At 64.7% G+C, this 56972-nt stretch carries 56 protein-coding genes (1 of these 56 only partly in view); 24 read left to right on the forward strand and 32 right to left on the reverse strand.

Translation table 11 applies throughout. The features are described from left to right. Nucleotides 1-157 precede the first annotated feature (157 nt). Nucleotides 158-661 carry a hypothetical protein gene (locus ACFWJ8_RS04255; RefSeq protein ID WP_378809347.1) on the forward strand — a complete coding sequence of 168 codons (504 nt, stop codon included), beginning with the start codon at nt 158-160 and terminating at the stop codon, nt 659-661. On the opposite strand, the gene ACFWJ8_RS04260 is transcribed toward ACFWJ8_RS04255, so the two are convergent. Genes ACFWJ8_RS04260 through ACFWJ8_RS04270 form a run of 3 tightly spaced genes read right to left on the reverse strand, consistent with a single transcriptional unit; the run spans nt 655 to nt 3400 of the window. Continuing rightward, nucleotides 655-1713 carry a hypothetical protein gene (locus ACFWJ8_RS04260; protein ID WP_378809349.1) on the reverse strand — a complete coding sequence of 353 codons (1059 nt, stop codon included), beginning with the start codon at nt 1711-1713 and terminating at the stop codon, nt 655-657. The genes ACFWJ8_RS04255 and ACFWJ8_RS04260 overlap by 7 nt on opposite strands. Continuing rightward, entirely contained in the window at nt 1710-2333 is a 624-nt protein-coding gene (locus ACFWJ8_RS04265; protein ID WP_378809350.1) for an ABC transporter ATP-binding protein, read from the reverse strand. Before ACFWJ8_RS04265 ends, ACFWJ8_RS04260 begins: the two co-directional genes overlap by 4 nt. Beyond that, nucleotides 2324-3400 carry a hypothetical protein gene (locus tag ACFWJ8_RS04270; protein ID WP_378809352.1) on the reverse strand — a complete coding sequence of 359 codons (1077 nt, stop codon included), beginning with the start codon at nt 3398-3400 and terminating at the stop codon, nt 2324-2326. The genes ACFWJ8_RS04265 and ACFWJ8_RS04270 overlap by 10 nt, the downstream gene beginning before the upstream one ends. A gap of 555 nt (nt 3401-3955) precedes the next feature. Here ACFWJ8_RS04270 and ACFWJ8_RS04275 point away from each other — a divergent pair. From ACFWJ8_RS04275 to ACFWJ8_RS04300, 6 genes are all read left to right on the forward strand, one after another. Beyond that, on the forward strand, nt 3956-4432 hold the full coding sequence (locus ACFWJ8_RS04275; protein ID WP_378809354.1) for a hypothetical protein: 477 nt from the start codon (nt 3956-3958) through the stop codon (nt 4430-4432). A gap of 283 nt (nt 4433-4715) precedes the next feature. Beyond that, nucleotides 4716-5150, forward strand: coding sequence for a hypothetical protein (locus ACFWJ8_RS04280; protein WP_378809356.1), 435 nt, complete (start codon nt 4716-4718; stop codon nt 5148-5150). A 31-nt stretch (nt 5151-5181) separates the two neighbouring features. Then, entirely contained in the window at nt 5182-5673 is a 492-nt protein-coding gene (locus ACFWJ8_RS04285) for a hypothetical protein (RefSeq protein WP_378809358.1), read from the forward strand. 29 nt (nt 5674-5702) lie between these two features. Next, entirely contained in the window at nt 5703-6491 is a 789-nt protein-coding gene (locus ACFWJ8_RS04290; RefSeq protein ID WP_378809359.1) for a hypothetical protein, read from the forward strand. Nucleotides 6492-6494: 3 nt separating this feature from the next. Next, nucleotides 6495-7199 carry an ABC transporter ATP-binding protein gene (locus ACFWJ8_RS04295; RefSeq protein WP_378809361.1) on the forward strand — a complete coding sequence of 235 codons (705 nt, stop codon included), beginning with the start codon at nt 6495-6497 and terminating at the stop codon, nt 7197-7199. A 68-nt stretch (nt 7200-7267) separates the two neighbouring features. Then, the gene (locus ACFWJ8_RS04300; protein WP_378809362.1) at nt 7268-8383 is read left to right on the forward strand and encodes an ABC transporter permease; all 1116 of its coding nucleotides are present in this window, start codon (nt 7268-7270) and stop codon (nt 8381-8383) included. 220 nt (nt 8384-8603) lie between these two features. Here ACFWJ8_RS04300 and lanKC read toward each other — a convergent pair whose 3' ends face one another. The 5 genes from lanKC to ACFWJ8_RS04325 all read right to left on the reverse strand — a co-directional run bounded on the left by lanKC (nt 8604) and on the right by ACFWJ8_RS04325 (nt 15275). After that, nucleotides 8604-11204, reverse strand: a complete 2601-nt coding sequence (gene lanKC / locus ACFWJ8_RS04305; protein ID WP_378809364.1) for a class III lanthionine synthetase LanKC — start codon at nt 11202-11204, stop codon at nt 8604-8606. A gap of 248 nt (nt 11205-11452) precedes the next feature. Beyond that, complete coding sequence (locus ACFWJ8_RS04310; RefSeq protein WP_378809366.1) at nt 11453-12139, reverse strand: response regulator; 687 nt, start codon at nt 12137-12139, stop codon at nt 11453-11455. Beyond that, entirely contained in the window at nt 12132-13424 is a 1293-nt protein-coding gene (locus ACFWJ8_RS04315; RefSeq protein WP_378809368.1) for a sensor histidine kinase, read from the reverse strand. Before ACFWJ8_RS04315 ends, ACFWJ8_RS04310 begins: the two co-directional genes overlap by 8 nt. 319 nt (nt 13425-13743) lie before the next feature. Then, a complete protein-coding gene (locus tag ACFWJ8_RS04320; RefSeq protein ID WP_378809370.1) occupies nt 13744-14151 on the reverse strand; it encodes a hypothetical protein in 408 nt (135 codons plus the stop codon). Next, nucleotides 14148-15275 (reverse strand): S1 family peptidase, encoded by a 1128-nt coding sequence (locus tag ACFWJ8_RS04325; protein WP_378809373.1) that lies wholly within the window; start codon nt 15273-15275, stop codon nt 14148-14150. The genes ACFWJ8_RS04320 and ACFWJ8_RS04325 overlap by 4 nt, the downstream gene beginning before the upstream one ends. 421 nt (nt 15276-15696) lie before the next feature. Here ACFWJ8_RS04325 and ACFWJ8_RS04330 point away from each other — a divergent pair, with 421 nt between their 5' ends. The 6 genes from ACFWJ8_RS04330 to ACFWJ8_RS04355 all read left to right on the forward strand — a co-directional run bounded on the left by ACFWJ8_RS04330 (nt 15697) and on the right by ACFWJ8_RS04355 (nt 21094). Then, nucleotides 15697-16566 (forward strand): sce7726 family protein, encoded by an 870-nt coding sequence (locus ACFWJ8_RS04330; protein ID WP_378809374.1) that lies wholly within the window; start codon nt 15697-15699, stop codon nt 16564-16566. Nucleotides 16567-16602: 36 nt separating this feature from the next. Continuing rightward, nucleotides 16603-17529: a sce7725 family protein gene (locus tag ACFWJ8_RS04335; RefSeq protein WP_378809376.1), complete on the forward strand. Its 927-nt coding sequence runs from the start codon at nt 16603-16605 to the stop codon at nt 17527-17529. Between the two features lie 245 nt (nt 17530-17774). Further along, complete coding sequence (locus tag ACFWJ8_RS04340; protein ID WP_378809377.1) at nt 17775-18197, forward strand: DUF3566 domain-containing protein; 423 nt, start codon at nt 17775-17777, stop codon at nt 18195-18197. 351 nt (nt 18198-18548) lie between these two features. Beyond that, nucleotides 18549-18713, forward strand: coding sequence for a hypothetical protein (locus ACFWJ8_RS04345; RefSeq protein ID WP_378809379.1), 165 nt, complete (start codon nt 18549-18551; stop codon nt 18711-18713). 300 nt (nt 18714-19013) lie between these two features. Continuing rightward, nucleotides 19014-19766, forward strand: coding sequence for an ABC transporter ATP-binding protein (locus ACFWJ8_RS04350; RefSeq protein ID WP_378809620.1), 753 nt, complete (start codon nt 19014-19016; stop codon nt 19764-19766). Beyond that, the gene (locus tag ACFWJ8_RS04355) at nt 19763-21094 is read left to right on the forward strand and encodes an FtsX-like permease family protein (protein ID WP_378809381.1); all 1332 of its coding nucleotides are present in this window, start codon (nt 19763-19765) and stop codon (nt 21092-21094) included. Before ACFWJ8_RS04350 ends, ACFWJ8_RS04355 begins: the two co-directional genes overlap by 4 nt. A 191-nt stretch (nt 21095-21285) precedes the next feature. On the opposite strand, the gene ACFWJ8_RS04360 is transcribed toward ACFWJ8_RS04355, so the two are convergent. The 4 genes from ACFWJ8_RS04360 to ACFWJ8_RS04375 form a co-directional block, all read right to left on the reverse strand. Then, the gene (locus ACFWJ8_RS04360) at nt 21286-21594 is read right to left on the reverse strand and encodes a hypothetical protein (RefSeq protein WP_378809384.1); all 309 of its coding nucleotides are present in this window, start codon (nt 21592-21594) and stop codon (nt 21286-21288) included. 46 nt (nt 21595-21640) lie between these two features. Further along, nucleotides 21641-22531, reverse strand: coding sequence for an Ltp family lipoprotein (locus ACFWJ8_RS04365; RefSeq protein WP_378809386.1), 891 nt, complete (start codon nt 22529-22531; stop codon nt 21641-21643). 1592 nt (nt 22532-24123) lie between these two features. Then, nucleotides 24124-24315: a hypothetical protein gene (locus tag ACFWJ8_RS04370; RefSeq protein WP_378809388.1), complete on the reverse strand. Its 192-nt coding sequence runs from the start codon at nt 24313-24315 to the stop codon at nt 24124-24126. Nucleotides 24316-24358: 43 nt separating this feature from the next. Next, nucleotides 24359-25189 (reverse strand): hypothetical protein, encoded by an 831-nt coding sequence (locus ACFWJ8_RS04375; protein ID WP_378809391.1) that lies wholly within the window; start codon nt 25187-25189, stop codon nt 24359-24361. A gap of 220 nt (nt 25190-25409) precedes the next feature. On the opposite strand from ACFWJ8_RS04375, the gene ACFWJ8_RS04380 reads away from it, so the two are divergent. Then, nucleotides 25410-26054, forward strand: a complete 645-nt coding sequence (locus tag ACFWJ8_RS04380) for a DUF5067 domain-containing protein (protein WP_378809392.1) — start codon at nt 25410-25412, stop codon at nt 26052-26054. 222 nt (nt 26055-26276) lie between these two features. Here ACFWJ8_RS04380 and ACFWJ8_RS04385 read toward each other — a convergent pair whose 3' ends face one another. The 4 genes from ACFWJ8_RS04385 to ACFWJ8_RS04400 form a co-directional block, all read right to left on the reverse strand. Then, nucleotides 26277-27197 (reverse strand): hypothetical protein, encoded by a 921-nt coding sequence (locus ACFWJ8_RS04385; protein ID WP_378809394.1) that lies wholly within the window; start codon nt 27195-27197, stop codon nt 26277-26279. After that, nucleotides 27194-27712: a hypothetical protein gene (locus ACFWJ8_RS04390; protein WP_378809396.1), complete on the reverse strand. Its 519-nt coding sequence runs from the start codon at nt 27710-27712 to the stop codon at nt 27194-27196. Before ACFWJ8_RS04390 ends, ACFWJ8_RS04385 begins: the two co-directional genes overlap by 4 nt. Nucleotides 27713-27967: 255 nt before the next feature. Further along, the gene (locus ACFWJ8_RS04395; protein ID WP_378809398.1) at nt 27968-32044 is read right to left on the reverse strand and encodes a DUF5979 domain-containing protein; all 4077 of its coding nucleotides are present in this window, start codon (nt 32042-32044) and stop codon (nt 27968-27970) included. 351 nt (nt 32045-32395) lie between these two features. Further along, nucleotides 32396-34975 (reverse strand): LuxR C-terminal-related transcriptional regulator, encoded by a 2580-nt coding sequence (locus ACFWJ8_RS04400; RefSeq protein WP_378809399.1) that lies wholly within the window; start codon nt 34973-34975, stop codon nt 32396-32398. 355 nt (nt 34976-35330) lie between these two features. Here ACFWJ8_RS04400 and ACFWJ8_RS04405 point away from each other — a divergent pair, with 355 nt between their 5' ends. From ACFWJ8_RS04405 to ACFWJ8_RS04415, 3 genes are all read left to right on the forward strand, one after another. Further along, the gene (locus tag ACFWJ8_RS04405; RefSeq protein WP_378809401.1) at nt 35331-35606 is read left to right on the forward strand and encodes a hypothetical protein; all 276 of its coding nucleotides are present in this window, start codon (nt 35331-35333) and stop codon (nt 35604-35606) included. Further along, entirely contained in the window at nt 35603-36058 is a 456-nt protein-coding gene (locus ACFWJ8_RS04410) for a DUF86 domain-containing protein (protein ID WP_378809403.1), read from the forward strand. The genes ACFWJ8_RS04405 and ACFWJ8_RS04410 overlap by 4 nt, the downstream gene beginning before the upstream one ends. A 290-nt stretch (nt 36059-36348) precedes the next feature. Next, nucleotides 36349-36615 carry a hypothetical protein gene (locus ACFWJ8_RS04415; protein WP_378809404.1) on the forward strand — a complete coding sequence of 89 codons (267 nt, stop codon included), beginning with the start codon at nt 36349-36351 and terminating at the stop codon, nt 36613-36615. 389 nt (nt 36616-37004) lie between these two features. Here the strand turns inward: ACFWJ8_RS04415 and ACFWJ8_RS04420 are convergent, their stop codons facing one another. The 6 genes from ACFWJ8_RS04420 to ACFWJ8_RS04445 form a co-directional block, all read right to left on the reverse strand. Continuing rightward, nucleotides 37005-37466 carry a hypothetical protein gene (locus tag ACFWJ8_RS04420; protein ID WP_378809405.1) on the reverse strand — a complete coding sequence of 154 codons (462 nt, stop codon included), beginning with the start codon at nt 37464-37466 and terminating at the stop codon, nt 37005-37007. A gap of 165 nt (nt 37467-37631) precedes the next feature. Next, entirely contained in the window at nt 37632-38315 is a 684-nt protein-coding gene (locus tag ACFWJ8_RS04425; protein WP_378809406.1) for a 2'-5' RNA ligase family protein, read from the reverse strand. Further along, nucleotides 38312-39646: an extracellular solute-binding protein gene (locus ACFWJ8_RS04430; protein ID WP_378809407.1), complete on the reverse strand. Its 1335-nt coding sequence runs from the start codon at nt 39644-39646 to the stop codon at nt 38312-38314. The genes ACFWJ8_RS04425 and ACFWJ8_RS04430 overlap by 4 nt, the downstream gene beginning before the upstream one ends. Next, nucleotides 39643-40458 carry a carbohydrate ABC transporter permease gene (locus ACFWJ8_RS04435; protein WP_378809408.1) on the reverse strand — a complete coding sequence of 272 codons (816 nt, stop codon included), beginning with the start codon at nt 40456-40458 and terminating at the stop codon, nt 39643-39645. The genes ACFWJ8_RS04430 and ACFWJ8_RS04435 overlap by 4 nt, the downstream gene beginning before the upstream one ends. After that, nucleotides 40458-41414 (reverse strand): carbohydrate ABC transporter permease, encoded by a 957-nt coding sequence (locus tag ACFWJ8_RS04440; RefSeq protein WP_378809409.1) that lies wholly within the window; start codon nt 41412-41414, stop codon nt 40458-40460. Before ACFWJ8_RS04440 ends, ACFWJ8_RS04435 begins: the two co-directional genes overlap by 1 nt. A 109-nt stretch (nt 41415-41523) precedes the next feature. Then, complete coding sequence (locus ACFWJ8_RS04445) at nt 41524-42495, reverse strand: LacI family DNA-binding transcriptional regulator (RefSeq protein ID WP_378809410.1); 972 nt, start codon at nt 42493-42495, stop codon at nt 41524-41526. Between the two features lie 105 nt (nt 42496-42600). On the opposite strand from ACFWJ8_RS04445, the gene ACFWJ8_RS04450 reads away from it, so the two are divergent. Both ACFWJ8_RS04450 and ACFWJ8_RS04455 read left to right on the forward strand, forming a co-directional pair. Further along, complete coding sequence (locus ACFWJ8_RS04450) at nt 42601-43311, forward strand: MgtC/SapB family protein (protein WP_378809412.1); 711 nt, start codon at nt 42601-42603, stop codon at nt 43309-43311. Continuing rightward, the gene (locus ACFWJ8_RS04455) at nt 43311-43922 is read left to right on the forward strand and encodes an HAD-IA family hydrolase (RefSeq protein WP_378809414.1); all 612 of its coding nucleotides are present in this window, start codon (nt 43311-43313) and stop codon (nt 43920-43922) included. The genes ACFWJ8_RS04450 and ACFWJ8_RS04455 overlap by 1 nt, the downstream gene beginning before the upstream one ends. A 490-nt stretch (nt 43923-44412) precedes the next feature. Here the strand turns inward: ACFWJ8_RS04455 and ACFWJ8_RS04460 are convergent, their stop codons facing one another. The 3 genes from ACFWJ8_RS04460 to ACFWJ8_RS04470 form a co-directional block, all read right to left on the reverse strand. Continuing rightward, nucleotides 44413-44931, reverse strand: coding sequence for a GNAT family N-acetyltransferase (locus tag ACFWJ8_RS04460; protein ID WP_378809415.1), 519 nt, complete (start codon nt 44929-44931; stop codon nt 44413-44415). A gap of 913 nt (nt 44932-45844) precedes the next feature. Continuing rightward, complete coding sequence (locus tag ACFWJ8_RS04465) at nt 45845-46150, reverse strand: hypothetical protein (protein WP_378809417.1); 306 nt, start codon at nt 46148-46150, stop codon at nt 45845-45847. Nucleotides 46151-46263: 113 nt separating this feature from the next. Further along, complete coding sequence (locus ACFWJ8_RS04470; RefSeq protein WP_378809419.1) at nt 46264-46527, reverse strand: hypothetical protein; 264 nt, start codon at nt 46525-46527, stop codon at nt 46264-46266. A 135-nt stretch (nt 46528-46662) separates the two neighbouring features. On the opposite strand from ACFWJ8_RS04470, the gene ACFWJ8_RS04475 reads away from it, so the two are divergent. Next, nucleotides 46663-47619 (forward strand): acyltransferase family protein, encoded by a 957-nt coding sequence (locus tag ACFWJ8_RS04475; RefSeq protein ID WP_378809420.1) that lies wholly within the window; start codon nt 46663-46665, stop codon nt 47617-47619. Beyond that, nucleotides 47616-47891, forward strand: a complete 276-nt coding sequence (locus ACFWJ8_RS04480) for a hypothetical protein (RefSeq protein WP_378809421.1) — start codon at nt 47616-47618, stop codon at nt 47889-47891. The genes ACFWJ8_RS04475 and ACFWJ8_RS04480 overlap by 4 nt, the downstream gene beginning before the upstream one ends. Before the next feature lie 505 nt (nt 47892-48396). Here the strand turns inward: ACFWJ8_RS04480 and ACFWJ8_RS04485 are convergent. The 5 genes from ACFWJ8_RS04485 to ACFWJ8_RS04505 form a co-directional block, all read right to left on the reverse strand. Continuing rightward, on the reverse strand, nt 48397-48984 hold the full coding sequence (locus tag ACFWJ8_RS04485; protein WP_378809423.1) for an SRPBCC family protein: 588 nt from the start codon (nt 48982-48984) through the stop codon (nt 48397-48399). A 230-nt stretch (nt 48985-49214) separates the two neighbouring features. Beyond that, nucleotides 49215-50474 carry an MFS transporter gene (locus ACFWJ8_RS04490; protein WP_378809424.1) on the reverse strand — a complete coding sequence of 420 codons (1260 nt, stop codon included), beginning with the start codon at nt 50472-50474 and terminating at the stop codon, nt 49215-49217. A 1-nt stretch (nt 50475) separates the two neighbouring features. After that, the gene (locus tag ACFWJ8_RS04495; RefSeq protein ID WP_378809425.1) at nt 50476-51558 is read right to left on the reverse strand and encodes a cytochrome P450; all 1083 of its coding nucleotides are present in this window, start codon (nt 51556-51558) and stop codon (nt 50476-50478) included. Between the two features lie 817 nt (nt 51559-52375). Further along, entirely contained in the window at nt 52376-52927 is a 552-nt protein-coding gene (locus tag ACFWJ8_RS04500; protein ID WP_378809426.1) for a hypothetical protein, read from the reverse strand. After that, nucleotides 52909-53607, reverse strand: coding sequence for a DUF3800 domain-containing protein (locus ACFWJ8_RS04505; protein ID WP_378809427.1), 699 nt, complete (start codon nt 53605-53607; stop codon nt 52909-52911). Before ACFWJ8_RS04505 ends, ACFWJ8_RS04500 begins: the two co-directional genes overlap by 19 nt. 792 nt (nt 53608-54399) lie before the next feature. On the opposite strand from ACFWJ8_RS04505, the gene ACFWJ8_RS04510 reads away from it, so the two are divergent. Further along, nucleotides 54400-54783, forward strand: coding sequence for a pyridoxamine 5'-phosphate oxidase family protein (locus tag ACFWJ8_RS04510; protein ID WP_378809429.1), 384 nt, complete (start codon nt 54400-54402; stop codon nt 54781-54783). Between the two features lie 3 nt (nt 54784-54786). Here ACFWJ8_RS04510 and ACFWJ8_RS04515 read toward each other — a convergent pair whose 3' ends face one another. Further along, nucleotides 54787-55278, reverse strand: a complete 492-nt coding sequence (locus ACFWJ8_RS04515) for a GNAT family N-acetyltransferase (protein ID WP_378809431.1) — start codon at nt 55276-55278, stop codon at nt 54787-54789. Nucleotides 55279-55335: 57 nt separating this feature from the next. Then, complete coding sequence (locus tag ACFWJ8_RS04520) at nt 55336-55968, reverse strand: GntR family transcriptional regulator (RefSeq protein WP_378809432.1); 633 nt, start codon at nt 55966-55968, stop codon at nt 55336-55338. Nucleotides 55969-56295: 327 nt separating this feature from the next. On the opposite strand from ACFWJ8_RS04520, the gene ACFWJ8_RS04525 reads away from it, so the two are divergent. Continuing rightward, nucleotides 56296-56502, forward strand: a complete 207-nt coding sequence (locus ACFWJ8_RS04525) for a cold-shock protein (protein ID WP_018173742.1) — start codon at nt 56296-56298, stop codon at nt 56500-56502. A gap of 264 nt (nt 56503-56766) precedes the next feature. Beyond that, nucleotides 56767-56972 carry the 5' end (the start) of a hypothetical protein gene (locus tag ACFWJ8_RS04530; protein WP_378809433.1) on the forward strand. It continues 1039 nt past the right edge of the window, so 206 of the gene's 1245 nt are visible here — the first part of the coding sequence; its start codon is at nt 56767-56769; its stop codon lies off the right edge, out of view.

Genomic DNA, 56972 nt, shown 5'->3' on the forward strand with positions numbered 1-56972 from the left:
GGCTGACCGGGGTCCCGCGGACGCACCCGTCACCGGAACCCGGCGGCGCGGGCGTGGGGGGGGGGGGGGGGGGCCGCCGCCCGCCCCCCCCACCACCCTCCTCAGCGGTTGCGCGTCAGGTCCCGCGTCGGACTCGGTGCCGGACCCTCGCGCGATCGTGCTGGCTGCGGCCGACGAGTTGCACGAGCTCGGGGCGCAGGAGAGCGCTGACGCGCTCGCCGACGGAGATGTCACGTACGACGAGTACCTTGAAGCCGCGCGTCGATACCAAGCGTGCCTGCGAGATGTTGGTGTTGTCATCGAAGGCCCTCACCTCAGCCCCGTCGACAACGTCTGGTTGCTATGGCAGTTGCCAGAGGAGATATCCGGTGGGGAAAGTGTGGCCGCAGCGGTGTCTTCCTGCGACGAACGTTGGCGGCCGGTGGCTGCCGCGTACATCGACACGCATGAACAGCGAATGGATGACGGTCTCCAAGCTGCGGTTGTGACATGTATGGCCGCGGCCGGTTACGACCTCAGCGGGGATGAGAGCCAGGTCATCGATTTCATGGGAGAGATCGAATCGCCACCCACTCCTCGGATGCAGGATGCCGAGCGATGCATCGTTGAGTTGTCCCAGCGACTCTTTCCGGAGCTTCCGGGTGTGACCGTTGCCTACTGACCTTTCAACCATCCGAGAGGACCTTGACCCAGTTCCAGCGCGCCCAGGCACAATACCGGCGTAAGAGCGAGGGTAAGCAGGCCGCGGATGAAATCGCCCGTGACTCCGCCTGCAACGAGCACGTCGGCGCCGATTGAACTGTGCGCAAGCAGTATGCCGGCAAGCGTCCCAGCCGCGTACGGTGCCCACGTGGACGCAGCCGCCTGAACTGTGAGCATGCCGAGCAGACCGGCCCGCCCGACTCCCAGGATTCGATACAAGGCCCATTCAGCTCTACGCGCGAACTGCACCATCACGAACAGGGCGACGAGCATGGCCGACACGATCACGGGAGCCCACGCCGTAATACGGGCCCGCATCCGGTCATCAGGCGAGCCGCCAGGCTGCTCGTCATTGAGCAGTGGGGTGACGGTCGCCTGCGAGTTGAAGGCACTCATGAGGTGACGTTCGACCGCGGATCTCGCGCCTGGTTCGGACTCCACGAGGCATTCGGTCGTCTGTGATGTCGGTGCCCCCAGGATGACAATGACCTGGTTTCCCGCGGGCAGTCGCTGGGTCTTTTGGAGTACGGCGTCCAGTTCGACTGTCGTCGCCGGCCCGTTACCTTGCAACGTCAACGTGCTTCCTGGTCTGAGCCCAAGGGTCGTGCTGACGTCAGCGCCCGCAGCGACAAGAGGTGATCCGCTGGTGGCCCATCCGATCCGCGCGTAGCCCGGAGTCACTTCGAGCACGTCGATGGTCGCGCCAGGGCGTTCGGCGATCTTCGCACTCCACTGATGAAGACGCGCTCCAGCGTCATGGATGCCGTCCACCGCCCCGAGCGCAGCACAGCTCGCAGCGGAGAACGCTGTGGGGGACTGCACACGCCAGACGTCCTGTCCGGCCGCCGCGAGCGAGGCTCGTTGCTGGGCGATCGAACCGAGTTCCTGTGTGCCAGCGATGACGGTCAGGAACCCGATCGCCGCGGAGAGAGCTACGCACACGACGGTCTGGAAGCTGTAAGCCGCGAGGTTACGGAGTGCCTCGATCACTCGCACCCGGCTGGCGGTCACCGGGACCGCTCCGCGAGCTGGCCGTCCACCACATCCAGGATCCGGTCGCATGCCGACGCGACATGCTCGTCGTGCGTGGCGATGATCACCAGTGCCCCTGCACGAGCCGCTTGGTGTAGCGCGTCAACGACAAGCCGCCTGTTGTCGGCGTCAAGCGCGGCCGTCGGCTCGTCCGCCAACAGAGTGGCCGCGCGCGCCGACATGGCTCGGGCGACTGCGACCCGCTGCTTCTCGCCGCCAGAGAGGCGGAATGCGTGTGTGCGTGCCAGAGGCAACACGCCGACCGTCCTCATCGCTCGGACTGCACGCATGCGTGCAACGTCCTGCTCGAGCCCTCGAAGCTCCGAGGAGAGCGCGACGTTGTCGATCACACGCCGCCGTTGCAATAGAGGCGTGGCCTGCATCAGCCACTCAACGTCATCGGGGGAGGCGTCTTCAAACGAGACCGCGCCGGATGTCGCAGGCACTGCACCGGCAATCGCGGCGAGAAGGGTGGACTTTCCCGCCCCCGAGGGACCCATCAACGCGACAACTTCCCGCCCACGGAACGTGGTGGAGACGGAGTCGAGGACGGGCCTGCCTCCCAGCACAACGCTGACGGAATCGACGACTACCCGCATGTGATCCGCTGCGTCACAGGGAGGATGATGACCTCGTCACCGGGGCGCAGGTCGGCCTCGATCACTACCGTTCCGGAAATGGAGACAAAGGCTGTCGCGTCCAGCCTGACCTGCTTGTCGTCTCGGCGTACGAACACGCACGAGCCGCCTTCGCTGGTGACAAGGGCCGGTGCCGGGACCACCCACTGCCCGTCCTCGGCAGGCTGGATCAGATTGGCCGCGGCCACGCTCGTGCCCGCCGCGACGAGCGAAGCGAGTGCATCTAGACCGTCTGCGGAGACACGAGTTCTTGTCTCGTCTAGCGCGACGGTCTGCCCGCCCACCAACAGCGCCTCGGTCGGGGAAGCCGACGCCGAGGGCGTGAGGTGTTCGACGCTGCCTTCTGCCGGGGGTTGTGTCCCATCTTCCCAGAGCACTGCGTCGACAACCTGGGGGGCAAGTTGCAGCACCACCGATCCCTGCGCCGGGGCGGAACTGCCGATGACGACATCGATGGTTGCCACCGGTCGTTCCGCCAAGAGGAACATCACCCAGCCGGGATCGAACGCAGCAACGGACCCTGCCTCCGGTACCCCAATGCTTGCGGCGTAGCTACGAACGGCCGCGAGTGTGCGCTCATCGAAGGTGGGTACGTCCGGAGCATCTAACCCTCGCGCCCGGAGGAAGGATGACAGCATTGCCACGTCCTCTCCGGTGTCTCCCAACGCCAGAGGCCGATCAAACGGATACGAGGTCAGCGCCGCGAGTCTGCGGATGCTCCCGATCCGAGCGATGGGCGTCCCGTCCACCACGGCATCGCCGGCGGAAACATAGACCTCCTGCACGATTCCGGCCCACTCCGGCGCAGGGATCGGAAGCGGATCGCTCCATTGCAGCCCGAGCGCCACCGGTCTGTTGAGGTCGCCAACCGCATGTTCGGCGGCCACGACCACCGGTCGAGGCTCTACCGATGCCGCATTCAGAGCCTGTGCCGTAAGTAGGCACAGCGCGATGAACGGAGCCACGATCCACGCTCCAACACCGATCATGGTGAGAACCGGCCAGCTCGCGCGGCGAGTTGTCTGCATCGACTGGTCCTCTCGTCCGCGACCTGGTGCCTCATAAGTCTGTCGTGCGCAGTGGTGGTGCGTGGCAGACCAAACGCGCGCCAGAGGACCATGCGAACACTGACCGAGCACGGGCGGTGGAACCTGTGGTGCCCCAATCCGCTCCCTCACGGCGGTGCGAAGTTCATCCATTTGAGTGAGGCTGGTATCCCAACGTCGGCGTCCGGGGTGCGTGTCCGGCGAGCCGCGGACTCGCTCTTCGCTCTTCATGCCACCGGCGATGGTCGGCTTTGTCTCGTCCTATTGAATGAATTTGCGGTGACAGTCGCGGGCCCGCTCTCCCCACCGCCGGCTTAGTGTCGCGCTACTGCTGAAGGCGTGGGAAAGGCACACCCTCCTACCGATGAAGTCATCGGCGGGCGCCAGGGCTCGAACGTGAACCGCTCCATGACCCAGCGGCTTGGTGAGCCTCCGACAGCGAGACCATCGCGAGATCCGTAAAGTTCACCGTGCGTGACGCGCCCAACACGGGTGCCGCGCTCCGGTGAGAACGACCTTGGCATGGAGGCACATCACATGAAGCTCAAGATTCGACTGGCAGCGATCGCGGCTTTGGCTGCCGCAGGAATCATCGGCGCCGCGATCCCTGCCAGCGCGAGCTCACTCTCGACTGGTGAGATCCAAGAACTGCCGATGGAGGAGAGCGTTCCGATTCCGCTGGTCTCCACAGTGGTGACGATCGACGTCGCGACAGGAGAGGTCCTGTCATCAGAACCGGCTCCGGTCACCCCGTTCATCACTCAGCTAGGGCCCGGCTGCTCGACTGATGCGGTCTGCCTCTACGCGCCCTCGGCTCCCTACTACGGCTTCATCAACGCGGGCACGCTCAACGGGTCATGGGCGGGGCGGACTAGCTACTACACCGGTTGGTGGACGACACAGCTCAAGTGGCAGTCGGGCGGAAGCACTGTAACAGGGCCGAAGCTGGGCAGATACGTCACGGCCAACCTCGTGGGCGGACCGGTCACGGTCACCCAAGTGAGGATCTTCTGAGTCGCTCCTACTGACGTCAGCAGAGTTTGGGCTTCCGCACAGAGCTTGCTCGGTGCGGAAGCCCAACTCTCGTTGCGGGTTGCAACGCGACGACTCGTCCGAGTGCGCCGCAAAGAGCTACACCCGTGCCATCCAGATGGATGAAGATTCTCGTCCCCGGGGCGAGTGGGGCCTCCGACCGAGAGAACGGGCCGATAGGAACTCATCAGTCGGCTACATGTGACCCCACATAGGCGACTCGTGACGGAAGGAACCCGTCGCGTTCAAACCAACGGAGGTCGAAATGCGAAGTTCAGTCAAGAAGAGGCGAACGCTCATCTGGCGCTCGCTCGCCGGCGGCGCGGCAGCGCTGGCATTGGTCATGGGTGTGGCCGTGCCGGCAAACGCTGCAACGACGGCCGTCAGTGGTGAAGTCAACTGCACCGGCTCGTGGGTCAACTACAACACCGAGCGTCGGACCACGTCGGGCGGGCCCACGCAGCTGTACCTCAACAATGGAGCGGGCAGCCCCTGGGGCGGATGGAAGACGACCGTTGGCGTCCGTATCACGGCCAACGGCGCGTACCACCAGGCCTCCATGGTGACAGGGTCATCCCCCTGGGGCACGCTCATCCCGTCCGGCGCTTACGTCGCCAACACCCGCTTCACGATGCGGGCGCACATGGAACCCTCGACGGGTACGTGTGACAACGTCTGGGGCGGCGATCTCTACTATTGATCCGCACATGGGCGGCAGAGGCGGGAATCGCATGACCGGACGTCGGAATCATCGCGCGATCGTGGCGGTCGTCGTCCTGCCTCTGCTGCTCGCCGGTTGCGCAAGTTCACCTCCCGAAGCTGTCGATGCGGAATCGCACGAGACGACGATCCTGGATTACGACGCGACCGTCGCCGAGTACACGCAGACCGCGGAGAGCCTTGCCCTCCCGGAAGGGCAGGTCTACCCCGATGTGCCCTTCGCCAGGACGGACGAGCTCTACCAGCAAGGATTTGGTCGCAACCAAGCCGTCTACTTCTGGAACTGTGCATGGGGGCGCCAATGGCTCAAGCTTCGCGGTGTCGACGCCGACCTGGCAGCTCAGGCGTTCGAGACCTATGCGTCCGTGAGAGCGACCGACACGTACCAGCAGTCATGGGACCCGGTCAGCATGCAAGCTCCATTCGAAGAGGCGTTGGAATCGGCGGAGCTCGGCGACGCGTCCCAGATTCAGGCGGACATCACCGCCAACTGCCCAGCATGAGCGGCAGATTGTCCGCGGCAGCCGCGACAGTGGCCTTCGCGCTCCTCGCCACGGCCTGCACGGCCCAGCCTGCTTCGGGCCCAAAACCGTCAGACAGTGCCGCGGCGCCGGCCACAGTGCAGGTGGAAACGCGGTCCCTGACATCGACCGTAGTTCTCAGCGGCACGATCGTCCCTAACCCGGCATATTTGGTCGAATCGCCCGCGGCAGGGCAGGTGCGCCTTGACACAGCCACGGTGCCGGGGGCGAATGTGGAGGCTGGGCAACCTGTCGCGCATGTCGGGAATGAGAGCATCTCCATTCCGGCGGCAGGTACGGTCACGGACGTACTTGCGGTCGACGGCGCGCAGGTAGTGCCCCGTATCCCGGTGGCCGTCGTTGCGTACGAAGGCTTTGGTGTCGTGGTCGAAGTACCGCCGTCCGAGCAGTACCGCATGTATGAGGGGGCCCTCAGCGCGCTCGTGAACGTCGTCGGGGGCCCCTCGGGCCTTGAATGCACGCTGGTCACACCGCGTCAGGCGCTCGATGCCGCCGACGGCGCCGCGGTGCTGTGTCTCTTGCCGGCGGAGGCTGCCGTCGCGTCGGGTTTGGATACGAAGGTGGGTCTGAATACTGCCAGCAAGACTGACGTGGCCACTCTCCCTCTGCAGTCCGTGTCCGGAAGAGCCGACCAGGGCAAAGTGTCGCGCGTCAACGCGGACGGCACGCACGAAACGGTCACAGTCGAGCTGGGGATCACCGATGGTGTGTACATCGAGATCGTCAGCGGCCTTCAACTGGGAGACACCGTCACCGCATTCCCACCGGGCATCGGCTAACGCGTGGGTGAAGTCGTCGTTGCGACAGATCTTGCGGCTTCGGTGCGGCTCCCGAGCGGGCAGCAGTTGCCGATCTTCCGCGACCTTTCCATCACAGTCTCGGACGGGACGTCGGCGGCGATTCTCGGCAGATCGGGATCTGGAAAGAGCACGCTGCTGGCGATTCTCGGGCTGATGAATCTGCCGGACGCAGGCGAACTCACAATCGCCGGCCACGCCGTGAGCAGGCTCCGGGAAGGCGAGGCAGCGCGGCTTCGCAACTCGCTCGTGGGTTTCGTCTTCCAGAACTACTCCCTCATCGAACACCTCACGGTCAGAGAGAACGTCGAGCTGCCGTACGCGTTCGGGGCCAGTGCCAGCAACCGCGAAATCCGATCAGCGGCCGGCAGAGTCCTAGATCTGGTGGGAATGACGAAGTTCGCCTCGCGCAAACCAGCCCAGTTGTCCGGGGGAGAACAGCAGAGAGTGGCGATTGCGAGAGCTCTCGTGCGCAGCCCCCGGCTCATCCTTGCCGACGAACCAACTGGTGCGCTCGACGTGGACACTGGGCACCACGTCATGGAAGTTCTCCGTGATGCGACAGCGGGGTCTGGCAGCGGCCTCGTCGTCGTCACCCACGACCCCGCGATCGCGGACTCCACCGAAGCCCAATGGCATCTCAGGGACGGCTCCCTACATCCCGCCGCTACCCGCGGTGGTGGCCTATGAGAGCACTAGCCGGAACGTTTCGAGATCTTCGCCGCCATCGGCTGCGGAACCTCCTGTCCGCAGGCACGATGTTCTTCGGTGTGCTGGCTCTGGTGGGCGTAACAGCAGCAAGCTCCATCGCCAGCGACACCCTGCTCGCGTACGAGGAGCAGGTCAATGGGCGTGCAGCGACGGTCACGGGATATGTCGACATCCCCCAGGAGGATCTCGAGTTTGCCGCACCCGGCATCGCCGAGACTCTCAACACCCGGCTGGGGGAGACGGGGAGCGCAGTCGTCAGCACTGAGTCGACGATGTTCATTCGCACGCCGGAGGAGGCCGAGAACAACGAGCCGGTTCGCAGCTTGGTGGTCGAGTGGGACGCGGGAGACCTCAGCGTCATCCGCCGGCTGGCGACGACAACCGGCTCCTTCCCGTTGCCCGACCGACCGTACCCACCGTTGCTCGCGGTGAACGAGGTTGCTGCCCGGCAACTGGGCTACCCGGACCAGACGCGGTTCATGCTGATGACCACGCCCGAAGGTGCTGGCGCTCAGTTCACCATCGTGTCGGTAATCGCCGACGGCGCTTCCGATCCAAAGGCATACGGAAACCTCAGCGCCTTCGGAAACCTATTCGAGGCAGCCGAGATCGAACCAGCCGCGGTCCGGGTGACCAGCACCCAGATCGCAGAGAGCGCCAGTAGCCAGCTGATCGCGGACGCGCTGGTCGATCATCAACTGCAGCTGACGGCACCACCCACCCGAACTGACACCACCTGGCGCGTCGCAGCCCAGATTGATGCGCTCAGCTTCATCTTCACGGTCTTCGCCGTCGTGATGCTGCTCATCGCCGCGATGGGGCTTCTCAACGTCGGCTTGTCATCGGTCAACGAGCGTTCGCGTGAGCTCGTTATCCGCCGCGCCATCGGCGCGCATCGCCGAGACGTATTCATGTTGGTCATGGGGTCATCGCTGGCCATCGCGGTCGTGGTCGCGATCGTCGCCACTGGGGCGGCAATCGTGTTGGTATACGGCATCGTGCCATCGATGCTTCCGGCAGGATCGGTGGTGAACACGCCGTCTTTCCCGTGGGCAGCCTGCCTTGTCGGGTGTGCGGCGGCCACGCTCACTGCAGTCGCGGGTGCTGCCGTTCCTGCGATCAAGGCCGCCAGGCTGCCAGTCGCTTTGGCGTTGCGCGAGTAGAACTCTGGCCGCGTGGGATTCCATCAGACCCGGCCCGCTGCTCGACGTGCGGTGGTGATGGTTGAGTTTTGTCCCCGTTCGCGGCTCGCTGACAACCGGCTGCCGGCGTTGCACGAATGCTTGCCGACAGCCGGCGGGCGATCAGCAGAGGCTCGTCGATGCGCTGCTGTGGCACAGGCTCGTGCTCCACGAGCTGGCGAGGGCGTCGCCGCGCTCGTGATCACGCTGTTCCAGCGTCTGGAGTGACAGGAGGTATCCCATGTGTGTCACCTCCTTTCTGTTCCGGGTCCTGTGAGAGGACCAATGGCGTGCCCGGGGGGAACACGTTTGAGGGGGAGTGCTTCCAGGCATGGGCCAAGGTGAGGAGGACACCAGCGGAGCCGGTAGCAAGGTCACACGATCGGCGCAGCAACGCACTTCCCGGGTATCCGAGCCCTGCCTCGCGCGGCAGCGCATGGAGCGAGAACAGTTCCAGATGGCGGTCGAGGGCGGCCTGGGTCGCGGTCGTGCTCAGCCCGTGGGACGCCAGCTCGACATGAAGCCGAACCAGTCCTGCTCGACCTTGGAACAGGCCGGGTTCGAGGACGAACTCAGACTGCGCCGCGAGCGTCAGCGGGTCCAGGCTTGTCCGCAATTCCGACTGGGGCGACCGTCTCAGCAGATGGGCGATCGCAAGTGCGATACCTGCTGACCCGGAGCCCAGGTAAGGCAGCACCCGCCAGCCCTCGTCGACTTGAAGCGAGCCGTCGGCCGATTCGACGCATGCCTGCAGATCGGCGCGGATGGCATCCTCGGCGAGGGTGAGTAGTTCGCGGTCGCCGGTGCAGTCGTATAGGCGCAGAGCGAACAGTGCCGACCCGCTCGGTCCGCGCAACACACCAGCGGAGCCGGTCGCCACTCGCCCTAGTTGGGTGCTCCTCCAGGCTGGGCGAAGTTCGTTCAAACGGTCAGCAATGTCGAGCGCATCGGGCAGCAGCTCGCTTCTCGCGCTCGACAGTTCGAGGTATGCGATGCCGATGCCCGCGAGCCCGCCATACAGGTGTGGTGGCAGGCTGTCCAAGCCCGTGCTGTGAAGCCGGGCGAGGGCACGTTCCGATAGGTCGCCCATTCCCAACCGTTCGAACGCGAGTGCCGCTCCCGCCAGTCCATTGAGGAGTCCCGGTTTGTCATCTTTGCTCGTCTGGAACGCGCGTTCGACCCAGTTCATGAGAGGAACAGGGATCTCGATCCCCGCTTCCCGCAACGCCACAAGCGGCCCGAGTGCACCGTGGGCGATCGCGTACGCGGGCTCGGACAGGGATGCGGGATCATTCGGCCACAGCCTGTCCTCGCGCTCGGGGGTGGCATCTGCGATGAGTTGAGAACCTAGTTGAGCAATGTGGGTAGGCACCGCGATCGGAGCAGCGACGGCCGCGTCGGAGTCGGTGACATTGATGTCCGCTTCAACTTCCGAGGCCCATCGGTCCGGGAGGTCAAACCTCGATTGGGCCCAGGAGATCAGTTGCTTCGCTTTCGTCGGATGGAGGGGAAGCAATGGTGTGAGAGGCAAGAACATGAAGAGCTTGATGCAGCCGACGGCGTAGCGGTCGAGCGCGACGCCGCGTCTCCCGTCGACGGCGACAAAGCCAGGCGCCCCGATCACTGCAGCGGCGCCATGCTCCATGGGCCGAGCCATCTCAAAGTCGATGAGCACGACGTCGTCGTTGGGAAGGACGAGGAAGTTCCCAGGATGAAGGTCCCCGTGCGTGTACCCCGAATCATGAACCGCGGCCACGGCCTGCTCGATGCGCCCGGCAACAGTCAGCGCCCATTCCCGGAACGCTCGTAGGTCTGACGCGCTGGCGTTCGCCCGAATCAGTGGGTGACGTGCGACGACGGCGCTGTTCAGTGGCTCCCCATCGACACGCTCGGTGACGAGAAAGCCATGACCGAGCACATCGAAGGATCGGATTGCTCGCACCACTCTCGGGTTGATGATCTGGCTGAGCACCCGAGCCTCGTCAGCAACCCGCTCGACGGCATCGCGGCCATCAGCGGTGAATCCAGCGAACGTCCGCGCCTCCTTGACCACGACTTCTACGCCGGCATCGACCGCCTGGTAAACGCCACCCGCGTTTGAGTGATGAAGAGCGCGAGTCACGGAGGGGAAGCCGTCGGGTGGCGTGACGTCTCGTTGTGCTTCTAAGGAAGGCATGAGGAAGGCTGGGACGTCCACCCACGGTGGCAGGTGGAATCCGGCAGTGCGGATATCGGCAACCAGCATTCCCTCGGGATCTCGGATAGCGGCGGTCGGTACGCCATCGACGTCCGTGTACATACGCCGAAAGCCGCCGTATCGGACGAAGACGGGAGCGGAACGCCATCGCAGATCGGACAGGATGTGCGGGCCTTCGTATCCGGCCGTCAGAAGCTCGAGTGCTTCGAGCGACTGCCTCAGGTCCTCGACCGTGCTGGGGTAGATCGTGATGAACTTGCCGGAGGCGGACCGGTCAGCGTCCTTCGCGTTCATTGCGAAGAGAACGTGGTCGTCCGCCAGGTGCTTGAACGGCAACCTGCGAGCGTGGCAATGAGCGGCCGCAGCGTCCAGAATCTGCGTCGCGTGCGACGCAGTCGTGCTGAGGTGGATCTTCCAGCCCTGCTCGGGGAGCATGTGGTCCTGGGGATTCAGGAACGTCCAATGCCCATCGGTGGCCTGCGACCAGTCGCCCCAGTCGAGATCGACGGCCGCGATGAAGGGCTTGCCTTGCTGGCGCCGATGCTTCCGAGGGTCCTCATAGAAGTCGGATCCTGGCGCGGCGAAGCGCGGATAAATCGGGTCCACGGGCTCCCCAACACATGGTCACAGGCGCTGTCGATTGGTAGCGCTAGGACATGGTGCATTCGCGGTCAGAGCCGCTCAGAACGGGTCGGGGCGTGCGGAAGAGCTGTCCTGCGGGGGGTCGTGAGAAGCCGAAGGCTGTCTAGGACCGCCAGATCGCGGTCTTGGCGGGGCTTACGGCGTTACGTGCGGTTGCGCGACGAGTGGTTGGGAGAGCGCGCGGTCGATCAATGCGAGTTCGGGGAGTTCATTCATTTGGACGACGAACGGAAGTCGTCGACGCTGTTTCGGACTCCCCAGAGCGCGAGCTGGGTGCGATCAGTGGCGCCCACCTTTTTCATCGCGGACTGCACGTGGGAGCGAACCGTGTTCACCGACACACCGAGCTCCTTGGCAATGTCATCGTTGCTTGTCACGCCCGTGCTGAGGAGTACGACGACGCTACGTTCGGACGGGCTCAGGCTCGCGGCGACAGCATCCCTCGCCGGCCGGCCGTGGCGGTGGGTGAGCTCGCGCAGCAGCGGGGCGGTAACCCGCGGCGACATGAACGCATCGCCGCGATCCGCCGCCCGGATCGCTTCCAGCAGTTGATGCGAGTCGTGCGTCTTCAGCAGATACCCGCTGGCGCCGGCCTCTAGCGCCCGAATGACGTGCACGTCGGCTCCATGGCTGGTGAGGACGACTACGCCAATACGAGGGTCCTCACCGCTCGCCAGCAAGCGGGTGGCATCAATGCCGTTCATGCCGGGCATCTCAAGATCCATCAGCACGACGTCGGCTCGCTCGGCTCGCGCGGCGGTCACCGTGTCTCGGCCGTTCGAAGTCTCGCCGACGACGGCGATGGCCTCTGCTTGACTCAGACGAAGGCGCAGGCCGCGCCTGAAGGCTCGGTTGTCGTCCGCGATGAGTACCCGGATAGTCTTGCGTCGCTCATCCACGTGCGTGCCCTTCGATGTCGGGAAAAGGGATGGTCAGGCGGGTTCGCCAGCCGCCTCGGCCGTCGTCCGCTGCGTGCAGTGTGCCGTCAATCAGGTGCAACTTGTCACGCAACCCGTCAAGGCCCCAACCCAGACCGAGTCGTTCTTCCGCTGAGTGCGCCCGTGTTGCGGCACCGTTCGAGACAGTGGCGTGCATGCGGTCGCTGTGGACGACGACATTCACGTGAACGGTCGAGCCGGGGGCGTGTTTTGCGGCGTTGGCGAGGGCCTCCTGCACCCCTCGATATGCGATGGTCGACACGACGGCGGGGAGGTTGGGGATGTCGCCGAGTACGTGCAGCTCGACTGTCATCCCTCGACGCGACCAGAAGGCGACGAGTTCTTCGACATCGCGAAGATCCGGAGTGACTGTCGCGCTCGGCGAGTCCACGGTACGCAGGTCTCCCAGCGCACCGTAGAGGCTTGCGGCGGCAAACCGTCCCTCCGTTCGTACTTCGTCGATGAGCTGGAGCGCCTGCTCTGGTTGCTGAGGAGCGAGCTCGATCGATGCATCACACAGCGAAACGAGTCCGGCGATGTGTTGGGCCGTAACGTCATGCAGTTCCTGCGCGATCCGAGCTCTCTCGATGTCGCGCGCCTCGGCCATCCTGGCCTCCTGCTCCCGGGTCAGTCGGTCGGCTGCCTCCCGCGCTTCCGCTGCATGCCTCGAATGCGCTGCCCACAACAGCCCCAACGCCGTCGCGGCGGCCGCGGGCGCCGCAAACGCAAGACTCTGGTTGATCACGAACCCCGCTACGACGCCCGCCGGAGCGCCCAACGACACAGCCCATAGTGTGAGGGTCGCGACCGTAGCGGCGATCGCGATCGCAAGCCACAGCACAGAGGTGACCGCTCTGGCCCGTGTAGCAAGGGCGAACAGGGCGACCGCAACGACGAGCTGCATCGCGGCAGTCCACGCCGGCACCGCTACCAGGACTACGACCGCAAGGTAGGCCACGAGGGTGCCGGCAACCCCCAGCACCGGGTGCCGGCGAACAAGAAGCAGGCACGCCGCCTGCAGCCCGCATCCCACCACAATCAAGGCGACGACCACTGACTGAGGAAGCGGGTTGTCCCAACTCGAGGCGCCGTCGAGGATCGCGACGACGGCGTTGCTCAGAACCAGTGTCAGTGTCGCGACGAACACGACGACGACGAATGCAGGTGAGCCCATCAGTGCGGTGACATCGGTGCTCCGGCCGGCAGCGGTCGAATCGGATCGCCTCGGAATGGTGGCGGATGACATGGGCCTGCTTTCGTTCGAGCGGTGTTTCGATGACTCGCCGCGAGTTCTGCGCCCATTTCCACGCGACTGGTGGGTGCTGCCGGGTGATTGGAGCGAACCGCCAGGAACCGACCCCTGCCCAGGCTGTCACATGCGCGGTGCTCGATGACCGCGAAGGTCGAGCGGAACTGAGGAACGCCCGCGCGGCACGACGTCTGCTGTGCCGACCGAAGGGTGCCTCGGCCAGAGCTTCGATCCTGGCTGCCCGCGCGGCAAGCAATGTCGGGTTAGTCCCGGCAACAGCACGAACGCATCACGAGCGCGACACAGGCTGCGGGGGCTACTCTTCGCGCACAGCCCAGAACTGCAGGACGTGGCCGGCCGCACCGCACGCGTCTGTCACGTTCGGGAACTCGTCAGCAGCAACCTCGCCCCCGCTGCCCGCAACCTCGGCGCCCTCCTTCAACGCCTTCACGCCCGGCACTTGGAGGCCATCTGCTGTGGCCACCGTTCCCGCCGGCCAAATGACTGTGACCACATCGTCCGATTCGTCACGGATGGCCCAGCACCCAGCGCGATTCAGCGTCAGCGCTCCCGTGAACAACGCATCGCCGCCTTCAGCATCGGAACTGCTCGCGGCAACGGTGCCGTTGGGCGACTCCACCACCACCGCGCCGTCGGCGCTGCCGGCGCAGGACGTCAGCACGAGCGTCAACGTGACACATGCGGGGAGAGCCAGTGACTTCATAGCTTGAGTGTTATGCCCAGCGTGCTCAAGCCGGAGTTGATCGGCGTGAACATGTCGCGGTTGAGTCCCCAGATGGTGACGTATCCGCTGTGCACGCCGTACGCGGTGCTGCCAGAGAACCACGGCCCGCCGCTGTCTCCTGGCTGGCACTCACGGTTGTTCATCGTCATCATTCCGCAGTACGAGCCGCGGCACTGATTTGCCAGGTACGTGGTGTCGCAGTCAAACCCGCTCGTCATACCTTCGTGGCAGAGGGTCTGGCCTGTTACCGGGTTGGCGGATCCGGAAACGGTGTACACACCGTTGAGGCCCCAATGGATTTCCGGGGCTGCGTAGGAGGACGTGGAGTGCCATTGAACATCTCGCGTGCTGCTGCCGGCGCGGTACGTGAGAGCGATCCCGGCGAAGGTCTGCGAGTTCCCGCAATGGTCGGCGGTGATGATTCCGTTCGAGATCGCAGGCAGTTGCTTCACGGAGAACCCGGAGGTGCAGCCGGTCATCGCACCACCGCCATACAGAGCATCCTCGCCTGTGCGCAGTGATGGGTCGACCTCCAACGCGATGTCGAAGCCGGCTCCGCGAGCTACCGAGGACGACACTTCCGATACCGCGCGGGACGCCGCCGCTGCGTCCGACGAGTTCACGTAGACCGTGATCTTCCCCGTGAACACGTCTGCGCTGGTCGCCACCTCCGATGCGCTCTGCGCTTGTACTTGGTAGTGGACGCTTTCACCTGCGGCCGCGATGCTGGCCTGGCTCCATCCGGTGTTCTCGATGATCGTCACCTTGGGGGTGAACCGAAGGAGCAGTGTCCGTGCCTCCTCCGGGGCCGCCGCCGCGAAATGGATGATGGGCGTGCTAGCCGAGATCTCGGCCCCCGCGAAGTCGTTCGGGTACGCGGTCTCGAGACCGGTGGCCAATGTCGCGAAGTCGTTCTCCCACTTCATCTGCGCTGCGAGCGCTTTGGTGGATATACCTTGCGAAGCCGCTTCCTTGGCCAGGGCCGCGTCGAGTGACTTTTCCGGCGTCGACGTTGCGGCGAGGGATACTCCGGGGCCCCGCTCTACAGCAGCAGCAGGCGCAGCGACTGCGACGGCCGTCGCGCCGAGCGCGATCACAGCCACGACTACTCGATGAGACAACGAATTGCGCACTGCGGGCCTCCTTGCTCGCCGGTACATGACGTGCCCGAGAGTCGTTGTTTCGCTCCTCGGTTACACATCGCTGAAAGTAGCGGACCGATGCCGAATTGAAGCCATTCCGCGGGCAATCTTCACTCAAAAGGACGAGTCGTGCCACCTGCTGCTGCTTGGCGCACTAGCCAAGTCGGCTCCTGCCGTGCATTCGCGATCTGAGCTGCTTGCCAGATGCTCGATCGGACTGGCCAGGGTTCGGACCAGCGCCAGCTGGGAACGTCTATCGGGGCGACACCCCAGGTCGCCGCAGGGTAGGCACATGAGCGTGGTTCGCGACGGCGCAGCGCGCCACAGGAACAAGCGGCCCGGGTGCCGCATGATGCGGTGCTGACGAGCAACGCCAGGTTGGGTGGTTAAGATCTCGTTTGTGAACGTGTCAGCGGAGTATGCGCGCGACCTCTCCGGAGTGTTCACCACGGCGTCGCTCAGGGCGCTTGCCGCACCCCACCCGTGGGAGGCAGGCCGCCGGTTCTCCGTCTTGGGGGACGCGCTGCAGGCCAATATCCCTCTAGGAGCCGTGCTCGACGAGGCGTTCGACACGCTAAAGGGGACGCGTCGCTCGGAGTACGTGTTCAAGAACGAGATCGTCTCCCGAATCGTCTTCGGTCGGCACCGGCCAACTTCGGCATCCGCTGCCGTCGAGTTCGGGGTTGGCATCTCGAAGGCTGATGTCGTGGTGGTGAACGGCACGACAACCGTCTACGAGGTCAAGACCGACTTCGACTCGTTCGCGCGGCTCCACACGCAGCTGCGGGACTACTCGGAGTTCGCGGAGCATGTCTACGTTGTTGTCTCGGCGCGACGCGGCGACGCCGCCCTAGAGGCAGCCGCCGAGCACGTCGGAGTCATTGCCTTGCACGCGAGCGGGCGGATGCAGACCCTGCGCCCCGCTGAAGGCGGCCTGGAGCGGATTACGCGAGAAAAGCTCTTTCAAGTTCTCCGCGCCGGAGAACGTTCCGACATTCTCGCCGCAGAATGTGCGCACAATGACGGCACCACGATGGGGATGCGCGAAGCGTTCTCACGCATCCCGGTACCCACTCTCCACGCCCATGTTGTGCGTCTTCTTCGGCGGAGGTTCGGTGGCGCCACCAGCGTGGTGAGTGACCCGGGCTTTCCGCACTCCCTTCGCGCCCTGGCCTACGGCGTTTCGCTATCCGGATCTGCACAATCGCGACTGTTGGAGCGGCTACAGGAGCGCCCAACGCACATGTTGTAATTCCTCTATCATCGGCACCCCGACGATAGAGGACACATGTACGTTCCATTTCTCTACGGGCGCGCAAATGAGCTGCTCGCCCTTCGCGACCTCACCGACGTCGCCCTGGCCCAGCCCGTCTCGCCTGCTATTGAAGCGCTGAAGTCTGATCCGGCCTCTCTGGTCCGGGCCATCGATGCAATGTCTACGGCTGGGATTGTCTCCTCCGTCGTCATGAACCCGAGTGCGCGTGAGCTGTCTACGTCACGAACTCTCGCTGCGTGGTCGGCGGCCGTTCGGGGCGCGGCTGGGTTCGCATCAGTTCGGCCGGCCATCTCGCTCGAGTCGACCACTTCTCTAGGCGACGTAGAAGCTTTCGTGACCGAGTACGCGCAACGCCCGATCACGTTCGTGGCACGGTCAGGTGTCATCCCGGCCGTCCAGCTGGCAGCTGCTGCCGCCAAGGCAGATGTGCTGGTTCTCGTACACCACAACCTCGCGGCAAGTGACTATGACGCAGCGTTTGGGGTGGATCGCGTGATCCCGCTGACGAACAGCTTCACTCCCCAGCCGCGCAATGTCGACTACAGCGAGGACGACTGGTTCTCAACCGCGGCAACAAGCTATGGCGGCTCTGGGCGTCCGGGCTTCGGCGACTACACCGTGTTGGATCCGGCGGTGCGGGACACGCGAGGCGGGGCCCCTGGGGCCGTTGTTATCCACGCGACGTACATCGATGGCGGCGGCGCTCTCTGGGTGCGCCACTTCCTCTCCGACTCCGTCATCCAGGGTGAAATCTCTGTCGGGGAGAAGTTGCTCCAAGCGATGGGCAAATTGCAGTCCGATCGGGCGATGTTCTTGACAAGTCCAGGGATGAGTTCGTACGACGTCCAATACGCGACTCGTCGGGAGACCGCTTTGGGCACAAACAAGCGGCAGCAGATCTCGCATCACATCTATACGACACTTGCGGCAATTCGCTGATCGGATACCAGCGGAGCCCTACGGCAGGAGCCGATTCCTCATCAAATTGGATGAACTTTGCGACAGCGCGGCACCTGGCGATCCGTCCCCGGGGGAGAGTTCATCGGAGCTCTCGTCGTCCTGCCTCCGCTGCGATCGCGTCGCTTCTGCCTGCCGGGGGCGCGAGCACACGAGAACGGATTCGAGAGCTGCGGGTGCCGTAACCGAAAGTATCGTCCCACTCGGGTCGACGAGAGGTGACGAGTATGAGTTCGATTGCCGGCCAGTTCGCCGAGAAGTCCAGCAGCAAGAAGACCGCGAAGCAGGTGCGCCTGCGGCTGGTGTACGTCGACTTCTGGTCGGCGATGAAGTTGTCCTTCCTCGCCGCGATCGCTGTCGCCGTCATCACGGTTGTCGGCGTGGTGCTTCTCTACCTCGTCGTGCAGTCAACGGAAGCTTTCACGGACGTCGAAGCGGTCCTGGTGGGACTCTCCGACGGGAGCCTCCTCCTGTCTGAGGTCTTGGGCCTTGCCCAGGTGGTCTCGTTCGCCACGGTTGCGGCACTCCTGAATCTCGTCGTTGTCACCGTCCTTGGTGCGGTGCTCGCCGGCATCTACAACCTGGCCGTCAAGGTGACGGACGGCCTGCCGGTCGGCCTCACCTCGAGTACGAAGAGCGGTGAACGCTGACCCGGAAATGACGAGCAACTCTTCCGAGGGTGAAACGCCTGCAGACCCGTCACAGCGAACTCGGGGTCAGTCTGGTCGACAGACCCGCCAGACTTGGGGAGCATGATCCGAGCGTCGAGATCGCTGAAGGGGCTGTCGATCGCGGCCGTGGTGTTTGTCCTCGCGTCGTGCTCCACATCAGGCGTTGCCCAGCAGCGCGAGTCGGGAGTACCTAACGGAGTCGAGCTCCCGCAGCACGGAGAAGGCCCGTACGCCGTCGCACGGTCAGACGGTCGGGTCCAAGTGATCACCTTTGGAAGCTCAAGTTGCCCACCCGCAGCCACCTCCCTCGTCAACGATGGTGAGGAGTTGGTGGTCGAGTTCGAGCTGGCGCTTGACGGCACCTGCACGACGGACAGCAACCCGACCACACACACCTTTTCTGCTGAGCAGGTTGGGCCGGAGCTTCCTGACACCGTGAAGATCGTCTTCCCGCAGCTCGACGACGAAGTCACTGTGGAACTGCTCGATCGGTAGATCTCCGAGAGCACGAGGAGTGTCCCCCAAAACGACGTGCGGTCGAGCTCCACCCGCGTCGAGCAACCATGCCTCATGAGGCAGCGCGACCCGGGGTGAGATGGGGAATCGGGCGGGTGCCGTCGGGTGCGCGGGCAGCCGTTCGACGCGCATCTGCGATTCTGCGGAGGCTCGACCGTTTGGTGCCGTGGTGGTCGGACTCAAACGTCTTGACCTGGCACGTCTCGTGGGAGCGCGCGCAGGGATGGCGGCATACATTTGGTGGGCCGTTTGCATGCAAGAGTTATTCGTGTGCATACTGTGATTCCCGTAGAAGTTCGGCCCGTCTTGGACGCGCGAGGGGTCACGAAAGCGTTCCCTGCCCGCCGTGGTGAACCATCGGTACCTGTCCTCGCCGACGTCGATGTTCGCGTTGCTCCAGGCGAGTTTGTGGTGCTGGTCGGCCCGAGCGGGGCGGGCAAATCGACTCTGCTGTATTGCCTGGCCGGTCTTGAACCGGTGAACTCAGGCGAGATCACGCTCCTGGGCACGCCGTTGCGCGGACTGAGCAGGGCTCGCGCGGCGAAGCTACGGCGAGATGGTGTCGGTTTCGTGTTTCAGGCATACAACCTGGTGTCTTCGCTCACCGCGCGTCAGAACGTCGCGTTGCCTGCGCAGCTCAACGGTCGGCCTCTGGATCGATCCTCGATAGACGCACTTCTGGATCGGGTGGGTCTGGCTAGGCGGGGATCGCATCGCCCGTCTGAGTTGTCGGGTGGGCAGCAGCAGCGCGTTGCGGTCGCGCGCGTGCTCGCAGCCAAACCTCAGGTGCTGTTCGCTGACGAACCGACCGGTGCGCTCGACAGCCGCTCCGGCACGGTGGTGCTCGACCTGCTCCAGGAGGCAGCGTTGGCCGGCACCGCGGTGGTCATGGTGACCCACGACATGGAAGCCGCTGCGCGAGCTGACCGGGTGCTGGTGTTGCGTGATGGGCGCATTCAGCGAGAGCTCGTCCGCCCCACGGTCGAAGAGATCTTCACCGCGATGACGGTCTCTGCGGCGGCGAACGTATGATCACGCTGGTCTTCGCGGATGTGGTGCGCGGGTACCGCGTGTGGTTGGGGTTGGCGGCCGTGGCTGCTGCGGTCGCGGCCGCATTCACCTACGTGGCTTGCACGCTGACCTCGGCTGCTGCCAACCCCGGCGACCTTGGCGCGCTCATCGCGGCCACGTCAGTCGCGGTGGTGTTCTTCACGGTCGTTGCTGGAATCGTCGTCATTGGCAGCATCTCAGGTCTGGTGGTCTCGGTGCAGCGACGCCAGATTGCCCTGTGGCAATTGATCGGCCTGAGTCCCCGTGCTGTGTTCTGGACCTTCGCCGCGCAGATCCTGGTGACCGCGACCGCGGGCGCCGCCGTTGGCGCAGTCGCGGGCGGCTGGGGCTTCGCCCCAGTGTTTCGCTACGTGCTCAGCGCGTGGGCCGACCCAGACACCGCTATCGTGCAGGTTCAGCCGTGGGCGATCGTTGTGGCGGCCGCCGTCACGGTGCTGTTCGTCGGCCTGTCCGGCCTCGGCGGCGCACGGCGCGCATCGCGGACCTCGCCGGTGCAGATCCTGCGCGAACCCGAACCTCAGGGGCGCATCATCCGATGGGCGCGGGTGGCGATCGCGGTGATCCTTATCTCGGTGACGGTCGGGATCGCGGTGACAAGGTCCGGCGAATCGCTTTCGAGTATCGCGACCAACGCCCCGTTCTTCGCTCCCCTGCTCCTCGTGGCGCTCGTGATCGCTGCCCCCGTCCTCTGCCCGGCACTGATCGCACTGTGGACGAAGGTGATTCCCGCACGCGTCAGCAGTTCCTGGTACCTCGCCCGGAACAGCGCCCAGTACCGCGTGGGCTTGACAACCTCGGCGATCAGCCCGCTCATGCTTGCCATGGGGCTCGTCGCCGGGGTCTACAGTGCCGGGAACACCCTGGCCGCAGCGGCGGGTGCTGACGCTGCCAGCTACAGCCTGGATCCCCGCGAGATGCTGTTGATGTTCGGAGGACCGCTCCTGGTCTCGCTGGTGGCTTCGGCGGCCGCCGTGTACATCACCAATGGCGACCGACGACGAGAGCGCGCCCTGCTCGACTCCGCCGGGGCCACCCCTGGCGTGCACGTCGCGGTCGCATTGTGGGAGGCGCTGATCTACATCGTCACCGCGATGATCCTCGCGACCGCTGCCGTCATCGCCGCGACCCTGCTCGTCAGCGTGCTCATCGGGGCCGCAGCCCTCAGCGTCGACCTCGCACCGATCGCCATCCTTGCCGCAGTCGGGTTGATCCTGCTCGGTGCAGCCACCCTGCTGCCCGTGATCGCAGCCCGCCGCGCGTCACCCCTGACGGCACTTGCCGCGCACTGACCTGCCGGCTGGAGCGCGCTTCGTCCGGGGTTCGCGGCCCCACTCTCGCCACTCCCGCGGTCGCGTCGCGGCTGCTCGTCGCGGGCGCCAGCACTCGGGGCGCGGCGAGCACCGGCCCCCATGGATCACATTCCGTCATCCGAAAGGGTGATTTTCGAGAAGCAGAAGCGTCAGCACGGCCACCGGGTCGCTCAGGTCTGCGGGGTCGCATGACCGTCGCGACCGCGCCGCTCCTGTCCGACCTGCACCCACCGGCCGATGCCGTCGATCTCGGCCTGCAGCGCCTCCGTGAGCGTGCGGGTGTACTGATCGTCGTGGTAACCGGCGAAGATCCCAGTTGCCTGCGCAAGGACATCAATACGGTTGCCAGCAGCCGCGCGCAACTCCGCGATGACGGACGCCGGATCCGCGGTGTACCGGTTGCGGGAGCAGATCGAGTCGAGCTCAATGCTGAGCAGCGTCGGCTTGCTCAGCCGCGGCCCACCCTGACCTCTCACCATGCGGCGAGGGTATGCCTCGGCGTCGACATCGACCCGGCTGAGTAATTCAGTAGCCCACCTGTCCGAGCGCGTAGGCCGCCTGCTCGGGTGTGAACTGCGCGCCGTACTCGCTGGTGAGCTGGTCATACAGCCCGTCCCGGGAGAACGCCATGACGTCGAGGTAGCTCCGCGCGGCCTCGACCGCTTCGGCGTTCCAATCTGCCCCGACATTGTCGACGGCCCACGTCGCGACGTCAACGGGGAAGCCAGCGCCGTACTCGCTCGACATCTGGTCGATGAGGCCCTGTCGTGAGAACCCCATGACGTTGAGGTAATCCTTCGCGGCGCGCAGGGCGTTCTCCTGCTCGAGGGTGTAAACCGGCTTCGGCGCTTCCGCGACGATCAGGATTTCGGTGCCGGGCTCCGCCGGGACGGTGATTGTCTGCGACTTGACGACCCAGTCGTCACCCGTTCCATCGATGATGGTCACGACCATGCCGGCGCCTTCGAGTGCAGCGCGCGCCTCCGCGACAGTCTTCCCGACGACGTCAGGAGTGTCGACACGCGTGTCCTTCGGTTCCGGCTTCGGTTCGGCCCTGATGTCGTCGTCCTTGACGGCAGCGGGTCGCTCGTCGTTGGCAGCTCCGCCCGAGGCGCTGTTGACGGCTCCGATGATGATGCCAAGGAGAATCAGGCCACCCAGGCCAATGAGTGCCCATGCCCACCACGCCAGCCGCTTCTTCTTTGCAGGCGTCTCCGGTGCAGCCGTCAATGACGCGACGCCGGCCGACGCCAGGTTCTCTGTCGGAGCGGCAGCGGCCGCCGCGGCGTTGTGGGCTGCAGCCGCGGTATCTGGCGTCCAGTCTGTCCACTGGGTCCCGTCCCAGTAGCGCTGCTCGCCGTTGGCGTGCGGTGCTGAATACCATCCGGGCGCGGGCGCGCGCGTCTCATCGGTCATGTGGAGCCCCCAGGCTGAGAACCGGTCACCCCTTGCAACCGGCAGATGCGGGTCAGCGTACTGTGTGCAGGGGATACGCCCGATCCATGCGACGTCGCCAAGAGGCGCGCCGCGCTGCTCTCCGCGCTCGGTTCCTGCTGCGCCTGGTCCTCGCCAGCCTCCCGAAACAACCTCACTCGGGTATTGATCGACGCCGGCGCCGTATCACCCGACTGGTCGGTCTCGAACGACGCCAACGCAGGCGTGCAAGCACCTCACCACGCGCGCAGACGAGGTATTCGGTCGTCAGATTTCATCCGTTCGGATGAAGTGTTCGCACTCGAGTGGCTGGTGCAACTCCACTGATCTCCACTGGAATCACGCCGCGCCGGCCCTGTTAGCGTCGGGGAATGCCCGAGACGACGGATGCGAAAGCACGAGGCAGTGTGGGGGTCGCGGTCACTCAGGTGCTCCTGGGCTTCGCGGTTGCGCTCCTGACGCTCTACCTCGCCGGCGCTCTGTCCTCGCCCGCGGCATTCGGGATTGGCCCGGTGCGGATCGGGGCGCGCCTCGGGCTCGCGCTGATTGCGGGGGTGGGCGTCCTTCTTGGGTGGCGTTGGCAGAGAATCGGGTTGTCCGCAGGCGTAGTGCTTATTGCTCTCACGCTGTCTGTTCAGGGCACTGGGATAGGTGCTGCCAGCGAGGAATGGCTGGACGTGTTCGGGGCAACGGTGAGCGGTGCGCGAACCACCTTTGCGCTAACAGTCGGCGCCGTTCTGGTGTGTGCATCCATCGCAGTTCGCCTACCAGCACGGCGTCGCGGATAACGCTCGGCCCCGCTACATCCGGGTGTCGGTGGCTCTCAGTACGCTCCGGCCATGGGGAATCAGATTGATCTTGTGGGGATCTTCATCACCGCGATCCTGGGTGTACCGGGCCAGTTCGTGGCTATGTACCAGGCAAACCCGGGGGCGTGGAACCAAGTCGGGCTGATGCTTGCTGGCATGCTCGCGCTCGGCTGGGCGGGCCGAGCGATCACGCGGGGTCGCAGGCGGCCCCGTGCACACTGACGGCCTGCCGTCGTCCTTGGAGCACCGCATCGCCCGCAGGGCGGCGGCGCATCACGGTTGCGCTACGGTGCAGGCATGACGCTCCAAGACGACATACGGGCTGATCTGAGACGCCAGGGCTGGTGCCAGCACAGCAGCAGCGACGAAGAGTACGCGTAGGAGTGGCGCCAGGCCGCCCGTGGTGCCGCCCGGGAGCTCGGGCGGCCGGTGCAGACCCTGCGCGCCGGCACTGTTCTCTTCGCTGAGCTCAAAGATTGGCCTGCGAACGACCTTGAGCGACAACTGTCCGACGCAAAACTGGCCAACGAGATGAGGCGTGTCTCTCAGAACATGCAAGGGATGCTGCCCCCGCACCTGGACGCCGCGGCCGAGGACCCCGAAGCTTCTTGACGCCGTCAGGATCGTCTACCCGCAACTCGATAGCGAGGTGATCGCAGAACTCCTCGGCCGATAGATCTCCGAGACCTCCGCGGCTCCGAGGCTCCGAGGCTCCGACAGAGGCAAAGCGACGGAAGTCCATGCGCCCTTCCAGCCTCACGGCATCTAGACGTATTCGCTATCCCCCGGGTGCCCGTCGTGGATCGTCGGCCCCCGGAAGGCGGGTGGCATCGAAATCTTGACCACGGGCGCAATCACGTGCTGGCACTGGGGGCACTGCCAACCGCCCTCGATGTCGCGCATGACGATGCCATCCTCCGGGCAGCGCGGCTGCGCCCCGTCGTCGATCGCGTCCATGGTCTTGACAATAGTCGGAGCCTCGGCGACCGAACGGGCGCGGTCAGTCGACCTCAAGGCGCGTAGCGAGGTGCATCCTGTCCGCGATCTCCACAGACGCTGTAAGTCGGACGTTATCGGCGAACTCAAGCGCCTCATCGTCACGCCAAAGAGGCACGTCATATCCGCGGTTTCGCGTGAGCATCTGAGCGGCCGTAATTCGCTGTGCCAGCTGAAAGCGTCGCTCTTCGTTCTCGATTCGCCGTTGCTCCAACTCTTCGGCCGCGATCGCATTTTGAAGTTGCTTCGCGGTGTTTTCGAGCATGAGTCGCTCCAGCATCACGTACTTCTCTTGGACAGACACCTCCAGAGTGACGTCGCTCACGATGCGCTCCAATTCGGCCTTGGAGGCTTCCTCTTCAGCCAGCTTCTTTCGCGCTTTGGCAACGTTGAAGTAGTCGAGGAAGGCGACTATCGATTTTGCGGCGCTCTTGCCGACCTTCGCGGAGGCAACGACGTCGAGAGGATTCGAGTAACTCAATGATCGAACGACGAGAAGTTCCTCGCGTGCGGCCGACAGTGCCGCGTTGGGTCCCGCAACGATGAAGTAGTGAGCAGGTGGTGACGCGAGGTGAACCTGCCGATCGGCAGCAGGCGCTGTGGGCCGCGGCTGGAAGGTGAGGAGTCCTGTAGCGGCCAGACAACCGAGCGCGAGCATGTCGATCGCCGCGTTGACGTGAGCGAGAGCCTCTTCTGCGCGCATAGCCGGTTTGGTGTCCGCGAACGCACGAAACTCGACCGGCTCGCGATCGACTTCAGGTTTTGCTACATGGGTCGTTATGACCGGCACTAGTGAACCCCCAGGGATGTGCTTGCGCTCGCGCGCACGGCGCAAGTCGTCACACTATCTTGGCGTCAGAAGTGCCTCTCTCCGATGCAAATCGCGGGAGGGTCAGTCGCGTAGGTACGCGAAAAGCGGCCCAGCTGAGGTAGTTCGACGTGCTCCGGGCAGCAACCTGATCTTTGGTCTACTACGCCCGTCCCGGTGTGCGCTTCACATCCCTCGTTCGCAAGCCTGACAACGCGCGGTCTCGGCGGTTGATGTCCGCCGTCATGTGGCGCTGGCGCCCCTGAACGTGCCGATAGCATCGAAATGCCGCCGATGGGGCGGCATTTTCTTTGTGGGGGTTTACATGCATACCAACGGCAAGCTCGCTCTCGGCATCGCGACGATCGCAGTCGCCGCCTTTACTCTCGTCGGCTGCAGTAGCGCCGCCCCGGAGAGCTCGGCACCGAACACGGGGGAGACCATCGCCGTCGACGCGCCGGCGAAGGACACGTCCGCAGACGCGACCTTCGAGAACCAGACCCTCACAACCCCGGATCTGGTTATCAAGATCACCGCCGTGAAGACGATCGCTGTGGGCGAGGCAGGAAACGAGTACGGTGACGCCCCGGTGATCGCGTTCTGGTACGACACCACGAACGTCTCGGGCGAAGACCTCGACCCGACTACGGCGTGGATCTCGTCGTTCACGGCTTACCAGGACAACGATCCGAACGCTGAGAACGAGCTCAACATCGCCTCGCTGCCTGACCAGGCGTTCCTCGACTCTCAGATCGAGAAGATCAAGGAAGGTGGCACGGTCTCGAACGCGGTGGCGTACACGCTCACGGACACCACGACTCCGGTCGAACTTGTCGCGTCGATCGATTTCGGCATGACCGAAGTCGGCTCAGCGACCTTCCAGCTGCAGTAACGGACAGCCGCCACGTAGAACCCCTGATGCCCTTGGCGTCAGGGGTTCTTCGTTTGGAGCGGTTTACGGCCCGCCGCGGTGCTGAAGGCCGTCTAAACCAGAGCGAGCGATCCGTCCGTCGAAGATCGGCAGAAGTGGAATCTGGCGGGCATCGCAGTCACGGTGGTCCCCATGTTGTGGACAGTGGCCGCAATCGGGTGACCCGGGCCGAGCACACGAGGGTTAGAACGGAGTGGTCGTCCGCGTGGCCATCTCGGTGAGCGGAACCATGATGGCCGGGCGCTTCGACGGCTTCCAGTTACCCCCACCGCTGCGAGTTTCCGGCGGGGTTACGGGATGCGATAGCTGCATTCCCCGGGGTGTGTGCATTGCCGCGGAGGAGATCATCTCAGCAAGCGCTGCATAGATCTTGGAGTCGTCTACGAAGTCCAGTGTTTGCTGTGTGACGGTGTCTTCGTCGGTCGACTCGAAAACGATGACGCCTACTGCGTTGTGGTCAACCTCCACGCGTCGCGCTGCGATGCTGGTGCTGTGCATTCGGAGCGCCTGGGCTTCCGCCCTCGAGTACCCGTACTTGCTCACCAGACTCCGCTCCCAGTTCGCGCGGGTTTTGGGAAGGGTGATTACCGCGGAACCGACGGACCAAGCCTCCCCAATGGCACCCTGGTTTGTCGGGTACTCCTTACGTGCGGCGCGCTTGTAATCCGGATGAAGGCTGTAGCGGGACAGCATCACGAACCGGTCGTCGTAGAAGTAATAGACGGAGACGCGGTCATTATTGGCATCCGCGTTGCAGTGCTCGGCCAAGTTTCGTAGCAGCACCTGCATTGCCTGCCCCAGCGCATTGGCTTTGGCGGCACTGTCGGCCTTCAGGTTCTCCCGTTCGGCGTCCGTGCTCTCTTTCAACTGGTCGTAGTCTGCCGACAGCTTCATGTATGTCGGGCGCTGCAGTGCCAACTGGGCGATGACGGCGGCGATGAGGAGAACGACGGCCACCCAGAAGGCCCAGACTGCCTTCTCGCCATAGACACCCCAAACCAGGGACGAGATGGTGCCCAGGGTGACGAATGTCTGCGGCGCCCACCACTTGAAGGCGCGCCACATCCACGTGCGTACGCGGATCGCCCGCTCATCGGAACTCATGCCGGAACGAGCATCGAGTCCTCACGAACAGGTGTCAGTCGTGGGCCGTCCTGCCCGGACAACCGTGTGAGAGCTGCCTCAAGCATTTCGGACGCGGTCTCGGTGATGTATCGAGCGTCCATGCCCTCGAACCGCAGTCCGATGGTGATCTCGGCGGTCTCGTGATCGACGGCAACGAAGTACGCGGTTGCGGCGGGGACCTCGCCAGTCTCCTCGAAGACAGCGTCATCGAGCTTCGCGGCAAGCTCGTCCAACAGGCTCGGCGCCAGCATCGGAAAACTAAGCGATGTCGTCAGTTCGAAGCGCCTGTCGTGGTCCACGCTTCGCGTCTCATCATTCACGAGTGTCCCCATCGTCTCCTGTAGCCCCACAGTAGCGCTGACGGCGATGTTCGGCGTGGTGACTCGACGCAGGGCATCGCGCTGGACGCGGGGGTGTGACCGTCGCATCATCTCCTGTTCCGCGGTATCCGTTCGTCGTCTCGGGGTTCTCTGCTGAAGCGCCTCGAAGGTCATCGAGGCAAGGATCGAGCCGATTGCCGCACTGTCGCACGTTCCGTCGCGACGTCTATGCGCGACACCGCTGCAAACCCTCCAATCTAGGTTGCGACGGCAAGCTTCTCGCCGGCGCAGGCGGGCAACCGAACAATGAAGTCGTGTTGCGTACGGATGGACCCGCACAGTCTGGGGACTGCAGGCTTGCTTCGAAGTTGTGCGTGGTGGTGGGAGTGACGGTGGTGGATGCGGGATCCATCCACCACCGCCACGCGGTTATGACATGCGGCGGCGGGCTCGGAAGACGAGCGCTCCAGCGAGCAGGGCGACCACAGCCGCGCCGGTGAGGCCCCACACGAGGGTGAGCTCGGCCCCGGTCGCGGCGAGACCCGCAGCGACGATGAGCGTGTTCTCCAGCGCGAGCTCCGCCGTCGCTTCCGTCAGTGTGATGGTTGCGAAAGCCGATCCGGTCTCCGTCGTCAGTTCAGCGTCCTCGCTCTTGGTCAACCAGTGAGCTGCGGCCCATCGGACGCTGTCGGCGAGCTCGCCGGCGTGCTCCTGGAGGTGGACTTCGGTGGCGACGGGGAGGCCGTCGATGGTCACGGGGGTACCCGCGATGAGGTCGACGGTGCGGGTCTGCTGGTCGCCGAGTAGGTCCGTCCACGTCAGAGTGACCGGGAAGACGGTGGACTTGGAGAGAGCAGCGCCCGTTCCGGTCACCGACTTGGTGATCGTCAGGGAGCCCACGGACGCGAGAGCGGTGTTAGTGAGTTCCACCTCGGCGGTCGTGGCGGCGCCGATGGTGACGCTCGCCGTGCCGTCTTCGTGTGCTGTGACGTTGTCGCCACCCCAGGTGGGGGAGGCCCAGCCGAACTGAGGCGTGTTCCCCGGAGCGACCTCGGACAGGGTCACCTGGATCCCGTGCGGGAGCTGCTGCGAGAAGGTGACAGCTTTGCCGTTGGTGGGCACCGAGATCTCAGCGGACTGCGGGCCGCCCTCGGTCCAGGAGGCGAGCACCGTGACGGTCTCGGGGATATCGGCGTGGTCTGCCTGCACTCCCGCGACGTGCTTGGTGAGCGAGAACGTACCGGGAGCCCAGGTCGCCTCGTTGGTCACGGTGATGAGGGTGACGTCGTCCTGCATGTCGGATGCGGTCACAGTGGCGGAGCCGTCGCCGTTGTCACCGACGTGGTCGCCGGAGATAGTGATCGACCCCCAGATGACCGTGTCGATTCCGGGGCGGGTCCCCTCGGTGATGGTGACGATGGTGCCGGCGGGCAGCGGCACTCCGAGCGGCGTCGGTTCGACCGCGTTGATCGTCAGGTGGCGTGACTGGACTGAACCGGTGCTGTCGGTCCACGTCGCGGTGACAGGGAACTCGGTCGACGACTCCACCTCGCCGGCCGCTTCACCAGCGATGCCCTTGATCAGGGTGATCCCGGCGGTCGATGTCGTGGCGTGGTTCTCAAGGTTGACGGTGGCGCCCGCGTTGCGGCCGATCGTCACGATTGCAGACGTCCCGTCGACGGCGACGCCGGGGCCGGACCATACGGGCGCGCCCCAGCTGATGCGGGATTCGTTGGTGAGGGGAGTTTCGGTGAGGGTGACCTGCGTGCCGATCAGCAGATCTCGGTCGAACGGGACCGGCGTCCCGTCTGTGGGGACGGAGAACGTCGCGGACTCAGGAAGGCCGGTCTCGTTCCAACTGGCGGTGACTGTGACGTTGTCGGGGACGGATGGGTTGTCTGCCTGGTCGCCGGTGACAGTCTTGGTCAGCGTGAAGGTCCCGGTGGTCCGGGACACGCTGTTGGTGAGTGTCACGGTTGCCGGCTCGGTCGTGTGCTCCGCACCGACGACAACGGATGCCGGGCTGAAGACCGGTTCCGCCCAGGTAAAGGTGTCGTCATCGGCGGGGCGCGCTTCGGTGAACGTCACGGTCGAGCCGACCGGGAGGTCCTCGAGGACGACGGGCACGCCGGCAGTGACATCGACCTTTCGGGCTGGCTGGGCCGGCACGTTGCTGCCGAGGCCGGTGGTGTCGATCTGTGCGGTGACCTGGTACACGCGTTCCGGGTCGACGAGGTCCGCAGCGGGCCCGTCGAGCGCCTTGACGATGCTGATCGAGCCGAGCATCGCCGTGTTGGCGAGCGTCACGGACACGTTGATGCCCGGGTCGATCGACGCGGTCGCGGTGGAGCCATCCTCGCTCACGGACACTCCCGGTCCCTCAGCGAATACGGGGGATCCGAAGGTGACCCCAGGGATGGTCGGGAATGCCGGTTCGGTCAGTTCGACGGTCCATCCGGTCCCGCGGGCATTGAGACCGCTGACCGGGGCGCCGTTGAGGGGGACCTGCAGGTCGTATTCGTTTCGCGCGGTGCCGGTTGGATCGATCTCCTTCAAGTGCACCGTGAAGGTGGTGTCATCGGGGATCAGCTCGGCACCGGGGGTGTCGGCAAGGACCTTGTCGATGGACACTGAGCCGCGGGTCACGCCCTGACCGGTGCCGCTCGCGCTGTTGTTCTGCGTGGTGGTCGTCTCGAAGTGGATGCCGGATCCGGCGATCGTGTTGCCGTAGGTGGTGCCGGGTGCGTCCATGCCACCGCTGGCGGTGCACGTGGTGTACGTGATGACGTACTGGTATTCGCGGGTGAATCCGTCGCTGGTCCCGGTGGGGATGGGGAGGTCGGTGGCTTCGATCTCGAGGGTCAGCTCGTTGCCGGTCACGGCCGGCTGCGTGAGGTCGCTCAGGTCGACGGTGGTCAGGCCGCCGTTCTGAATCTGGTCCCGGGCTTCAACGTGCAGATTCAGCCGCGCTGCGAGGCCCGCGCTCGGGTCGCCGGCGGTGCACACCGTCTGCGTCGCGGAGAAGGTGTCGATGAGGGTGAGGACATCCTGGACGTCCTCGATCATCTGACCGGGAATGGTGACGGTCCAGCCCAGCGTGGTCTGCGGCATGTGCTGAACACCGTCGATGGTGACTGTCGAGGTGTTGATTCGGCCGCCCTTGCCCTGCTGACGATCCGGGACAGCCGCCTGGTTCGTGGCGATCTTGCCGTCCACGTCAACCGTGTTCGCGTACGCGGTGCCGCCCGCAGGAAGGTCCTTCGAGGTGACGCACGTGGTGTACGTGATGACATACCGGTAGTCGGAGTCCTTGAACGCGAACTGCGGGTCATCGATGGCGAACCGGAGCTGGAAGCTGTGCGACGAGGACGACACGGTGGTCGCGGTGAGCAGCCCGGTGATGTTCTTCTGCAGCTGGTTGCTGGGGCCGTAGCGTTCGGTGATGGTCAGGCCGCTGGTCGTGTCGGAGCAGATCTCATGTCCGGCTCCCAGCGTCTCTGTGAGCGTGAACTCATCTTTGCCGAGGAATTGGCTTCCGGGGACGGTGACCGTCCAGGCGATCTTCCCGTTGCGTTCGGTGCCGCCGAGAACGTTGCCGGCCTTGGTCAGTGACTGCTGCCACGGCAGGTTCTGGACGTGTCCGATGCCGACACCGGCCTCACCCCAGCCTTCAACCTGCGCCGAGTTGTCGTACGTGGTGCCTTCGGGGTCGATCTGTCCGTCCGGGGTGCAGGTTTGGTAGGTGACCCGGTAGGTGACGTTCGGGTCAAATCCTGTCTGCGGGGCGGTGAGCACGAGCGTGAAGTCCGTTGCTCCCGGGTTCGGTGCGGAAGTGACCAAGTTGGTGACGTCTGCAACGGTGGAACCGCGCACCGTCTCCACCTTCAACCCGGTCGGGCTGCACAACTGATGTCCGGCCCCCAGTGTGTCGCGCAGGGTCACGGAGCTCTGCCCGGCCATGTTGGCGCCGGGGATGTCGACCGTCCACGCCATCGACCAGTTGTTCTGGTTCATCACACCCGACTTGGACACCTCACCAGGAAGCTCGATACCGTCGTCGATCCCCCCGCCACCGGGCAGAGGAACCGGCACCGGGTCTCCGTTCAGATCGAACACGACCGACTCCGCCGTGGTCGCCTTCGTCGCCTCGACCTCGAACGCCCACGTCCCCCGGACCAGCTCAGGTGCCGCCGTCACCGCATCGGTGAGCTCACATGTCGCGGTCCCGGAGCCCGGGTCGGTGAGGCAGGTGCCCCAGACCACCGGGTCACCCTGTGCGTCCGCACCCATCAGAGGGAACGGCACGGGCTGCGGGAACGAGAGCTCAGGCGGCAACCCGATGGTGAACGTGTCTCCGGCCTGCGGGTTCGCGGTCGTCGCATCCCACTCACCCGACACGGTGAGCGTGTCGCCCACGGTCGCCTGTGCGTCCGCCGGAACTATCGTCACGTTGCCGACGGCGATGCTCGCGTTGGGTGCAGCGTTCGCCGCGGCGGGTACGGTCACAAGTGCGACGACGGTTAGGCCGATGGTCGCGATGACAGCGGTTGCTCGATGTAGCGCGCCGCGCAGCGATCGGTTCACCAGTGGTCGGGTCGAAGACACGGGTCTCTCCTCTGGGCGAGGTCAGCGACACGCTGAAGCGCACGCTGACGGCTTCGGCGACACTCCCCCCGAGCGCCGCGACGCACGAAGAAGCGGCCTGCTGGATGGCCCGCGTGTCCGCGCGTACTCTCGACTCTGACCCAGTCGCGCCAGGCAGATCGGGGAACTACCCCGGTTTCATACGCTCGCGGGAAGGTTTCATCCCAGGACTAACCCGGGGCGAAATCGGGATGACTGACCAGGAGGCGTTGCTTAGCGATCCGGGTGGACGTCGAGCAGCCCACGTTCGCGCGCGACGGCGACCGCTGCATGCCGGGAAGACACCTGCAGCTTGCGGTAGATGGACTGCAACTGTGACTTGATCGTGTGCGGGGATACGACCAGTGCCTTCGCGACCTCCCGGACGCTCTCGTGAGTGTCCACGGCGCGTATGACGACCAGTTCGCGGGAGGTGAGCGGGTTGGGTGCGACGTTAGGCGGGGGCGCGGTGTTCAGGGGGACATCCAGGTAGGCGGTGGCGGCCCGCGACCCCTTCAGGGTCGCCAGCTCCTGCAGGAGTAGACGATCTGCGGAGCCGAGCATCGCCACGTGCGCGCGTGGCCCCAGAGTCTCCCAGGTGGACACTGCCGCGTTGAGCCAGGCCCAGGCCAGCTCCGGGTCACCACAACGCAGCGCGGCGACAGCGCTGACGGCGCGGGTATCCGCCTTCGTGCGTGGCGTGTGATCAGCAAGATCCAACGCCGATCTCGCGAGGGCCAGGGCCGCCGGGCCCTGGTCGTCCGCGATGAGGCGAGCGATTCGCGCCGCCGCGAGCTGAGCGCGCTCCGGCGAGCAGCCGTCGAGGACCCTCCCCGCGGTCCGGCGGTCACCGGCGAGCAGGAATGCACGCGCCAGAACTGCGTGGAGGTGGTCGGTGGAGACGTTGTCGCCCACGCCGGGCGGCGTGGGCCCAGCGAGTTCGGCTGCGACCCGCTCCGCCTCAGCGACACCTTGCCCGAGGGCGACGCGCGCAGACAGCGAGATCGCGGTGAAGTAGGGCCAGAACTCGCTCGTCGGGGTGTACGCGTCCGTCTCCAGCAGCACGTCAGCTGCGCCCTGCGGATCCATCGCGTCAAGGAGCCGATACCCCTCTGTCACCACGGCTAATGCGCTCAAGTAGGAGCGGCGCATGCCCTCGGGCCACGCTGCCGGATCGACGGATGCCAGGAATGCCTGGGCGCGCCCCATGTCACCGGCAAACGCGCTCGCGCCGGCCGCATACACGACCGAATAGTTCCGGGTTGTCTGCGAGGTGCATGCGGACACCGATCGGGACGCGGTCGCGACGGCATCGTCAATGTGACCCGCCTGAAGCAAGCTGAAGCTCAGCTGACGCAGGGTTGTTCCGACATGCTCACCGTGCTCAGCAACGATATCTGCCGGAACCGCTTCCAACAGCGCCAACGCCGACTGTGCCATCGCTGCTGAGCCGTGGAAGTCGAACGCGATGCGAGATGCGACCGCCCTCATCGCCATGAGGGAGAAAGCATCGAGCTCGGGTGAGAGGTACGACGGGGAGGCGGACGACTCGACCACGATGCGGAATGCTCGAGGCGCGTCGTGGCGCAGCAGAGGGTTTGCGTCCAGCGCCAGGCCCAGCCCGAACGCCAGCACCGGATGCTCGTGGAGGACCGCTTCGGGCACGCCTTGAAGGGTCGGCAGGAACCGGTCGGTGATGTAACTGTCGGGGTTCTGAATCACCAGGGATACGAAGATGCGATCGGCGAATGCGTAATCCTCGGCTTCGATCGCCAACTGCAGGGCCTGGTCGATCTCGTCCTGAGCCAACAACCATTCGGCGCTGAGCACGCAAAGGCGTTGGAATCGATCCTGCTGTGTGGTTGCACGTGCGCGGAACGCGTCCCGCACACTGTCTACGTACTGGAAGAAGGGGCGAGCTCCCGTATACGGGATCCATCGTCCGAAACCGTTGTGTTCCAGCACTGCCAGGATCCGCTCCACGTCAGGGTGCCCGCTGAGTCGGCTGGCGACATCGACGTCGAAGTATGGCGGGACGCTGGTGTCTGTCACGAACGCTATGGCCTCAGCATCGGGCAGCAAAGACTCCATCCGCGCGGTGACGACAGAGTCCCATTCGATGGAGTCCAGGCGGGGGATGCCGCCCAGCTGCGCCATCGCAAGGACCACCGCCCGCACCGTCAACGCGAACCCGCCAGTCGCGGCGACCACGGACGCTGCCACCTCGGGATCATCGATGCCGGCTAGTTCGGCGAGCAGTGCCTGAACTTCGTCGACGGTGAGCGCCAACTCTGGGCTGGTCACCACGCGGACAGCGCGGCCGTCCGGAGGGTCGTACTCGACCAGGCTGGTGTTCGCTCGCGTCGCGACCACCAGGCGCAGCTCAGGGGCCGCTGACAGCAGCCGACGGAGGTCACCGTCGACCTGAGGGATGGCGCCCGCAAGGTGCTCGTAGGCTTCGAGCACGAGCGTGACCTCACCCTGGCCGCGAAGCAGCCCCGTGGCGATCTGCACCGGATCGACGCACGCCGCGAGCTGCTCCTTCACACGTACCGCGACATCTGGGGGCAGCTCGCCTGCGCGTGCCAGCGTGCTCGCTACGTGCTGCCAGAACGTCTGCCTCGAGGCGATCCCGCTGGCTAGCGAAACCCACACCATCGTCCCCGAGTGGTCCAGCGTCGCCCAGCTGCGCAACAGGGTCGTCTTCCCGCTCCCGCTAGGCCCCTGCACAATGCACGCCCGTACCAGCGGCGAGCTCAGAATGTTCGACAGGCGTTCCCGGCGGACCACGCCATCTACCGTGCTGAAACTCATCACTCCGTAATCACCCCACCCCAGCTTCCCCTACTGACGCACGCCAGGTAGTTGACCGTTACAGAGGGGGAAGCCAGTGGGACGGCGTTGCGCCTCGACAATGCACGACGCATCAACGGCTGTTTCATGACGCGAACGGCGGACGCGGCGCATTCCGCGATGTACCCCGCATACAGCTGGGGTGGTGTAGGCCGCTCCGCGGCGACGTATTGCGGCAGATAGAAGACGCGTCGCAAGCGCGAAGCCCTGGGCTAGCCGCAGGCGACCACACGCGGTGCCGTGCGTGAGCTGAAGCCGGTTCAGCGGCACTAGCGATGTGGTCAACCCGTTGCGCGTGACCGCGCATAGCGAAGGTATGGAATCACATGCCGACCTCATCGACGTTCTCCGGGCTCGCCGGACGGATCTCCTCCGCGGACTTCGCGAACTGGGTCTGACGGAAATTCTCGTACCAGCCTCCGACGACGTGCGCACGCTGCGCTTGGTCGCATCGGCGGATGCGCACGTGGACGTCGCAGACCTCTATGCGGCCGAAGAGCTGGTGTCGCGAGTCGCGGGAGAGCCTGTCGAGCTAGTCATCACTGGGACGGGCCTTGCGCTAAGGCTGTCGACGGACGCGGTGGAACTGTGAGCTCGCAGCCACGGGAGCGGGCCTCGGGGAAGTACGCTCCAACGCCGCACTCCGCGCCCGAGGTGCGGCTGGGCCCGACGAGGGATCAACCCACTGAGAAGGAAATCGCGGAGACGCTGGCCAACATCACGGAGGCGTACGGAGACATCGAGCGGATTCGCAAAGCTGGCTCGGATGCCTTCTTTGTCATCGACTCGCTCCTCCCGCTCGCCGCAATCGGCGCACTCGTGCGGCTCGGTGAGCAGGCAAACAACCTAGGACGCCAGTTTGTTGCGCGTCACCCTGGCCCCGAGTACGACAGAGCCATCGAGACCCGCCACTACCTCGCGCACAAGTTCGAGGTCAACAACCACATCCTCTGGCAGACCATCGCGGTGTCGACAAAGCGCAGCGCCATGGCGCATCAAGATGTTCACGACAAGGTGATGGGGAGAATGACCGCAGACGGGTAGGTCGTCAGTTAGCTCGAACGAGCAGAACGCGGTGACGGCCCCACGTGCCGGGCCCACCGCGCACGGCATCACCCTGGTCCCGACGCGACGACTTGCGCGTGACGGGATGCGGGCAGCCGCTGGGTGCTCAGACTGCAGTTGCTTGTCCGGGACTTCGCGCATAGGGGAGAGGTCCCATTCGGCCCCCACGAGAGACCCTACGAAAATGAACTCCACTGAAGCAGACGGCCTCATTGCTCCACGCCGCTGACCGCGCGGAAGCCCGTGAACGGCGCGAATCGCTTCGCCTCGTGCCCGGAACGCTGACCGAGGTGCTCCACCACGGCAACAACTACCACCGCCGGCACATTGCGTTCAGCGGCGCCGTCGCGCCAGTCGACCTCCAGCGCTTTGCTAACGACTCGCCGTACCTGTACAACGCCGACGCGGACCAACTGATCCGGATGGTGTCCGAAATCAACGAGTCTGGGGAAACCTACCTCGGCTGGAGCCGCTTCTACCTGGAGCCGCCGGCTGACGACCAACGGCCGAGCCTCAACCGCGGCATCCACGGCTGAGGAGCTGTTTCCGGCAGAGGTTTGCAGAGCCATCATTCCGGACCCGGCGGGACGGTGGTCTCTGAACCGAACTGTCGGTGCGGCTGCGGATAGGACGGCCGATGGCGGTGGCTAACCGCGCGCGATTTTCAGTAGCTCAGCCCGATGCCTACTCGTAAGTAGCCCACGACGCGCGTACTCCTCGAGCGCGCTGATGTACAAGGCGATGGACTGTTCCGCATCGCGATCGCGACGCGATTCCCGTTCCGCGTCCCGTTTTGCTTCTACCTCAGCCGCCCACGCGTCGGCATCCTCGAGGGTTGCTGCGGTGTGGGTAGTGCGCTTGCCGCTATCGAGCAGGACTGATGCTTGGAACGCCCCTGACGGCAGTTGCCGGAGAGAAGCCATGCTCACTCTTCCTCGACTGGGTGTCGCTCGCTGCCGACATTGGAGTCGTACACCTCGAGACCCGCCGCGACCGCGGCCCTCATCGTCTCGCTACGACGCTCATCGTCAGTGGTGAGGACAGTGATCCTCTCAGGCAGGTCGTTTCGCTGAGCCCGAGAGGGCCTGAAGTGTCCGAACGGATTGTGGACCTCAGTCAAGTAGGGAGCGAGGAACCCGAGGATGTACTCCTTGATGATCTCCAGCGCGTCATGATCGAAGCCACCGCTGCTGTTCCGGTGACCGTCGACATCCAGATACAGGTAGCGGGGCTTGCCGGGGTGGTTAGCCTCCGCCGTCCGAACCAGCTGAAAGAGCATGTCAGCGGTGTCGTCGAAGTCCTCGTCAGCTTTCATCACGTGGTGGATCGCGATGCCCTTTTTGCTGTTCCGCTCCGCGCGTTTTGCTGGGTTCCCACTGACGCCCACTCTGGCCTCCTTGTTTTCGGTGACGACGAAACGATATCAGGCTGGTCTGCGCATGCGTTGCGCATGCGCAGACCAGTGACGTCGTGGGCGCCGCGCATGGATCATGCTGGCAGTGGAAACGGTTCGGGTGGTGTGCGGGTGTGCCCGCACACCACCCGAACCGCGCTATTCAGCCAGCGTCCAGCTCCTGAGCGGAAGCCACTCCTGAGACAGCCAATACTTGTCGTCCCAGGCGGCGGACCAGAATCGATAGAGCGTGATCGTCCGCGCGGTCCAGTCGGCCGCCACGGTCGGGGTCAGCGGCTCCAGAAAGTCCCGTGCCTCGCTCCGCAGGTAGGAGTTGTCGATGCCGTCGTGACCAAGCACGGTCAGGTGCGCGCGAAAGTGCTCCCGTGCTTCCTTGTTGCGTCTTGCGTCAGCCTTCCGGTCGGTGGGCTCGTAGCCGCGAAGCGCTTGTGTCGTTTCACGAAGGTCGTCGTACAGGTCTGCGAGCTGTGTATTGAGCTCCCCGTTCGGCAGGCAGTTGTAGTCGATCCCGACTGCGGCCCCGATCTGAGCATTCAGCCCGCAACCGTGCACTGGTATCGCTCTGCGATTCGCAAGCGCGCCGTCGATCGTCCGGATCAGTGCATCCTCGGTGCCATCGAGCACGATGGATCCGATCAGGGTGATGTGTGGTGGGTACGCCATGGCCGCATGGAAGCCGAACAGATCCCGCACTGTTCGCATCAGCTCGAGCGTGGGTAGCGCGACCTCAGCCGGTGGGCGAATGAAGATGCCGTACCGGTACTCCGAGTCCGGGCGTGGCCGGTCGTCGAGTGAACCGACGTTGACGTTCGGTCGGCTCATTTGCCTGCACGTTCGTTGTAGTCGGCGACCAGATCCGTGGCGGCATCCTGAACTGCACCGAGCGTGCTGGCGACGTCAGCGCCCTGAACGATCTTCTCGATCGCCGGTGTGAGTTCGCCGCGCACGGCCTGCAGCGCGCCGCTCAGGCACCCGGCCGCCGGAACGGTATCGGGGGTGTTGGCGAGCTGGTCGAGGAGGGCAGTTTGCCGGGGGTCTGCCTCCGGCTTGACCGCTTCCAGTGCCGGCTCCGTTGTGGGGAGGAACCCGGTCGCGGTGAAGATCTGTTCCTGGACGTCGTCGCTGCCAAGGTAGGCGAGGAACTCAGCGGCCGCAGCCTTCTTATCATCAGAGTCGAGGCTCTCGTTGATCGCGAACACGCTGTTCCCGCCTGGCGCGACCCCACCCTTCTTGCTGTCGGTGGGGAACGGCACGACTGACCAGTCGGTGGTCATCGCGGAGGTGACGGTGCCGAGCGCGCCCGAAGAAGAAAAGAATGCGCCCGCTTCGCCGGCAGCGAGGGCGTTCACGCCGGCTGCGAAGTCAGTCCCGATGTTCAGCGCGGCGCCATCTGCGAACAGTCCCTGCAGGGTGGTCCACTGGTCGATCTGCGCATCGTCGGCGGTCGTAAATGCGTCGGCCGGGTCTCCGCCGCGTCCGTTGTCAGGGGTGCAGTACTCGATCCCGGCGCCGGCGGTGAGTTCTTCGAACCACCAGGGGTTGAGGTGGAAGGTCAGCCCGGCTTTGCCGGTCGCGGCCTTGGCTCTTTCGGCCCACTCCGCGAGGCCGTCGACGGTGGTGGGGAAAGTGTCCGCGGTTTCGCCGGTCGCAGCGAGCACGTCATCGCGGACGAAGACGGCGGGCTGAGAGGCCTGGAAAGGCATGGAGTAGATGGTGTCGTTCACCGTGTAGTAGTTCGCGACGGCGGGTACCAGCGCGTCGAAGCTATAGCTGACGCCGGCATCGGCCACGAGCTGCTCTGCAGGGGCGACAAGCCCGCTATCGACCATGAAGGCGGTGTTGACGTCGTTGATCTGGACCAGGTCGGGGAGGTCGCCTGCCTGCACGGAGGCGGACAGCTTGGCGACGGTGTCGTCGTACTTCCCCTGGTAGGTCGCCTCGATGGTGATCTGGTCATCGTTGGACTCGTTGAAGTCCTTGACGATTGCGTCGAGGGTCTCCGCGGTCGCGCCCTCGGCGGAGTGCCAGAAGGTGAGCGTGACGGGGCCTGCGGTCTTGGTCGGGGTGCTGCCGCCGGCGCTGCAGCCGGTCAGGACGGCCGCGGTCGCCAGCGTGAGGACCGTCGATGTGACGGCTAGCCGTGTCGACTTCATTTGCTTGCTCCTTCGGTGAGCCCCCGGGTGAGGGCGGATTGGCCGATGATCACGACGATGATCATCGGGAGACTGACGAGTGCAGATCCGGCGAGGAGGGCACCGATGTCCGGCCCCACAGAGTCGGCCATCTGGGAGATTCCGGCCTGCACGGTGCGCTTTTCGGGCGTGTCCGTGATGAGCAGCGGCCAGAGGTAGCCGTTCCACGCGGCGATCGCGCAAGTGATGGTGGCCGCGGCAAGCGTCGGTCGCGACAGCGGCACGAGGAACGACCACAGGAACCGCATTGGTCCGACCGCGTCCAGGACCGCCGCTTCGTGGATCTCCACCGGGAAGCTCCGGAACGCTTGGTAGAACAGGAAGATGGTCACCGCCGACGCGCCGAACGGCAGAAACACGGCGACGAGGGTGTCGTAAAGGCCGATGGACCGAACGGTCAGGTAGTTCGCGATCATGGTGGTCTCACCCGGGATCATCATCGAGATGAGGAACACCCCGAAGATGAGCTTGCTGAAGCGCAGATTCCCGAACACCAGTGCATAGGCAGCGAAGATGCCGGTGACTACCTGCAGTGCGGTTTGTGCGATTGTCACGATCACGCTGTTACCGAGTTGCAGGAAAAGCGGTGCGCGGTTGAGTGCGCGGGCGAAGTTGTCGAGCGTGAATGAGGTGGGGATCAGCCCATCCAGTCCTCCGCTGAGTGCCCCAGCGGGCCGGAACGCGCCGATGTACGCGTAGAGGATCGGGAACGCGATGATGAGCACGACGACGGTCAGGTAGATCGGCGTCAGGTAGCGGGCGATCCGGGACATCAGTAGTGGACCTTTCGATTGCTGACGCGGAACTGGATAAAGCTGACGACCCCGACGATGACGAGCAGTACGATCGCGCGGGCGGACGCCTGGCCGAAGTTGCCGCCGCTAGCGCCGAACGCGAGGTTCCATATGTCGATGACGAGCGTTCGCGTCGCGTCTGCGGGGCCGCCCTGGGTCAGCACGTTGATCACGGTGAACTCTCGAAGCGCGCCGACAGTGTGGTAGATCACGAGGAACAGCACGGATGAGCTGATCAGCGGGATCACGATTGACACGCCGGTGCGCCATGCTCCCGCGCCGTCGAGGGCGGCGGCTTCGCGGATCTCCTGAGGGATGGACGCGAGACCTGCGAGAAGGATCAGCACGGTGAAGCCGATGCCGACCCAGGTGTCGACGATGATCACGCTGACCAACGCGAAGTTCGGGTTCGTGAGCCATCCCGGGCTGGGAATTCCCACCGCGGCAAGGATCTGGTCGGCGAGCCCGAAGCCAGGCTGGAACATTGCGCGAAAGACCAGACCGGCGACAGCCACGGAGATTGCCATCGGGATGAGCACCACGGGGCGGGCAAGCCAGCCGGCGCGAGCGCTCGTCGACATTGGGAGTGCGATCGCCAGTCCCAGGATGATCTTCGCGATCACCGACCCGATCGCGAACGCGAAGGTGACGCCCAGCGTGCTGAGGAACTGTGGGGAGGAGAACATGTCGATGTAGTTCTCGATGCCGATGAATCCCGACGGCCGACCGAACAGATCGGTGGACTGGAATGACAGCCCGACCACGCGGCCGAGCGGGTAGTAGTCGAACACGATGAAGAAGGCCAGCGCCGGCAGGAGGAGAAGGACGGCCCACCAAGCGGGCGTGCGACGCGTGCGGTGAGAGAATTCTGATCGCGTGGATCGGGAACGTTCCCAATTCGGAGCGAGCACCAGGGTTCGCGTTGTCTGCGTCATGGGTTTGCCTTCGTTGAGCGAGTTCCAGGGGAGTGCACTTCCGTGAGCACTCAGCATAGGGAACGTTCCCTATTTCGAGAATGACACAGGGGCGAACGGCTGTCAAACGTTAGGTGGCAACTCGCAGGGACCCTGCGAGGCTCAAGTGCTCGGCGGATCGTTCCTTCGTCAGGATGTCGACCACCAGATCGAGGGCGGATGCTGCGATCGCGTCGATGGGTTGAACGATCGTTGTGAGGTGCAGGAGCGGCGTGGTGAAGATGCCGACACCGTCGTACCCCGTCACAAGCCGCCCCGCCCTGTCGCCGAGCTCCTCGCGGATTCTGACGGCCCAGTGGTCGTTCGGGGCAAGTAGGGCGATTGGACCGGAGTCTCGGCCGGCGAACTGGTTGGCGAACTGCTGGGGAGAGTCTGACGGCATCAGGTGCGGGTGCAGTCCGCGTGTCTGTGCTGCGGCGGCCAGGAGGTTTCCTCGAACGTGGAGGCTTGGTGCGGTGGCCGCGGGAGGGATCGGCACGACGATCTGAGTGAACCCGGCTTCGATTACGTAGTCGACGATCTGGCGGGCGCCATCCTCGTCGTCGCAGCAGACGCTGCTGATGCGGGTGTCCCATTCGCTGCGCCCGACAACGACGGTGGGCACGCGATCCGCGAACGGATACAGATCGGACGCCGGCAGGAGTCCGCTGCACACTAGGAGGCCATCAACGCGCAGAGTGAGTAGCGACCTCAGCGCGGAGCGCTCCTCCTCGAGGTCCGGCTTGCCAGAACCCGTCATTGTCAGCAGGCGGACGCCTCGCGCGGCTGCCGCGGACTGCAGCGCCCCGAGCAACGCGCCGTAGAACACGCTCGCCGGATCGCGGACAAGCACGCCGACTGTGTCGACCCCCTGCGTGCGCATCTTCCGCGCGATGGCGTTCGTCACGTAGCCCATCTGACTCGCAGTCTCGGTGACGATCTCCCGGCTCTCAGGGCTTACTCCAGGCTCGCCGTTGAGTGCGCGCGAGACCACCGATTTCGACAGCCCCGTGGCGCGGGCGATGTCGATGATCGTCGGCAGTCGGTCCGCCTTGCGAGCCATCGGCTCCTCCTTCGGGCGGACGTTCGGCCACCGCATTACCACATTACAGGGAACGATCCCTATACTCATCGGGAACGTTCCCTACGATCCTGATGGAGGCGAGACATGAACATCGAGTGGATCAGCCGATCGACGCTTACCGAGGCTGTGCTGCTTCTCCTCGCTTTCGTCCTTTCCGCCATCGTCGGCATCGAGCGGCACCGAAGACTGAAGAGCGCGGGGATCCGCACTCACACTCTGGTCGGTGTCGGCTCCGCGGTGTTCACCTTGGTCTCGGCCTACGGATTCCAGGCTGTCACCGGACCCACGACGATCGTCGATCCGTCTCGTATTGCCGCTCAGATCGTCTCTGGCATCGGATTCTTGGGTGCTGGGGTCATCTTCGTGCGCCAGAACGCGGTCTCGGGGTTGACGACTGCTGCTTCTATCTGGCTGACGGCGGCGATTGGAATGGCGTGCGGTGCAGGCGCGCCGGTTCTTGCAATCCTCGCAACCGGTCTTCACCTGCTCACGGTCACAGTGCTCGGAAAGCTTGGCCTCTTCATCAGACGGGAGCCTGACAAGACCATGTTCAAAGTTCGATACCGCGAAGGGTACGGCGCTCTTCGGAACACCCTGTCGATCGCCGCCCAGTGGGGCTTTGACGCCCTTGTCACGGAGACGAAGGACGTCACGAAACCCGGGAAGACGCCGCGCTTCCAAGCCATCATCAGCATCCGCGGCCGGGAAAATCAGGAGCCATCTCGTCTCCTCGAAGCGATCGCGGACGTCCCTGGCGTTCTGTCGATAGAGGTCGAGCAGGACGAGAACGACTGATGGCGGCTTCTCTCGTGCGTCGCGTCGTCGTATTCGACGTGGGCGGCGTGCTCTGCCACGAAGACGGCCGGGCCGAGGCTGTGGCTGCAGCCGCCGGGGTCTCCTGCACGACTATGGACCGGGCTTACTGGGAGTTGCGCGACGCATATGACCTCGGTGACTCCCACGTTCAATACTGGACGGGCGTGCTGGACAGGGTGGGCGTGCAGCCGACGCCGACGTTGGTTCGCGAACTCGACCGCATCGACTGCGCGTCGTGGAGCTCGCTCGATGAGCAGGCGGGCGTGATTCTCGCCGGGCTGCGTGACCAGAGAACCCCAACGGTGGTTCTCTCCAATGCGCCGCACAACCTCGCGCGGACACTGCGCCTAGCACCATGGTTCGATCTCATTGCGTACTCGTACTTCTCATGCGAGATGGGACGGGCAAAGCCCGATCCGGAGGTATTCCGATGGGTCACAGAAGACATGGCCATCGATCCGACGGACGTAATCTTCTTCGACGACCGCGGAGCCAACGTTGCCGCGGCCCGGGACGCGGGGTGGCGCGCACATATCTACGAATCAGCCGAACGCGCATCCCTGGTTCTCAGCGAACACGCCATGCTCTGAGCGTTCGTTCAACTGCGCTGACGCCGCGACCCTCGCATTCGGTCGTGGGCGTCGGTTACCAGGGGCGACAGCAACCACCAACTGTCTGAGATCGCGGCGAGATGCTGCGGGATGGCCGCGGCAAGCGGTAGCGCCCTGTAACCCATCGCGCGGGCGGACCTTGCTCACCCCATGCTGGTGAGGTCCGCGATCGCGCTCTGGGTGAGGCAGACGCGCTCCTAGAACGCGTTGCGGTCGCACTCAGCGTGCTCGACGTGGCGCACGCGGCCGGCCGAGACACTGGAGTCCGCGGCGCGGCCGGGCCGCGGGCTCACGCTCGGCTTGTTGAGGCGTTAGCCATCTCTCCCGCAGGAAGCGCCTGGCTGGTTTCCCACCCGGCGCGACGCACCGGGCTGAGGTCATAACCGGCGTGCGTTCGAGGTGTCATCCATCACCTGCACGTCTCCGCCCGAGTCGGCTCGGGTGGATACGCTGCGGCGCTTGGCGTGCTCTACGAATCGGTGGACAACGACTTCCAGGCGTCGCGGTGCTCGGGTGACAGCGGCAGGCTGACGCCGTTCACCTGCAGGGCTTGACCAGGGGCGCACACCGAGAACCCGCGACGGGCATACCAGTCGATGAGCTCGGGGTCGGAGCCGTCGATCTTGGCGAGCAGGGTTTCCGAGAAGAACTGCACGCGGGCGTGCTCGGAAGCCTTGTCGATGAGCAACGCGCCGTATCCCGCGCCGCGGTGTTCGCGCGCCACCGCCAGCGCCTCAATGGCCTGGATGCGGCCGGCAGCTTCAGCTGCCTCTTCCACTCCCATGCCCGCCTGCACAAGCGAGTACGCCACGACGACGGGGGCGCAGGCGTGGAGGGCGCCGACGAGCTCACCGTCCGCGTAGAGCGCGACGATCTGCTGGTCCGGCTGCTCGGTGACGATCGGGCCCAGCCCGCTCATGACGAACAGCTCGTTGACGGCGCGGAGATCGGAACCCGCGCCCAGATAGACAGTGCTGACGGAGGGCACGGCTCACCTCGGATGATGTTGGGAGTGTCCTCTCATCCTGGGCTACATCGCACGGAGACTGGACTCGACTCGCGGGCTGCCGCATAGGCCCGGCATGAACTCAGCGAAGCCAACCTTCACCCAGCTCCCTACTACCGTTTCCGAAGACCAGAAGCATGAGATCCTCGACGCGATGTTCCGCTTCAGCCGATCCCGACGAGCCTCGCAGGCGACCGTGCGGGTGACGGCCAACTGAGACCGAGACGAACTCGTTCAGCACGGGGCGCTGACGTCGACGGCGACATCCGCATGCCGGGCTACGATCCCGAAGTAGCAACGCACACGGGGGTGAAGAGCCAAGGAACCGAGCGGACGTTGAATACGGTCACGCAAGCTTCCCTCGCCGCGCCGGCCGTACTTCGCCCCCGGCAATAGCGACTCGCGAGGACGAGCGGGAGGGCCACTCACCCGACCGCAGGATCGGGTTCCGCCGCGCCGTGCTGTCGGAGTTCGCGGAAGGGGGAGTATGCAGTCAACCCTCGCAAACCAGCGTCAGGACGAGTTTCGCCCGCGCAAACCGACACGTGCGGGCGAAACTAGTGGCTACGACCACGGCGGAATGTAGAAGCCCCAACGCCCGGAGGGAAGCTGCTGGCACCCAAGCACGTTGGTGTATCCCCATTGGAAGTACTGATTGCGGATCTTCTGGCAGCTGGCCTGCGTTGTCCCGCCATCAATGAGCCGGAACGACGCCGCCGATGCCGGAGACACCCCCAACAGCACCGAGGCAATTATCGTGGCTCCAACCGTCACTGCAATGATCCGTCGCTTCATATCGACCTTCCATGGATACCGGCCAACTCGGTGCGCGGATTGCGCATAGTTTCCGGCTCAAATCCAGTAATAGCCGATCGAAAGACTCTATTTCACAATGTTACAAAGGTGCTGAAGTCGACAGAATTGCTCCGTCGCACACCTTGTCCAACTGGCCAATAGTCCAAATGAGTGAATTTACGCTGTCGTTTATCTCGGATGGCGCGCCGTCAACAAGGTTGTTCCCTTCTTGCACCAGCGAGTCCACCGCCTCCCGGACCTGACCGAGCGCCTCCCCTTCAGCCGAATCGGCCTCGGTGTCAATGTGAGAGACCGCATCACTGAGCAGACCGAGATTCGCCGTGATCTCAGCAGGCTCAGAAGTGTCGAGGCCGGCACTCAGCGCGCTAGTGATGGAGCGCACCACCGTCGCACCCTCCACACATGCTGAATCGATCGGCGGGGTAGAGGAGCACGCTGGGAGGAGAGCACCGAGCGTCACAACCGATCCAGCCGCGAGTAACGATCTTGCGAAAGCCTTCACTTGCCCAGGGTCCCGGCAGCTCGCTGCCTTGCTCGAACGCTCATCGCCCACGCAACGACCCAGATAGCGGTGACCAGAATCGCGACGCAGACTGCGACAACCATCGCCGGACCCTCCGTCCCGAGGTAGGGGAGAGCCCAATTCTCGACCTCAGGCCGCTGCGAGAACTCTGCGATGTTCCTACGTGCAATGATCTCGACGGTGATGACGTATGCAGCCCACGCCGACCCAACCACGGTCGCAACAGCGACGACCCACATCCACCAACGCTTCATTCCATCACCCTCTCGCTCAGCCGAGCACTGTAGCCCAGTATCGGCTAGGAACCATTTGAGTCTCGCGAAATGACGCGGATTCTCGGAGTCGACGCGGCCTGAAGTCTCGCGATCCTCGGGATGATCGCCCTTCATTGCTTGCCGCCGATCACGATCGACAACTCTCCCGTCATTCATGCTCTGGTCGGCGATCAGCGACCACAGCTACTGTTTGCACTGCTAGACGGGATCTCGCTCGGCATCATCTCCGCGCGTGGTGACTATGCGTCTGCGCGATCTGAAGCGCGCCGCTCCATCACCATCCGCGCGGTGGTCCTGATCGCTCTCGGCCTGCTCCTCAGTCTGTGGGGCTCGGGAGTGATCGTCATCCTGGACTACTACGGATTCTTCTTCCTCCTCGCCCTCCCGATGCTGTTCCTTCGGCGAGGGGTACTCCTCAGCGTCAGCATCTCGCTCGCCGCACTAGGCCCGTTCCTGATCACGGCGTTCATGTGGCTAGTTGACGGGGTCACCATCCCGATGGTCCTCCAGCAGTTCGTGATCTGGACGTTCGCCGGCCAATACCCTGCGGTGATCTGGATGCCCTACATCCTCTTCGGACTGTGGATGCAACGCGCCGGACTACTCGTCGCGACGAAGATGCTTCGCCTCGCCATCATTGCGCTGATCGTTGGCATCGGATGTGCGGCAGTTGTTCCACTGATGTCGCTCACTCCTGAGGTGCCCAGTGCCTTGAGTGGGATCAGCGCTGGCGCTTTCGGTGCTGCTCTAATCTGGGTGCTTGTGGTCGTGCTGAGGCGGCCGGCAGGCGGCGCGCGAAAGCTTGTGGCTCTTACGACGAGCATAGGCAGCATGCCGCTTTCGATCTACGTCCTGCACGTTCTAGTGATATCTCTGATCGTCGAGGTATCCGGGATATCCAAGCTTCAAAGTTGGTCATCGTTCTGGATTGTTGCAGTTCTTTGTGTAGTATTCGCGTGCACATGGCGAATACTCTTGGGTCGGGGACCGATCGAACAACTCACCCGGTGGATGACGACACAATCGCAGGGGATTCCTGCTACTTTCGCCAAATGAAATCCTCACCTATTCGGAAAGTGCCCGTACTCGCCGTTTCAGCGGCAATGGGCATCGCGCTACTGCTGGGGCCCGCGAGTCCCGCCAGCGCGTCGACGATTGTGCCCGCGACCTTCAACCCGGACGCCTGCGTCGTCAAGCTCGGTTGGAACAACGTCTTCAAATACATCAACGGTGTGAAGTACCAGCGGTTCGGCTGGTTCAACGGCGCGAACAAGTGCCCGCGAGAGGAATGGCGTATCCCCGGCAGTGGCGGCGGCGGGGGGATGTAGCCGGGCGCACCCCACCAGAGAGGCACCTCGCGATCCGGAGGGACCGCGAGGTGCCTCTCGGCTTCTAGCGACGGCCCCGTTCACGTGTTCCTGCGCGCCACGAAGGCCCGACTATGTGAGGACATGCAGTCAGAGGGAAGGCACTGAGCTCAGGCGAGATGTATGACGGGGGCGACTCGATCACCACGTGGAATGCTCGTGGCGCAGCAGAGGATTGGTGTCCAGCGCCAGGCCCAGTCCGGACGCCAGCATGGTCGCTCATGGAGGGTGACCAGCGAGACGGAACGCCCATCCAGGAGCGCCTGAAAAAGCTGAGAGGCGCCTAGCGGTAAGTCTGAGGTGTCTGGCTCGGCTCCTGCGGTCCTGCCGTTGCCCGCTCGACTTGACGGGCAAGTTGCACTGCGGTAGGCGCTCGACGGCGGTCAGATCCTCTCCGCCCTCGATCCCTGGGTCTGCGAGTTCGTCAAACTCAACAACGCCGTCCGATCTCCCGCACGTTGAGGGTCTAGCTGAGTGTGGTTAGGAGGTGGGTGTTGCGTTTTGCGATGAGTCGGCGGAGGTAGGGAACCAGCACTAGTCGTTCGGCGAGCATTCCGAAGACCGGTGACGCGATTGTGACCGTGTCGGTGATGCGGGAGCCTGTGGCGAGCTGCTCGAACTGGTGCTCGTGAACGAACGTCTTGAATGGACCATGGACTTGTTTGTCGACGAATCGCGTTGGGCGGTCGAGGGCCGTGATCTGTGAGGTCATGGTCCACCAGATGCCGAAGTGACGAGCTCGCCAGGTCACCGTCTCGTCGAGACCGATCCGGCCCTTCACGACGCCGGCCACTGCACTCTCGCCGGACTGTGCCATTGACGCGACGTGCGCGTCGATATCAAGGCACAAGTCGAATAGCACCTCAGCATTGATCGGCGCCTCGGTGACGAGGGTGAAGGTCGAGGGCACCATCCCATCTTGCCGCCGTACGACGACCGGCGGATCATCGTGCACGCCAGCGGGTGCCTCAACAACTGCCGCCAGCCGCCTTGCCGACTCTCCAATCACTAACGATCTGCTCAAGCCGGCGGCGCTCGGCGTCTGGCCAGCCATGGCGTCTCGCGTACTCAGATGTGCGACACCTCATTTTGTAAAGCCTGGGCGTGAAGTGCTCCGAAGGGAGCGTTGTCTGGGCGTTCATCGGCTCCGGGGGTTCAGCACCGCGAGGAACACCGCGGCGGCCGTCCGTGGCGTTCGGCCGATCGCTGTCAACACCTTCCGAGTCCGGGCGAACCTCTCGATCCAGAATGGGGCTGGGGTCAGCAACGCGCGCTGCGCTGCGCTCAACCGGTGAGTTCGACCTCGATGCTCCGCGACCGCCAGAGAGTGCTGAATCTGGCGACGATCACGCACAGGAAGAAGGTGATGCCTGTCGCCCACATGGCCCCCTGCAACCCGATCCACGAGCCCAGAGCGCCGAAGAGCAATGCGCCCACGGGGATGATGCCCCAAGAGATGAACTGGCTTACGGCTCCGAGCCGGCCCAGCAGGTGCGGCGGACAGATCGCCTGACGCGCGGCTCCGGTGATCACCGAAACCATCGCGATCGCCGCTCCCAGCACCCCAGTTCCGAGCCCGTAGAGCGCTGCGCCGACCAGGCCAGGGAACAGGGCCGCGAGCGGGGCCAGGAGCCCGAAGATGGGGCCCAGTACAAGCGATGCCCGCCAGACGGCCCCGCTGCCGTACTTCCGACTCAACCGGCCAACAGCCATCGCACCGATCAGCCCGCCTAGGCCTCCGACGGCGAATGCGATGCCGATAGCGGCCTCGTCAACGTCCACGACCTCTAGGAGGAAGGGTACGGCGATCGCGAACTGGCCCGCCATAGCCACGTTCCATGCAAGGTTCGTGGCGAGGATGGTCCGGAAAGTCGGATGCCCCAACGTGTATCGGACACCTTCCACCATTTGACGCCAGAAGGTTGCCGGCGAGTCCTCATCGAGCAGGACTCTCTCCTTCTCCTTCGTCGTTTGAACCAGGATCGCCGACGCGATAGCAAGGACGGCCTCGATGGCGATGGCGAACGGTGCCCGAAAGATCTGCACGATGATGCCAGCAACGGCCTGACCGGCGGTGTCAGTTGCCGTGCTGACCGTTGCGAGCTTGCCGTTGGCGGAGAGGAGCTCGTCGTGGGGTACGAGAGAGGGCAGGTATGCCGTGTTGGCTGTTGTCGTGAAGACGGCGACGACGCCGGTCGCGGCCGCCACGATGAACAACTGCGGCAGTGAGAGGACCCCGGCCCACCACGCAAGTGGGATCGTCGCCAGCAGTGCCCCGCGCAGGAGCCCGCCGGCCACAATCACGCGCTTTCGAGACCATCTGTCGACCCATACGCCGACGGGAAGACCGACGGCCAACCACGCTGCTTGCTCTGCGGCGACCAGCGCTGCGACTTCGAACGCGTTCGCACCGAGCAGTGTGAATGCGATCACCGGCAACGCGATCGTGCTGACGACGTCGCCGAACGTGTTCATCCCGGTGGCCACCAGGAAGCGATGGAATCCGGATGCGCGAGAGGCGCCGATAGCGGTTGCGTCGGTCATTTCAGTCTTTCAGCTGGTATGTGAAGCTGTTGCGTTCGGGCACGATGAGCGCTCGAACGTAGGGGTCTGGCGCGCGTCGTCGATGCCTGCCCAGGTCGTACAAATCCGCGATAGCCGATGTGGCTTCGAGTACTGCGGCGATCCCCGGCTCGCGTCCTGGGCACATGCCGGGCCCGCGACCGAACGGCAGGAACGCCTTCGATCGTTCCATGGCGCGGTCTGCGAACGGCTCTGCCTGGAAACTGTCGGCGCCCGTATGGATTGGTGAGCGATGGATCGCGGCCGAGGCAATAATGACTTCCTGCCCCCGCCGGACTGCCTCCGTGCCGAGTTGGTGGTCTACGCGAGCAGTGCGGACGAGTCGCCATGATGTCGGGTACAGCCGCAGCGTCTCCATGATGAACGGACGATCGAGCGTGGTCTCCGGAGAGAGCCTGGCGTCGGCGAGCAGCATGGTCATTTCGAGGGCTGTGCCAGCGAACGCGACTACGGACTGTACGAGCCTCAGGAAGAGCTCTCCTCGTTCGTGTGTCGTCAGGTCCGTTGGGACCGCCGCGACGGCTCCCATCAAGTCATTCCGATCAGGACCGAGGGCGTCGATGCGCTCTCCCAGCGCGGCGCGCCCCCGTCGACGCCACCACGCTGGGAGCTCTCCCCAGCGGGCGCGGATGTCATGCCGAATGGTGCGCCAACGGATGAACTCATCAATGGCGCGATCGACGACCGGGTCTCCGTCGCCGGTGAGAGCGGGCCGGAAAGACTCGCGCATGACACGAACGCCCCAACCCTGACTGTGAGCAACGCCGCTCACACCCCAGGCGCGCTGAACCGCCTGATGGACGTCATCGCGCGACCCAGACGAGAGGCTGACGAGCGCGCTGGTGAGCGTTCTGCGCACGGAGTGGTCCAGCGGCGCATGATGCTGGGTGCGGAAGAACGCCGACTCGTCGACATACAGATCCGGGCTGGTCAGCACCGTGTGGGCAAGCGTCGCATCAAGAACGACAAGGGGTCCGCTGTCCAGCGAGAGCGTCCGCGTACCGGCAGATGCCAACCGGTTCCATCTGTCGGTGTGCCACCACAAGTTCCTTGCCCGCAACATTCCTCCACGTCACATCACAGTGGCCCGCAGCGGCGCCGCGGGCCACCGACGAAGATCAGATCCCGTACTTGTTGGCGTACTTCAGACGCGCGATCTGGCGCTCTCCACGGGCGATGGCGACGAACTTCTTCACTGCGGACATGAGTACTTCCTTCGTGTAGGAACCAAGCTCTTGATGCTCAGGCTTCAACGCCTGCCGGCATCTCCAGCGCCCTCCGCCTGGAGGGCACTACACGGTAACTGCCGCGTCCGTCCTCGCGAGTCGAGATAGAACAAGGGGGTAGCGTCCGCAAAGGTCTCGCGGGTGCTGATCGGCGTGGCGAGCAGAGACGCCAAACGTTGCCGAACAAAGCGGACGATTGGCTCGTCGTGCTGGCATGCCGCTGTCAGAAGGTCTCCGGGGCCCCGCATCTACCCGATACGGAACCCTAAAACCCGGGCCAAAGATTCACTCAAACAGACGACGCCATGCCCGCTCTCGTGTGGTCGTCGCGGTCGACGTCGACGGCGTGTGGTCCGTCGCACCACCAGAACCGAGGCCTGCGTACCATTCGGCAATCAGATGCGCCGCTTCCGACACCAGCGTGAACGGCGCTGGTGTCGGAAGCGCGGGCATCGCAGGGCCGCGCGCGGCGGAACTTGGTCGCCGGGCGACGTTTCTGCAGCAAATGGCGGCTCGCGAAGTTGCCGCAGGGTGTCAAGTGACGCGCGGGTCTCGATCTCACGCGGCGCCCAGCTTTGCGTGCTACATTCAAGACAACTCATCAACCAACGGTTGAAGGAGTATCCGAGGCCGTCTCTAAATGGGGCGGCCTCCGCCATTTGCCCAGTAGGCATCATGCTCCCGTCGCAGTTTGTCGCGGCGGTTGCGGAACTCGACGGGGTACGCGGTTACAAGCATCGCGTACGCGGGTCGCGAGCCGACGATCACGACGTAGGAGAAGTCGGCTAGCGAGATCAGATAGTTGGTCTCCACGCCGCGGCTGGACGTGCGTGTGTTCATCCACCAGGCAATCCGCTCCGACGACGGTGTGGGGTAAGTTGTCGCGAACTCGTCCAGAATCAGACGTGGCCAGGTGATCCGTTCGCATCGGGCGAGATCGGGAGTCCGATTGGCTTCAACTGGACCTTCGGTAGTGATGTGCCGGTACGTGAAGCAACGCCCGTCTTCCTCAGGGTTCCGACGGATGGAGAGCCGCTGGTTGGGCACCGGCCACGCCGGTTGGGTGAGGCGGAAGTCGCCGTGGTACTGGTCGTAGCAGGCCTGCTCGTAGGCAGCCCAGTTCCCGCCGACGCTGTTCAGACTGAGACCGAGCGGCGGCCAGCCGTCGGTCACGACCTGCCCGTCCATCGGAACAAGTTGAACTTCTTCTCGCTGGGGCTCGTCGACCGCGTCAGTGATGTGTTGGAGAGCTTCTCGATGCGCTCGATCAGGTGCAGCTTCGCAGTGCTCGTGGAGAGGTGACGGTTCGCATACCCGATGGCACCGATCAGGAGGTCCGCCAGCTGCATCTGGATGACTTCGTGCGACTGAACGATCTGCAACCGCGAGATCTGCTGCTTGTCGAAGTCATGGCTGGCGCGGCTGAGGATGTCGTGCAGGCGGCGCACCTTTGTGCCGCTGCGGGAGTCCTTCTTATCGAGGTAGATGCGCTGCTGGTACCCATCGACATGAAACCGCGTCAGCAGCTGGTACATCATCTTGTAGTACCAGTCGTCGTGGGTCTGTCCGAAGCTCTCGTGATTGAGTGCGGTCTTGTCGGCGATCACTGCGCGGAAGCGGAGGTTGTTCTCGCTGAAGAAGTACTCGATGAGTTCTTCGTAGTACTCGAGCTTCGCTGGCGACACCTTCGTCCATTTAATTTCGAACGCGGCCGGCAGCTCATGCTTCGCGCGGATCTCACGGAGGCGTGCGGCGATTTCGGGGGCGCTATCGAGTGGGCAGGCAATGCCGCCGAGCACCATAACCGGGTACGCGTCACCAGGCAGGTGCAGGCTCTCATCGCAGTAGATGTTGGCAATGTTGCTCAACGGTTTCCCATCACTTTCGCTCTCCAAGAAGCCTAGCCGCGCACCCGGACAGCTCCCTGCGTGGCACCGCGCCGCGATGCCCACGGGCTACGTGCAAGACCAGCCAGCCAGCGACTTAGGAGTACCTCGGGCTCCTCGATAGCGCGATCCCTCTGATGCGAACGCGTTGAGGTTCGCGCGTCGTCAGTCATCCGATCGGATGAAATCGGCCACCAGCTGCAATGGCATGGCAAGGAGTTGCGGTTGCGTTGCTCCGCTCAACTGGCGAACTCGCGCAGCCCAGACAGTGGGCTGTCAACCAGAAATGCCGATCGCGGCAGGCGCGGGAGTTGTGCCACCGTAGGGCTGCTTCATCGCTCGCGGGAGCACTAGTACGAAGGAGTACTGGTGTGCAACGCAAACCTCAGTCCAGACCCTCATCCCCGGCTGTTCCCTCAGCGCGCGGTGGAAGGAACGCGCACCCAAACGGATGCTGACCGCGCATGCACGTTCCATGGAAGCCCGAGAAAAGCTGATGCAAGCCCGCCCAGCGGGCACCGCACACGCTGTATTCGACATGCGATTGCGTCGCTGCGAAAACCTTCTTGACCTGGAGTTGTCGTGTCGCAGTGGAAAACTCAGAGGCTTACCGCGGAAAGTGTCCAGGGAGGGCCCTGGAGACCCCTTGAGCCGCCTGGGCTCGCGGAAAAAGTTACAGCGCCACAGAACGAAGGCCCCCGGGTGACCGGGGGCCTTCGGCGTCTCCGGCTCGTGACGATCGGGGGGCCCGGCACCACGGGTAGCGTGGGCGTCGTGCGCGAGTTGACTGTGGCCGGTGCGGAGTTCGTCCGAGAGCGGCATCTCGGCACACTCTCCACGATGTCGAGGCGGGGCGGGATCCATGCGGTCCCTGTCGGATTCACGGTGAACGACGGGATCGTCCGGATCATCACCTCCCGGACGTCGCAGAAGGTCCAGAACATCCTCCGCGACGGCACCGCCACGGTCAGTGCGGTTCACGGCGCGAACTGGATCGCCTTCCAGGGGACCGCGTCGATCCACGATGACCCCGCGGAGGTCGCACGGGCCGTCGCCCTGTACGCCGAGAAGTACCGTCAGCCCCGCGAGAATCCCCTCAGAGTGGCGATCCATGTCGTCCCGGATCGGCTGATGGGAAGCGCGGGACTGCTGGTCTGACCGTCAGGCGCCGTCGAGCGAGGGGACCAGCGTGAAGACGATCTCCTCGACCTCCCGGCCGAGGCCGGGGGCGAAGTCGACGTTGCGCGAGAGCTCTGTGAATCCGACCTTCTGCAGCACCGCGATCGATCCGGCGTTGTGGGCCGCGGCGCGGGCGAAGAGCGGGCGGATCGGCTCGTGGGAGATCAGCAGGCGCAGTGCGGCGGTGGCGACCCCTCGACCCCACGCGTGCCGGGCGATCCAGTAGCTGACCTCCCGGTCGCCGTCGACCGTGAATGCCGCCGCGGTGCCGGCGAAGCCGCCGTTCTCGGTCACGACCAGGCACAGCACGTCCTCGGCGGCGCGCTGGCGGGCGATCCACGCGTCGAACGCGGCGCGGTCGTCGGGGTCGGACGCCGTGAACGCGGCCATCGCCACGGCATCGGGGTCGCGCATCATCTCGAAGACCGCGTCGAGGTCGTCGTCGTCGAACGGCCGCAGATCGATGTGGTTCACGCGAGCCACGCTAGCCGCGGCATCCGACGTCGAAAAGGGCGGCCGCCGACCTCTGGGTCAGGGGAGGCCGTGGATGCCGCGCAGCAGCGCCTCGGCGCCGTCGCCGTCGCGCGCGACGAGCGCCGCGCGGAACTCCTCGTAGGCCGCGGTGCGGCCGATGGGACATTCGAGGAACGGCTGCCAGCCGACCATGTCGCGGCGGATCGCGAACTCGTACTCGCGGACGAACTGCAGGAGCGCGTAGTTGCCGGCGGCATTCGTGATCACAGCGAAGAAGACATGGCTCGCGTCGGCGAGGGCGATGGGGTCGTCCGCGCGGGAGGCGGCGATCACCTCGTCGAGACGCTCCAGCGCCTGGGCCACGGCTTCATCCTCGGCACGCGCACACGCCATCCGCACAGCCAGGCCCATGTTGAAGGCGACCAGCTCCGCGGTGTCGATCTGCCGGTTCGGCTGCGACACCCTCGTGTACCGGTGCGGCGACACCTCCACCAGTCCCACGCGTTCCAGTCGCTGCAGGGCTTCGCGCACCGGCGTCCGCGAGACGCCCAGCCACTCGGCCAGCTCATGGTCGCGCAGCCGCTCTCCGGGGGCGAGGCGGCCATCGAGGATCGCCTCACCGAGGCGCGCGTAAACCTCGTCTCCGAGGACGGCACCGCGCGGGTCGAGCGGAGCGAAGGGAGCAGTCATGGGTGGACCCAGTGTACGCCGGAGGATTCACCTGCATAGACCCGGTTTTCGCCGCATGATTCCGCGGGTTCCACCCCTCGCCCTGGCGTTGATATATCGGTACGATGTGCATGTCCACGTTTCGGCGTGGCCTATCCGGGGGGATCCGTCGACGCCCGGGCTTCGAGCACCGCTCAGCCCGGGCGTACGATGGGCATACCCGAACCCTCATCGTCGCGTGCAACATTTGTGTCACCATCCGACGAGGGTCTCGCCGTGCGCCCGCGAGTTCACTACGTTGGAGTGAATCGCCGCAATCGCGACGAGATCAACGAAGAACGGCAAGTAATGGCAACGCAGGGCACCGTCAAGTGGTTCAACTCCGAGAAGGGATTCGGCTTCATCGCTCCCGATGAAGGCGGCGCAGACGTCTTCGCGCACTACAGCGCCATCGAGTCGAGCGGCTACCGCTCGCTCGAGGAGAACCAGCGAGTCGAGTTCGAGATCGCCCAGGGCCCCAAGGGCCTCCAGGCTGAGAACATCCGCCCGCTCTGAGTCGAGCGGTCTGATCGCCTCACGCGATCGATGAGCCGCGGCATCCCCCCTCTGACGATCGTGGGTGCCGCGGCTTCAGCGTGCCTGCGCGCAGGAGTCGGCGCCGCACCCGTCGACGCAGCGCAGCGCTCGCTGATCGGGGGAAAGTTTGCACGAGCGTAACCTGCGCGAAGCACCCGACGCCTAGCGTGGGGCCTGTGCGGCTCTTCATGCGCACGCGGCCGATGTCGTCCGGACGGACACATCGACGATTGGACGCAGCGCATGGCAGAGATCTCCCGGCGGGTGGCCCTCTCGCTCCTCCTGGCCGCTCCGGCGGTGCTGGTGGCATGCTCCGTCCCGGATCGCGCCAGCGCCCGCCCGACCCCCACGCCGACGCCCACCACCCACGCGTCCAGCGGGATGCCCGCATCGCTGTCGAACGCGGCCGTGCCGCAGGGACCGCTCGCCGCGGCGCCGTTCGGGCCCAC

Origin of the sequence: Microbacterium sp. NPDC058389 (assembly GCF_042722305.1) — a bacterium.
In the GTDB taxonomy this organism is placed as follows: Bacteria; Actinomycetota; Actinomycetes; order Actinomycetales; family Microbacteriaceae; genus Microbacterium.

Bases quoted from the DNA above. Each gene is read 5' to 3' on its own strand.
- ACFWJ8_RS04265 (WP_378809350.1), bottom strand. From the start codon at position 2,333: ATGCGGGTAGTCGTCGATTCCGTCAGCGTTGTGCTGGGAGGCAGGCCC.
- ACFWJ8_RS04270 (WP_378809352.1), bottom strand. From the start codon at position 3,400: ATGCAGACAACTCGCCGCGCGAGCTGGCCGGTTCTCACCATGATCGGT.
- ACFWJ8_RS04275 (WP_378809354.1), top strand. From the start codon at position 3,956: ATGAAGCTCAAGATTCGACTGGCAGCGATCGCGGCTTTGGCTGCCGCA.
- ACFWJ8_RS04280 (WP_378809356.1), top strand. From the start codon at position 4,716: ATGCGAAGTTCAGTCAAGAAGAGGCGAACGCTCATCTGGCGCTCGCTC.
- ACFWJ8_RS04285 (WP_378809358.1), top strand. From the start codon at position 5,182: ATGACCGGACGTCGGAATCATCGCGCGATCGTGGCGGTCGTCGTCCTG.
- ACFWJ8_RS04300 (WP_378809362.1), top strand. From the start codon at position 7,268: ATGTTCTTCGGTGTGCTGGCTCTGGTGGGCGTAACAGCAGCAAGCTCC.
- ACFWJ8_RS04315 (WP_378809368.1), bottom strand. From the start codon at position 13,424: ATGTCATCCGCCACCATTCCGAGGCGATCCGATTCGACCGCTGCCGGC.
- ACFWJ8_RS04320 (WP_378809370.1), bottom strand. From the start codon at position 14,151: ATGAAGTCACTGGCTCTCCCCGCATGTGTCACGTTGACGCTCGTGCTG.
- ACFWJ8_RS04335 (WP_378809376.1), top strand. From the start codon at position 16,603: ATGTACGTTCCATTTCTCTACGGGCGCGCAAATGAGCTGCTCGCCCTT.
- ACFWJ8_RS04340 (WP_378809377.1), top strand. From the start codon at position 17,775: ATGAGTTCGATTGCCGGCCAGTTCGCCGAGAAGTCCAGCAGCAAGAAG.
- ACFWJ8_RS04355 (WP_378809381.1), top strand. From the start codon at position 19,763: ATGATCACGCTGGTCTTCGCGGATGTGGTGCGCGGGTACCGCGTGTGG.
- ACFWJ8_RS04360 (WP_378809384.1), bottom strand. From the start codon at position 21,594: ATGGTGAGAGGTCAGGGTGGGCCGCGGCTGAGCAAGCCGACGCTGCTC.
- ACFWJ8_RS04365 (WP_378809386.1), bottom strand. From the start codon at position 22,531: ATGACCGATGAGACGCGCGCGCCCGCGCCCGGATGGTATTCAGCACCG.
- ACFWJ8_RS04370 (WP_378809388.1), bottom strand. From the start codon at position 24,315: ATGGACGCGATCGACGACGGGGCGCAGCCGCGCTGCCCGGAGGATGGC.
- ACFWJ8_RS04385 (WP_378809394.1), bottom strand. From the start codon at position 27,197: ATGAGTTCCGATGAGCGGGCGATCCGCGTACGCACGTGGATGTGGCGC.
- ACFWJ8_RS04390 (WP_378809396.1), bottom strand. From the start codon at position 27,712: ATGACCTTCGAGGCGCTTCAGCAGAGAACCCCGAGACGACGAACGGAT.
- ACFWJ8_RS04400 (WP_378809399.1), bottom strand. From the start codon at position 34,975: ATGAGTTTCAGCACGGTAGATGGCGTGGTCCGCCGGGAACGCCTGTCG.
- ACFWJ8_RS04405 (WP_378809401.1), top strand. From the start codon at position 35,331: ATGGAATCACATGCCGACCTCATCGACGTTCTCCGGGCTCGCCGGACG.
- ACFWJ8_RS04425 (WP_378809406.1), bottom strand. From the start codon at position 38,315: ATGAGCCGACCGAACGTCAACGTCGGTTCACTCGACGACCGGCCACGC.
- ACFWJ8_RS04430 (WP_378809407.1), bottom strand. From the start codon at position 39,646: ATGAAGTCGACACGGCTAGCCGTCACATCGACGGTCCTCACGCTGGCG.
- ACFWJ8_RS04435 (WP_378809408.1), bottom strand. From the start codon at position 40,458: ATGTCCCGGATCGCCCGCTACCTGACGCCGATCTACCTGACCGTCGTC.
- ACFWJ8_RS04440 (WP_378809409.1), bottom strand. From the start codon at position 41,414: ATGACGCAGACAACGCGAACCCTGGTGCTCGCTCCGAATTGGGAACGT.
- ACFWJ8_RS04445 (WP_378809410.1), bottom strand. From the start codon at position 42,495: ATGGCTCGCAAGGCGGACCGACTGCCGACGATCATCGACATCGCCCGC.
- ACFWJ8_RS04450 (WP_378809412.1), top strand. From the start codon at position 42,601: ATGAACATCGAGTGGATCAGCCGATCGACGCTTACCGAGGCTGTGCTG.
- ACFWJ8_RS04455 (WP_378809414.1), top strand. From the start codon at position 43,311: ATGGCGGCTTCTCTCGTGCGTCGCGTCGTCGTATTCGACGTGGGCGGC.
- ACFWJ8_RS04470 (WP_378809419.1), bottom strand. From the start codon at position 46,527: ATGTGGGTCGTCGCTGTTGCGACCGTGGTTGGGTCGGCGTGGGCTGCA.
- ACFWJ8_RS04475 (WP_378809420.1), top strand. From the start codon at position 46,663: ATGATCGCCCTTCATTGCTTGCCGCCGATCACGATCGACAACTCTCCC.
- ACFWJ8_RS04480 (WP_378809421.1), top strand. From the start codon at position 47,616: ATGAAATCCTCACCTATTCGGAAAGTGCCCGTACTCGCCGTTTCAGCG.
- ACFWJ8_RS04485 (WP_378809423.1), bottom strand. From the start codon at position 48,984: ATGGCTGGCCAGACGCCGAGCGCCGCCGGCTTGAGCAGATCGTTAGTG.
- ACFWJ8_RS04490 (WP_378809424.1), bottom strand. From the start codon at position 50,474: ATGACCGACGCAACCGCTATCGGCGCCTCTCGCGCATCCGGATTCCAT.
- ACFWJ8_RS04500 (WP_378809426.1), bottom strand. From the start codon at position 52,927: ATGGACGGGCAGGTCGTGACCGACGGCTGGCCGCCGCTCGGTCTCAGT.
- ACFWJ8_RS04520 (WP_378809432.1), bottom strand. From the start codon at position 55,968: ATGACTGCTCCCTTCGCTCCGCTCGACCCGCGCGGTGCCGTCCTCGGA.
- ACFWJ8_RS04525 (WP_018173742.1), top strand. From the start codon at position 56,296: ATGGCAACGCAGGGCACCGTCAAGTGGTTCAACTCCGAGAAGGGATTC.